A 57,671-nucleotide genomic window follows, 5' to 3' on the forward strand; every position below is an offset into this window, starting at 1 on the left:
AATACCTGAAAGAACGTGCGGCTGACGTACGTGACATCGGTAAGCGCCTGCTGCGCAACATCCTGGGTCTGGCCATTATTGACCTGAGCGCCATTCAGGATGAAGTTATCCTGGTTGCCGCGGACCTGACGCCGTCCGAAACCGCACAGCTGAACCTGAAGAAGGTGCTGGGCTTCATCACTGACGTCGGTGGCCGTACTTCCCACACCTCCATCATGGCGCGTTCCCTGGAACTGCCAGCGATCGTGGGTACCGGTAGCGTCACCACTCAGGTGAAAAATGGCGACTATCTGATTCTGGATGCCGTAAACAACCAGGTTTACGTCAACCCAACTAATGAAGAAATTGAGCAACTGCGTGCCATTCAGGAGCAGGTTGCCAATGAGAAAGCCGAACTGGCTAAACTGAAAGACCTGCCGGCAATCACCCTTGATGGCCACCAGGTTGAAGTTTGCGCCAACATCGGTACCGTTCGTGATATCGACGGTGCTGAGCGTAACGGCGCTGAAGGTGTTGGTCTGTACCGCACCGAATTCCTGTTCATGGACCGCGACGCGCTGCCAACTGAAGAAGAGCAGTTTGCGGCGTACAAAGCTGTGGCTGAAGCGTGTGGCTCTCAGGCAGTTATCGTCCGTACCATGGACATCGGTGGCGACAAAGAGCTGCCGTACATGAACTTCCCGAAAGAAGAGAACCCGTTCCTGGGCTGGCGTGCCGTGCGTATCGCAATGGATCGTAAAGAGATCCTGCGTGACCAGGTTCGCGCTATCCTGCGTGCCTCTGCTTTCGGCAAACTGCGCATCATGTTCCCAATGATCATCTCTGTTGAAGAAGTGCGTGCACTGAAGAAAGAGATCGAAATCTACAAACAGGAACTGCGCGACGAAGGTAAAGCGTTTGACGAAACGATTGAGATTGGCGTGATGGTAGAAACCCCTGCCGCTGCGACTATCGCTCGTCATTTAGCCAAAGAAGTTGATTTCTTTAGTATCGGTACCAATGATTTAACGCAGTATACTCTGGCAGTTGACCGTGGTAATGATATGATTTCACATCTTTACCAGCCAATGTCACCGTCTGTCCTCACCTTGATCAAGCAAGTTATTGATGCTTCTCATGCTGAAGGCAAATGGACTGGCATGTGTGGTGAGCTTGCAGGCGACGAACGTGCTACACTTCTGTTGCTGGGTATGGGTCTGGACGAATTCTCTATGAGCGCCATTTCTATCCCACGCATTAAGAAGATTATCCGTAACACGAACTTCGAAGATGCAAAGGTTTTAGCAGAGCAAGCACTTGCTCAACCAACTACAGACGAACTGCTGGCGTTGGTGAACAAGTTCATTGAAGAAAAAACAATCTGCTAATCCACGAGATGCGGCCCAAATTACTGCTTAGGAGAAGATCATGGGTTTGTTCGATAAACTGAAATCTCTGGTTTCTGATGATAAAAAAGACACCGGAACCATTGAGATCATTGCACCGCTCTCTGGCGAAATCGTCAACATCGAAGACGTGCCGGACGTAGTGTTTGCTGAGAAAATCGTTGGCGATGGCATTGCTATCAAACCGACCGGCAACAAAATGGTTGCGCCGGTTGACGGCACCATCGGTAAAATCTTTGAAACCAACCACGCTTTCTCTATCGAATCCGATAGCGGCATCGAGCTGTTCGTTCACTTCGGTATCGATACCGTTGAACTGAAAGGCGAAGGTTTCACTCGTATCGCGGAAGAAGGCCAGCGCGTTAAAGTTGGCGATACCGTGATTGAGTTCGATCTGGCTCTGCTGGAAGAAAAAGCCAAGTCTACCCTGACTCCGGTTGTTATCTCCAACATGGACGAGATCAAAGAACTGATCAAACTGTCCGGTAGCGTAACTGTGGGTGAAACCCCAGTCATCCGCATTAAGAAGTAATGCTTAATTGCATATAGAAATGGCGCCGATTGGCGCCATTTTTTTTGCCTGTAGGCCAGGTCACAGCTGCGACGTCACCGGGCGGAAACACGGCTCGCGCATCAGAACTTTCATCCCTTCCGGCCCGCTTTCCAGCATCCGACGTTCAGAATCAGACACCAGCAGTTCACACTGATAGCCACCGGTCACGCCAAACATCGCCCGCGCGACGCAGGCATCCTCAAGGGCATCCTGCCCGCTGGTATCAAAATGCCCTACCAGACGGCCATTATGCCGAATAACCAGACGATAACACTTCATCGCACCTCCCCTGCCGGTGGCAGTATTAACTCATCACAACCGCATTGCTGCGTCCAACTCATCACTGCCAGCACCCTTTCTGCCGCCGCATGCGCGGCTGCAGCCAACGGCTGCTGCTGCACAATGCCGCTAATGAGCTCAGCACAGAACAGATCGCCCGTCCCTTTCAGGTCCGTTTCCAGACGTGGATGCTCAATCACCTCTGTCGATTCCGGCGTCACCACGGCAACCGTAATATTGTTTTCCGTCTGCCCCGGAGCGCTGGTGATCACCACCCACTTCAGCGTATCGCTGAGCAGTGATTTCGCCGCCAGAATCGCTTCATCCAGCGTACGGCATGGCTTGCCGCTGAGCATTTCCAGCTCGAACACGTTCGGCGTCAGTCCCTGCGCCAGCGGCAGCAGATGAGTACGGTAGGCCTCCGGAATTTCCGCCTTCACGTAGATCCCACTGTCGACATCGCCAATCACCGGGTCGACCAGGATGCAGATATCCGGATGCGACACCTGTACCGTTTTCAGCCACTCAGCCAGCAACGCAATCTGCTCCGCGCTGCCCATATAGCCGGTGGTGACCGCTTTCAACTCACGCAGCGCATCGCGCTCGTTCAGTGCTTTCAGGTAGCCGCCGAACCACTCACCGGGAATAACGCCGCCGTAGAACGTCTCGTAGTGCGGCGTGTTGCTGAACAGCACCGTCGGCACAGCGGTCACCCGCAGACCGTGGGATTTAATCGCCGGTACCGCGATGCTGTTGCCTACGCTGCCGTAGACCACCAGCGACTGAACGGCCACGATGTCCGTCTGTAATGCCCGGTGCGTATCGTTGAAGAGCACCGACTGTATTTCACTATCCTGCCCCATCACCTTCTCCTCTGACTCTGGACAGCGGGCTAACGCCTCACTATTATCGTCATATGCTAAAATTCATTTTGTCATAGGTCAATAATGATCGACGGAAAAAGCGCCAACGAAATCTTTGACAGTATTCGTCAGCATATCACCAGCGGAGCCTTAGCGAAGGGAGAAACGCTGCCGCCGGTACGTGAACTGGCCGCCCAGCTTGGCGTTAACCGCAATACGGTGGCGTCCGCCTATAAGCGGCTGGTCACCTCCGGGCTGGCGCTGAGCCTGGGTCGTAACGGTACCGTGGTTAAAGAGACCGTCGCTCCGGTGGCGCTGGAGGGCGGTAACCCGCATACCCCGCTTACCGATCTCTCCAGCGGCAATCCCGCCACGGCACAGCTGCCAAACCTGGCTCAGTATCTCTCCCACATTAGCTGCTCACCGCGCCTGTATGGCGATACGCCGGTGTTGCCAGCGCTGGCTGACTGGGCGGCGAAGTGGATGCAGGACGCCATGCCCGCAGCGGGAGAAATCGACCTCACCAGCGGTGCAATTGATGCCATTGAGCGCCTCCTGAGCGCCCATCTGCTGCCCGGTGATAGCGTTGCCGTTGAAGACCCCTGCTTTCTGAGCAGCATCAGCATGCTGCGCTACAGCGGCTTTAGCGCCAGCCCGGTTCCCATCGACCAGGAAGGTATGCTGCCGGAAAAGCTGGAGCAGGCGCTGAGCAAAGGCGCTCGTGCGGTGATTCTGACACCGCGCGCCCATAATCCTACTGGATACAGCCTTAGCGTCGCCCGCGCCGCCGCCTTACAGCAGGTACTGAACCGCTATCCGCAAACGCTGGTGATTATCGACGACCACTTTGCTCTGCTCGCCAAAGCGCCATGGCATCCGGTCATTACGCCGCAGACGCAGCACTGGGCGGTGGTGCGCTCGATGTCAAAAACGCTGGGTCCGGATCTGCGGCTGGCCTTTGTCGCCAGCGATAAAACCACTTCTGCGAAGCTGAGACTGCGCCTGAACGCCGGCAGCCAATGGGTCAGCCACCTGTTGCAGGATCTGGTCTACGCCTGCTTAAGCGACCCTGACTTCCAGCAATCCCTTGAGCAGACTCGCCAGTTTTACGCCGGGCAGCAACAAAAAATGGCCGAGGCGCTTCAGGCGCAAGGCGTCGCAAATATTGCCCCCGGCGACGGCCTGAACTTCTGGCTGCCGCTCGCTGATTCCAGCCATGAAACGGCCTTTGCGCTCGCCAAATCCGGCTGGCTGGTGCGCGAGGGGGACGCTTTTGGCGTGCAGGCGCCAGCACAGGGCCTGCGCATTACGCTTTCAACACTCAACGACAACGACATCAACCGACTGGCTGGCGATATTCGTCAGGCGCTGAGCCACTAACAGGAGAACATCCGTGCGAGTCCATTTTGTTATTCATGAATCATTTGAGTCTGCGGGTGCCTACCTGCCCTGGGCTGCGACGCGCGGCCACATCGTGAGCGAGACCCATGTGTATACCGGGGAGGCGGTGCCAAAGAGCGCCGATGGTTTTGATATGCTGGTGGTCTTTGGCGGCCCGCAGTCGCCGCGCACCACGCTTGCCGAGTGCCCTTATTTTGACTCGAAAGCCGAGCAACGGCTGATTCGTCAGGCGATTGAAGCCGGGCGTATCGTGGTAGGGATCTGCCTCGGCTCGCAGCTGATTGGCGAAGCGCTAGGTGCAGAAGTGCAGCAGAGCCCGGATAAAGAGATTGGTCACTACCCGATTACGCTCACCTCAGCAGGGCTTGAACATCCGCTGTTCAGCCATTTCGGCTCACCGCTGACCGTAGGCCACTGGCATAACGATATGCCGGGCCTGACCGCAGAGACAGTGATTCTGGCCGAAAGTGCAGGCTGCCCGCGCCAAATCGTTCAGTATCGCGATAAGGTTTATGGTTTCCAGTGCCATATGGAATTTACCGCTGATGCCGTAGAAGGGTTAATTCAGCACTCCGAGCAGGAACTGGCAGAGGCCAAAGGCAAACCGTTTATCCGTTCGGTGGAGGAGATGCGCGCGCACGATTATCGCGAAATGAACCAGAAGTTATGGGAATTCCTTGATAAGCTGACCCAGTAAGGTTGAAGCATTCCCGGCGGCGCTACGCTTGGCCGGGCTACAAAAAACCAAACCGTAGCCCGGACGAGGCGAAGCCGACTCCGGGGATGAGGAGAACCCATGCCAGCAACATCGCTAAAAGCCGTTATCGAAGCCTGCGACCGCGCTATCTCGCAGGAAGACTACGCCACGCTAATGGAATACTACGCCGACGACGCCACTCTGGTGGTCAAGCCGGGTATGGTCGTCAGCGGCAAAGAGAATATCCGCAAAGCGTTTATTGCCATTGCCGACTACTTTGGGCACCGGCTGGTGGTGACGCAGGGGCGAATGGAAATAATTGAAGGCGGTGATAACGCGCTGGTGATCATGGAAACCCGGCTGGATATTCCGTTGCCAGAAGGCGGTTCAACGCAGGTCACGCGCCGCGCCACCTACGTTTTTCAACAGTTTGCGGGCCGCTGGCTTTGTACCGTAGATAACTCCTACGGTACAGACCTCCTGGATAATCCCGAGATTTAAATCCCTGCGCCCTGGCTGAAGTGCTCTTCACCAAACACGCCGGTTGAGAGGTAGCGATCGCCACGATCGCAGATGATCGCTACCACTACCGCTCCCGGGTTTTGCTCGGCCACGCGAATGGCGCCCGCCACCGCACCGCCGGAGCTCACACCGCAAAACACGCCTTCTTTCACCGCCAGCGCGCGCATGGTGTTTTCCGCGTCGTTCTGGTGGATATCCAACACCTGATCGACAAGACTGGCGTTGAAAATACCCGGCATATACTCTGCTGGCCAGCGGCGAATACCCGGAATACTGCTGCCCTCTTCCGGTTGCAGGCCAACAATAGTGACCGCTTTGTCCTGCTCGCGTAAAAAGCGCGACACGCCGGTAATGGTGCCGGTGGTACCCATGCTGGAGACGAAATGGGTAATGCGCCCCGCCGTCTGCTGCCAGATTTCCGGGCCGGTGGTGGTGTAGTGCGCGTACGGGTTATCCGGGTTGTTGAACTGATCCAGCAGCTTGCCTTCGCCACGCTGAGCCATTTCAAGCGCTAAATCGCGCGCCCCTTCCATCCCCTGCTCTTTGGTGACCAGAATCAGCTCGGCACCGTAGGCACGCATCGCCGCACGACGTTCCTGGCTCATGTTGTCGGGCATCAACAGCTTCATCTGGTAGCCCTTGAGCGCGGCAATCATCGCCAACGCAATGCCGGTATTACCGCTGGTCGCTTCAATCAGCACGTCACCCGGCTTAATTTCGCCGCGCTTTTCCGCTTCGACAATCATCGACAGCGCCGCGCGGTCTTTGACCGACCCCGCCGGGTTGTTGCCTTCTAGCTTGATCCAGATTTCGCTGCCGTTATCCGGCCCCAGACGTTGTAATTTGACCAGCGGCGTGTTGCCGATCGTTTGTTCTAATGTATTCACTTCTGCTGTCCAATAAAAAGCCCGGCTGCGTTTCGCTTACCGGGCCTGTCAATATTGTCTTGTAGGCCGGGTAAGCGTAGCGCCACCCGGCAAAACCACGTGCGATTAAGCTATCAGGCCGTTTCTGCCAGAGCAAGCGTCTCATGGGACTCAATACGCTGGTCGCCGTGGTACAGGCGCGCATTCTGCAGGCCGACAAACAGGCGATCGCCACGCAGCGGCGCGTCGTCACCGCGCATTACCACCGTTAACGGCTCCTGATACCACCCCAGAGGCTGGACAACTAATTGGGTGTAGTGACCTTTAGGGCTGGCTTCCAGCACCTGCACCGGCAGCGGAGAATCCAGGCTAGTACGACGGCTCACGTCCACTTCCCACGGGCGCAGGAACAGATCCACCGGCCCCTGATAGGACGGCGTATAGCCCAGCGGCCAGCGGTGCGCGCCAACGTGGAACTGCCCACCGCGAATGGTGCCCTGCAGGCGGTTCACTTCGCCCATAAACTCCAATACGAAACGGGTGGCTGGCTCGCGCCATACCTGATCCGGCTCATCGGCTTGTTCGATATTGCCCTGGCTCATCACCACCACGCGGTTGGCAACTTCCATCGCCTCTTCCTGGTCGTGGGTAACGAAGACGCTGGTGAATTTCAGCTCTTCGTGCAACTGACGCAGCCAGCGACGCAGTTCTTTACGCACCTGCGCATCCAGCGCGCCGAACGGTTCGTCGAGCAGTAAAATCTGCGGTTCAACCGCCAGCGCACGGGCCAGCGCCACGCGCTGTTTCTGCCCGCCGGACAGCTGTGCCGGGTAGCGGTCTGCCAGATGGGCAAGCTGCACCATCTCCAGCAGTTTGGTGACTTTTGCTTTAATGGTCGCGGCGTTTGGACGCTCGCGGCGCGGCAGCACGGTCAGGCCAAAGGCGATGTTGTCGAACACCGTCATATGGCGGAACAGCGCGTAGTGCTGGAAAACAAAACCTACCTTGCGATCACGGGCGTGCAGACGACTCACGTCGGTACCGTGGAAGCGAATATGCCCACTGGTCTGGTGTTCCAGCCCGGCGATAATGCGCAGCAGCGTGGTTTTCCCGGAACCGGACGGCCCCAGCAGCGCGACCATCTGGCCGGAAGGGATATCCAGAGAGATATCATTCAGCACCTGGGTGCGACCAAAAGACTTCTTAATATTGGCAATCTCAATGCTCATGATTTCCCTCCTGTTGCGCGCGTTTTTCTTGATTATGCAAACGCCACTGCAACGCACTCTTTAAGAACAAGGTCAAAATAGCCATCAGGGTCAGCAACGCCGCGGCGGTAAAGGAACCGACGGTGTTGTAGTCCTGCTCCAGCAGTTCAATCTGTAATGGTAACGACAGGGTCTCGCCGCGAATCGAGCCAGAGACCACCGACACGGCGCCAAACTCGCCGATAGCGCGGGCGTTGGTCAGCACCACGCCGTACAGCAGCGCCCAGCGAATGTTCGGCAACGTGACGCGTTTAAACATCTGCCAGCCGGAAGCGCCAAGCAGCACCGCCGCTTCGTCTTCCTGGCTGCCCTGGCTCAACATCACCGGCACCAGTTCACGAACCACGAACGGGCAGGTGACGAAGATGGTGACCAGCACCATGCCCGGCCAGGCAAACATAATCTGCAGGTTATGCGCTTCCAGCCAGCCGCCAAGCGGGCCGTTGGAACCGTAGAACAACAGATAAACCAGACCCGCCACCACCGGCGAGACGGCAAACGGGATATCCAGCAGCGTCAGCAGCAGCTGGCGGCCTGGGAAGTTAAAGCGCGTCACCAGCCAGGCGAGCAGCACGCCGAATACCAGGTTCACCGGCACGGTAATCAGCGCAATCATCACCGTTAGCCAGATGGCGTGCAGCATGTCCGGGTCGGCCAGGTTATGCAGCACCGGCATCAGCCCTTTGCTGAACGCCTGGACGAAGATATAGATCATCGGCACCAGCAGAATAAAGGCCGACACCACCATCCCGATGCCAATCAGCACCCATTTCCCCCAGTTGATGCGGGGGGCGTCATAGCGTTTCAATTGAGTAACTTCCGCCATTAGTGACCTACCACACGTCGACCAAAGCGACTTTGCAAGGTATTGATGGAGAACAGCAGCAGCAGAGAGGCCGCGAGGATCACCGACGCAATCGCGCTCGCCGCCGGATAATCAAACTCCTGCAGGCGAATAAAGATCATCAGCGAGGTCACTTCCGTTTTCCAGGCGATGTTACCGGCGATGAAAATCACCGCGCCGAACTCGCCGAGGCTGCGGGTAAACGACAGCGCCACGCCCGCCACCAGCGCCGGAGACAGCTCCGGCAGCACCACTTTACGGAAGCTCTGCCAGCGCGTTGCGCCCAGAGTTTCCGCCGCTTCTTCATACTCGGGACCTAACTCTTCCAGCACCGGTTGTACGGTACGCACCACAAATGGGATGCTGGTAAACGCCATCGCCACCGCAATGCCGAGCCAGGTATAGGTCACCTTGATATCAAACTTCGCCAGCCACTCGCCGTAGAAGCCGTTCACCGAGAACAGCGACGCCAGCGTCAAGCCCGCTACCGCCGTTGGCAGCGCAAACGGCAGATCCATCAGTGCGTCCAGCAGCGTGCGGCCCGGGAAACGGTAGCGGGTTAAAATCCACGCCATCAGCAGGCCAAACACGCCGTTAAAAATCGAGGCCACAAACGCCGACAGCAGCGTCACTTTATAGGCCGCCACCACCTGCGGGTTGGTGATCACTTCCCAGTACTGCGACCAGCTCATCTGCGCCAGTTGCATAACCAGTGCGCTCAGCGGCAGCAGCAGAATTAAACATACAAACAGCAGACTGGTGCCGAGGCTCAGGGTAAAGCCCGGCAGCACGCGTCTGGAGGAGACTGCAAACATTACTTACGCCCCGCCGCTAACAACTTGTCTAACTCGCCACCGCTGGCGAAATGGGTTTTCATCACTTCTGGCCAGGCACCGAACTTGTCTTCCACGCGGAACAGTTCGGTCTGCGGGAATTTGTCTTTCAGCTTGTCCATCACCTGCGGGTTGTTCACGCGATAGTAGTAGTCGGTGATGATGGTTTGCGCCTGCGGGCTATACAGGTAATTCAGGTAGGCTTTCGCCGCCTTCTCGGTACCGTTAGCTTTGACGTTTTTGTCTACCCACGCGACCGGGAACTCCGCCAGAATGTTGACCTTCGGCACCACGACTTCGAAGCCCTGATCTTCATACTGCTTACGAATGTTGTTCACTTCAGACTCAAAGGTGATCAGCACGTCGCCGAGACCACGCTCCACGAAGGTGGTGGTTGCCCCACGGCCGCCGGTATCAAACACTTCGACGTTTTTCAGGAACTGGGTCATAAACTGCTGGGTTTTGGCTTTATCGCCGCCGTCAGCCTGATCCGCCGCGCCCCACGCTGCCAGATAGGTGTAGCGCGCGTTACCGGAGGTTTTCGGGTTCGGGAAAATCAGCTTCACGTCCGGACGCACCAGGTCATTCCAGCTTTCGATGTGCTTCGGGTTGCCCTTGCGCACCAGGAACGCCATGGTCGAGTAGAACGGTGAGCTGTTGTTCGGTAAACGAGACTGCCAGTCGGCCGGGATCAGGTTGCCTTTATCGTGCAGGATCTGCACATCGGTCACCTGGTTATAAGTTACAACGTCAGCTTTTAAGCCCTGCAAAATCGCCAGCGCCTGCTTGGAAGAACCGGCGTGCGACTGCTTAATAGTCAGCTTGTCACCTGCGTTATCCTTAGCCCATTGCTGCTCAAACGGCGTATTCAGGGCGGCAAACAGCTCACGGGAGACGTCATAAGAACTATTTAACAGCTCTGTCGCCTGTGCTTGTGCCACCAGCAGCATTGAAGCAGCCAGCGCCAGGTATCTTTTTTTCAGTAACGTCATAGCCATTGCGCACCCTATCGTTTGAGGACTCTCTGAGCATCAGTGTATTTATAACGGGGACGAAAGGAGTAACGGTTTTATATACCGTTTGGTGATTTGGAAGTTGAAAAGAGAATAAGGCACCAGGAAAGATTATCTGAAGCAGGATTCCACAATGGTAACTCCATTCTGACAACGCTGCTTATCACGAGCAGAGTGTGCAAATGGATACTAAACCTGGTTTCGCCCGCCAGTTACGACGCCAACTAACTCCTCAGGAGCGTCGGTTATGGTATTTACTCCGTGACCGCCGCTTTGCGCGGTTTAAGTTTCGCCGCCAGCATCCGGTTGGGCCGTATATTCTTGATTTTGCCTGCTGCGCGGTTCGTCTGGCGGTGGAGCTGGATGGTGGGCAGCATAATGAGAGGGCCGGATATGATGCAAGGAGAACAGCATGGCTAGAGTTACAAAGGTGGCGGGTGTTGCGGTTCTGGAATAATGAGTTGATGGGGAATGAGGAGGCGGTGTTGGCGCAAATTCTGGAGGCATTGGTATCGCAATTACCCTCACCCCGGCCCTCTCCCTGAAAGGGAGAGGGGGAATAGCAAACCTCACCTTTGGCTCAAACTCGCCAGACCGCACCGAACGGTCCCCTCTCCCCCACGGGGAGAAGGTTAGGGTGAGGGGGCTACGCCGAACTACAACGCCACCAGCTTATCCAGCGAAGGCGCAAAGTAATACCCACCGGTCACCGGCTTGGTGAAACGCAGCATCGCATCACGCTTACCGTCGGTGTCGCCAAACATGCTCAGCAACTGCTGCTCAATGTTGTGCAGACGCGCGCAGTAGGCGCAGAAATAGAGACCATGGGTACCGCTCGCGGTGCCGTAAGGCAGGCTCTGGCGCACAATTTTCAGCCCTTTGCCGTCTTCTTTCAGGTCAACGCGGGTCAGGTGAGAGGTTTCCGGGCGCTCATCGCCGTCAATCTCTTCGTTGGCTTCTTTAGTACGGCCAAACATCATTTCCTGATCCGGCACGCTCATGCGATTAAGCTGCTTGAGGTTGTGCTCCCAGCGCTGAACGAAAACATAGCTGCCGCCCGCATCAACGCCGTCTTTAATGACCGCAACTTCGCGGCGCGTCTCTTCACCCGCCGGGTTTTCGGTGCCATCAACGAAGCCGCTCAGGTCACGCTCTTCAACCCAGCGGAAACCGTGCACTTCTTCCTGCACGTCCAGGGAATCACCGAACGCCGCCAGCGCCGCCTGGGCAACGGAGAAGTTAACGTCGTGGCGCAGTGACAGAATGTGGATCAGCACATCAAACTGCGTGGAGGGTGCAAGTCCTTTACCGTACGGAGGGAAGTCTTTCAGCTCTTCTGCACCTACGCCGCCGCTCAGCTCACGCCAGGTGTTGTGACCAAACGCCACCACCGCGCCTAAATGCGCGTCCGGGAATTTATCCTGAAACGCCGCCAGCTTTTCGGCAAAAATTTTGCTGCCAGCGCGCAGGGCGTTTACGTCCCCTTTGAGATTGGCTTCAATCCAAATCGCCGCACGGCAATGTTCCGGCAAAATGCCGCTCTGAACCTGAGACATCGCTCCTCCTGAAATAAAATGCCACGACATCGTGGCATATAAAAACCTCACATATTGTACCCGCTTTTGACATCTGCGGGCTATCTGGCGTCAAATTTAGCGACGCCAGATAATTTTCTTCAGCGTCCAGTTCTTCAGCGTATCGTCCGGCGGCATCAGACCCTGCGGCCCCTGCCAGTCGCCCGAGAACTGATAGCTGATGTGCTCGCTGCCTTTGGCCTTACACTCAACGACGTTGCTGTCGTCCCCCGTGGTCGCCTGACAGTTGCCGAAGGCTTTATCGTAAACTTTATTGAACGGGGTGCCGACCTTCACGTCATCAGCGGCTTCAATACTGTCATCAAGAACATCAATACGACTGACGGTGCCGCTATCGCCGTTAATCACCAGCGCCAGCGTGTCGCCGCGCAGTGCTTCAAAGTAGTGAACGATATTACCGTCGTGCGCTTTCATCCCGCTACGCAGGCGGTAGCTGCTGCCGAGCGCATCGCTAATCGCCTGCTCGTTCAGCGCCGTTGAGCCGCTAAGCCCGCCCACGCCCTGCTCCGTCACGCCGGCAGAGGAACCAAACCAGTTCCACGGATAGGCGGCGGACCAGTTCACCGACGACAGCGTAGAGCAGCCGGTCAGCGCCAGCGGGAGGGCACACAAGAGTAAACGCAGCGATTTCATTGATACTTCCTATATATTCAAGTCAGGCCTATTGGAGTCCAGTAAACACAAAAAGTGCCGTCTATTCTGCGACATCCGTAAAACAGGCGTGTAAACGCCGGTTGGTGATAAGCCACCATAAGGCAAAAATATCGAGTAAAAACAGGCTTAAGCCTATGCCAGAGAGCGTTTCGCCGCTCAGCCAAAGACAGGGCTGCCAGAGCAGTAAAATCAGTTGGGCGAAGATCAGCACCGGGCGCAGCCATTGCCATAGGCGTGGATACAGATGCCGCCGCCCGCTCAGCAAAAAAGCCAGTACCGCCGGTATGCCGGGGATCAGACCTATCCAGAAAAGGCTATGGTCGGGATAAAACAGATTCAGCAGCGCATCGCCCTGGTCGCGCGAAGCGCCCGCCATCAGGAACAGTACCCACGTCCGCGCCTGCAATAGCAGCAAGCACCAGAACAGGAAAGGCAGGCGCAGACGGCCCTGCGGGTCGTAATCAGCGGGCGAAAACTCAGTACTCTTCATCTTCTATCAGGCGCTTACCTAAACTTTGTGCGTCGGCGTGTTCATAGCCTAAACGCTCGTACATCCCCAGCACCACGTCGTTTTCTTCGCGCACCATAATCTGGATCTTCGGGCAACCGCGGGCAATCAACTTCTTCTCAAGGCGATTAAGCAGCGCATTGGCGATGCCGCGCCCCCGGTATTCCGGGTGTACGCCGAGATAATATGCGGAGCCACGATGACCGTCGTAGCCGCCCATAATGGTGCCGACAACTTCACCGTTCACTTCGGCGACCAGGAACAGGCTGACGTCGTGGTTGACCTTGCGCTCGATGTCCATCTCCGGGTCGTTCCACGGCCGCAGCAGATCGCATCGCTCCCACAGGGTGATGACCTCTTCAAAGTCTGACTGGCGAAAAACGCGTATCTCCATGGTATTACCCGCCTTTTCAGGTTTAAAAACAGTGATTATGGCGTGAACGGGCAATTTAGCCAATATCTGACGCGGCACAGTGAAAAAAATGGCATAATACGGTACAGACACGTATTGAAATGAAAAGTAAAACAATTCTCATCACGAACAGTCGTAACCGAAATCGCGATACGATATAACATATAGATTCTTGTTTTTACAACTCAGGCCGGAATGAGCACTTTTAAACCCTTAAAAATACTGACTTCGCGCCGCCAGGTGCTAAAAGCCGGATTGGCTGCACTCACGCTGTCGGGGATCGCCTCCCAGGCAGTCGCTAAAGAGACCAATTTAAAAACCAGCAACGGTCACAGCAAACCGGCAAAAAAATCGTCGGGCAGACGCTTAGTGATGCTGGACCCAGGCCACGGCGGTATTGATACCGGGGCCATTGGGCATAACGGTTCGAAAGAGAAACACGTGGTGCTGGCGATTGCCAAAAACGTCCGCGCTATTTTGCAAAAGAACGGTATCGATGCCAAATTGACCCGCTCTGGTGACACCTTTATTCCGCTGTACGACAGGGTCGAAATTGCCCATCAGCACGGCGCGGATCTGTTTATGTCGATCCACGCGGACGGCTTTACCAACCCTTCTGCCGCGGGCGCCTCGGTATTTGCCCTCTCGAACCGTGGGGCCAGTAGCGCCATGGCAAAATATCTGTCGGATAAAGAGAACGCCGCCGATGAACTCGCCGGTAAGAAGGCCAAGGATAAAGACCATCTGCTCCAGCAGGTGCTGTTTGACCTCGTCCAGACCGACACCATTAAAAACAGCCTGACGCTCGGCTCACACGTACTGAAGAAAATTAAGCCGGTGCACAAACTGCACAGCCGCAGCACGGAACAGGCCGCATTTGTGGTACTGAAGTCGCCGTCCATTCCGTCGGTGCTGGTGGAAACCTCATTTATTACCAACCCAGGTGAAGAAAAGCTGCTGGGTACCACCGCGTTCAGGCAGAAAATTGCCGATGCGATTGCCTCCGGCATCATCAGCTATTTCCACTGGTTTGATAACCAGAAAGCCCACGCGAAGAGACGTTAATGACCATCAACGTACAACAGGTGAAAGCCTTTCTGCTCAAGCTGCAGGACGATATCTGCCAGCAGCTTGAGCGCGTAGACGGCAGCGCCTTTATTGAGGATAGCTGGCAGCGTGAAGCTGGCGGCGGCGGTCGCAGCCGGGTGCTGCGCGACGGCAGCGTCTTTGAACAGGCCGGAGTGAACTTCTCCCACGTCCACGGCGACGCCATGCCCGCCTCCGCCACCGCACATCGCCCCGAGCTTGCCGGGCGCAGCTTTGAAGCAATGGGCGTTTCTCTGGTCGTTCACCCGCGTAATCCGTACGTGCCGACAAGCCACGCCAACGTGCGCTTCTTTATTGCTGAAAAGCCGGGCGCTGAGCCGGTGTGGTGGTTCGGCGGGGGCTTCGATTTAACGCCCTATTACGGTTTTCAGGAAGATGCGGTGCACTGGCATACCGTCGCTCGCGACCTGTGTCAGCCGTTTGGCGAGGATGTCTATCCGCGCTATAAAAAGTGGTGCGACGACTATTTCCATCTCAAGCACCGCAACGAGCAGCGCGGCATTGGCGGCCTGTTCTTTGATGACCTGAATACGCCTGACTTCGACCACTGCTTTAGCTTTATGCAGGCCGTGGGGAAAGGCTTCACCGACGCCTACCTGCCGATTGTTGAGCGTCGCAACGCGATGCCATACGGCGAGCGCGAACGTGATTTCCAGCTCTACCGCCGCGGACGCTACGTGGAGTTCAATCTGGTGTGGGACCGCGGCACGCTGTTCGGTCTGCAGACCGGGGGCCGTACGGAGTCGATTCTGATGTCGATGCCGCCGCTGGTGCGCTGGGAGTACAACTACCAGCCGGAAGAAGGCAGCCCGGAAGCCGCCTTGAGCGAATTCATTAAAGTGAAAGACTGGCTCCTGTAGACCGGCCAGGCGAAGCACCGCCGGGATTACCTCGGAGCCACCCCGGGGTCGGCGTAAACGCCTCGCCCGGGCTGCATTGTTACAGCGGCTGGGTTTGCGCTTCGACTACCGCCAGCGCCACCATGTTGACGATACGGCGAACGGAAGCGATTGGCGTCAGGATATGTACCGGCTTCGATACCCCCATCAGCACTGGCCCCACGGTTACCCCTTCAGAGCTGGATACGCGCAGCAGGTTGTAGCTGATACGCGCCGCTTCCATATTTGGCATCACCAGAATATTCGCGGAGCCTTTCAGCGGGCTGTCCGGCATACGATCATTACGGATGCTTTCCACCAGCGCGGCATCGCCGTGCATCTCACCGTCAATCATCAACTCAGGATCACGCGCCTTCACCAGCGCCAGCGCATCACGCATTTTGCTGGCTGACGGGCAATCGGACGAGCCAAAGTTAGAGTGTGACAGCAGCGCCACGCGCGGTTCGATACCGAAACGACGTACGCTTTCCGCCGCCATCAGGGTGATTTCCGCAATCTGCTCCGGCGTCGGATCGTTGTTGACGTAGGTATCGGCAATAAAGGTGTTGCCGCTTGGCAGCAGCAGTGCGTTCATTGCACCAGCGGTATGAACGCCTTCACGGTAGCCAAACAGCGGCTGTACGGCGCTAAAGTGCTCGTGGTAGTCGCCAATGGTGCCGCAGATCATGCCGTCAGCTTCGCCGCGCAGCACCATAATGGAGCCAATCGCGGTGGTGTTGCTGCGCATTTCACGCTGCGCTTGCTCCTGAGTGATGCCGCGGCGCTTCATCAGGTTGTAGTATTCCTGCCAGTACTCTTTAAAGCGCGGGTCCGATTCGTTGTTAACGATTTCGAAGTCTACGCCCGCTTTGATTTGCAGCCCCAGCTTCTGCAGGCGCATTTCAATGACGCTTGGGCGACCAATCAGAATCGGCTTCGCCAGACCCAGCGTGATCAGCTCCTGCGTGGCGTGCAGTACGCGGTTATCTTCCCCTTCTGCCAGCACGATACGCTTCGGCTCTTTACGCGCCTGAGAGAAAATCGGCTTCATGAACAGGTTGGTTTTATAGACGAACTCGCTCAGTTTTTCGATGTAGGCATCAAAATCGGCAATCGGACGATTCGCCACGCCGGAGTCCATCGCCGCTTTCGCTACCGCAGGGGCGATCTTGACGATCAGACGCGGATCGAACGGCTTAGGAATAATATATTCCGGACCAAAGCTCAGGTCCTGGTCACCGTAGGCGGAGGCCACCACTTCGCTCTGCTCGGCGTGCGCCAGTTCAGCAATCGCGTGGACTGCCGCCAGTTTCATCTCTTCGTTAATCGCCGTTGCGCCAACGTCCAGCGCGCCGCGGAAGATGAACGGGAAGCACAGCACGTTGTTCACCTGGTTCGGGTAGTCTGAACGGCCGGTACAGATAATCGCATCCGGACGCACTTCTTTTGCCAGCGGCGGCAGAATTTCCGGCTCGGGGTTGGCCAGCGCCAGAATCATCGGCGCACGCGCCATCTTCTTGACCATCTCCTGGGTCAGCACTTTCGGGCCGGAGCAGCCAAGGAAGATATCGGCATCGGCAATCACGTCGTCGAGGCTGCGTTTACCGTCATCTTTTACCGCATAGGCGGCTTTGGTTTCCGCCATATTCGGCTCGCGGCCTTCGTAAATCACGCCCTTCGAGTCGCAGACCACGATGTTGTGTTTCTGCATCCCCAGCGCCACCAGCAGGTTCATACAGGCGATTGCCGCCGCGCCCGCGCCGGAAACCACCATGCGAACGTCGGAGATATTTTTCTCGACGACGCGCAGGCCGTTGAGGATAGCCGCGGTGCTGATGATAGCCGTACCGTGCTGATCGTCATGGAACACAGGAATGTTCATACGTTCACGCAGTTTCTGCTCAATGTAGAAACATTCCGGTGCTTTGATATCTTCCAGGTTGATGCCGCCAAAGGTTGGCTCCAGTGCGGCAACCACGTCGATAAATTTGTCAGGGTTGGTTTCGTCCACCTCGATGTCGAAAACATCAATACCGGCGAACTTCTTGAACAAAACGCCCTTGCCTTCCATTACTGGTTTACCGGCAAGCGCGCCGATATTCCCCAACCCGAGCACCGCGGTACCGTTTGATACCACTGCCACCAGGTTGCCGCGCGCCGTATATTTGTACGCCGCCAGCGGGTCTTTTTCGATTTCCAGACACGGCGCCGCTACGCCCGGAGAGTAGGCCAGCGCAAGGTCGCGCTGCGTTGCCAGCGGCTTGGTCGGGGAGACTTGAATTTTTCCTGGGATAGGGAATTCATGGAAATCGAGGGCACTTTGTTTTAATTGGTCGTCCATTTAGGGTTCCTTTCACGTATCGAACTAAAAAGGTGAAGCGCAATTACGTTCCTGATGCACTCCCGAAGGAAGCGCCTAGTATCGCCTTTGGCAGCCCGGTAAACTTTGAAGGCCGCCATACTCTTGCGAACACGCTTTGCTTTGTTATTGATTTATTGCTCGCATGTTATCAACTATAGGTAGCAAGATCATGATTTCCATCTATGCTTTTTCGTTATGTTCGCCATAACCAAATCGTTATGGGCTTAATCCAACCGCCCCTCCTGACCCGCCCGCGTCCACTGAATTAAGTCCCCTCAAGCTGTAACGCATTGGAGAATTTATATCTACAAAGAAGCGACCAAACCCCCATTTATCGCCAGAATAAAATCAATCATAGTATTCAGCGTGATGACGAATCGCCATCATGCGGCAAAGCAGGCCTGTTAAGCCATCATCCTGAATCGTTAAATTAATCATTACGTTGATAAGCTGGAGAACATTATGACGACGGTAAACGGTTTTAAACACGTCGGGCTGCTGACGAAAAAAGAGACGCAGAATTTTGAAGAATTTGTTGCCCACTGGCAGGCCGTGCACAGCAAGATTGCCCTGGCGCTGCCGGGTCTGCGCGGATATGTGCTGAATCCTATCGATCGCCGCGTCTACCCTGACTCACCGATCGACGGTTTTTCCGAGCTGTGGTTTGATTCACTGGAGGATGCAATGGCGGCCTTTGCTTCCCCGGTGGGTCAGGAGGCGTTCGACGACGTGCCGAACTTTGCCGCCAACGTAGCCGTTACCTATATTACGGAAATCAGAAAGCGTTAACCGGAGACCCACTGCGTCGCCCACGCATCCGCGCTCTGCCAGCTGTCGCATTCCGGCTGCGCGGCATAGCGCACCAGACGGAAGCGTTGGCCGTCGTAGCGCCAGCGCGTTTGCACGCCACAGTCGCCCAGGCCACGGCCTTTATCCAGCGTCACCAGCTCCCGGGAATTTTCATTGAAGGTCAAATTGACCAGCTCAACGTCGCGGCTGTCGCTGCCAGCAGGCAGGAACGGCAGGCGCAGACGTATTGGCGTAGTGATGAACGGCTTCTGACGCGATACCAGCCAGGCAAGATAGATGGTGTTGTAGGCGCCGGATTCGCAGCTGGTCATGATCAGCGCTTTATCATCGCTTAAGGCGGTGACCCACACTTCGCGGCGGATAGGGTCCAGAGAGCACTGGTTGTTGTTCATGCGCCAGGTGGCGAAGTCGAGCAGATCGTTGTACTCATCGTGGTTCAGCGGCACGGGCGCGGGGATCGCTTTCACCGCTGATTTCAGCGCCGGTGCGGGCGGCACGCTCATTGGCGGCTCGTCACCTTTGCGAACCCATGCGGTTTCATTACCCACACGCTTTTGCTGAGCGTCGATAAACAGCAGTGCGGCCTTCAGCCCTTTCAGCGACATCACCTGCACGCCTTTATCCAGCGTAATCGCATCGGCATCCTGAACCTGCTGGAGAAACGCATCAATGGTGACGCTATCGCCGGTGGTGAGCAGTTTAGGCTGCACCTTCCAGTGTTCGCCGGAGAGCTTCAGCGGTTTGCCGTCCAGCAGCAGCCGCGGCTCAATCGCCGGAACGGCGGCAACCGGGTTCACCAGACCGCCCAGCTCAATACGCAGCTGCGCATCGGTGTGCGCTCCGGCGCTACGGCTTAACGTCATCACCAGACCGTGGTGCAGACCCACGTTGCGGGTGACGCAGAAATTCTGGTTATTACAGGTCACTAACCAGTCGGAAAACAGCTGCTGCGCTGGCGCGGCCCACGTCACCGACGTCGGGAGCCACCCGATGCAGAAGAAAAACAGGAGAACGTGGTAACGCATGGACGGTACAACCCCAGAAGAAAAAAGCATCAGCATACTGGGGGTATCTTCACTATCGAAGCGGCAAGGCTCAATCAGATTTATCGGATTGAGCCTTGTCCCTTATTGCGCCATAAGGCCGGAATTTTGCAGATACTGGAGCAAAATCACCGTCTTACCGTCGCAAATTTCGCCACGACGAATCATCTCAATTGCCTGAGTAAACGGCAACTCCAGCACGTCAATATCTTCATCTTCCACCCCACCGCCGTCATTCTGCCGCAGACATTCGTCATACTCAGCGATAAAGAAGTGGACGATTTCAGTGACGCCGCCGGGTGACATATACAGCTGGAACACTTTACGCACGTTGCTGACCTGGTAGCCGGTCTCCTCAATCGCCTCTTTACGGATGCAGGCTTCCGGCTCGTCATCGTCCAGCAGGCCCGCGCAGGTTTCAATCAACATACCGTCGATATTACCGTTAACCCAGGTGGCGACGCGAAACTGGCGCACCAGCACCACGCTCTGTTTCTGGCGGTTATACAGCAGTACCGTCGCGCCGTTGCCGCGATCGTACACTTCGCGCTTATGCTGGACGACCTCACCGTTTCGCTGGGTTAAGTTGTAGGTGATATTGCGCAGGATAAAGTAGTTTTCGGAGAGGATTTTATCTTTGATAACGGTGATATTCAGGGACATGCGGGCTCCACGGCGGAATACGAATAGCACATATTACGCCGCCGAGCCCAGCTATCGTCAATGCGCAGGGATGCTTTTTACCCCCAGCCAGTCGAGAATGCCCTGTGCGGCGTGCCGCCCTTCGGCCATCGCGGTGACCACCAGATCGGCCCCGCGCACCGCATCGCCACCGGCAAAAATCTGCGGGTTGCTGGTCTGATAGCGGTAAGGCGAATTGACGTTAGCGCGAATACGCCCCCAGTCGTCGACATCCACACCTTTAGCATTAAGCCACGGCATGCTGTGCGGATGGAAACCAAAGGCCATAATCACCGCATCGGCGGGCATCACAAACTCGCTGCCGGGGATAGGCATCGGCCGACGACGGCCCTGCGCATCCGGCTCACCAAGCTGAGTGCGCAGCAGGCGAATGCCGCAAACGTGACCTTTCTCATCCAGTTCGAGGGTTACCGGCTGAACGTTAAACTCAAACTCGGCCCCCTCTTCTTTGGCATTCTTCACCTCTTTTTTCGACCCCGGCATGTTGGCTTCGTCGCGACGATAGGCGCAGGTCACCTTCTGTGCACCGTGACGCAGCGCGGTACGCACGCAGTCCATCGCCGTATCACCGCCGCCGAGCACCACCACGTTCAGCCCTTTGGTATTGATGTAAGGCTCGTCAGGTAGCTCACCGATACCCATCACGTTTTTGGTGTTAGCAATCAGGAACGGCAGTGCGTCGTAAACCCCTGGCGCATCTTCATTCGGCAAATCGGCCTTCATCGAGCGATAGGTTCCGACGCCGACAAACACCGCGTCGTAATCCGCCAGCAGCGTCTCCAGCGCGATATCTTTACCAATCTCGCAGTTCAGCTCAAAGCGAATGCCCATCTCGGTAAAGATCTCACGGCGGCGCGCCATCAGCGATTTATCCAGCTTGAAGGAGGGAATGCCGAAGGTCAGCAGACCACCAATTTCCGGGTGACGGTCAAACACCACCGGCTCTACGCCCTGACGCACCAGGATATCGGCGCACGCCAGCCCTGCCGGACCAGCGCCGATAATGGCGACCCGCTTACCGCTGCTGGCAACGTTACCAACCGTAGGCCGCCAGCCTTTGGCCAGTGCACGGTCAGAAATATAGCGTTCGATATTGCCAATGGTTACCGCGCCGTGTTCGTCACGAATGGTGCAGGCCCCTTCGCACAGCCGGTCCTGCGGACAGACGCGGCCAGTAATTTCCGGAAGCGGGTTGGTTTGGTGCGACAGTTCTACTGCGGCGTCGATATCCCCGGCGTTCACGCGTTCAATCCACTGCGGAATATGATTGTGCAGCGGGCAGGTCCATTCACAAATGCTGTGTTCACCGCAGGTCAGGCAGCGTGAAGCCGCCTGCTGCGCCTGCGCTTCTTTTAGCGGCAGATAGATTTCAGCAAAGCCAGTTTTGCGGGCGTCGATATTCAGCTTATCCGCCTCACCGCGTGCGGGCGTCTGCGCCATCTGCTCAACTTTGCTGCGCTGCACCTCAGGGGCAACGGCACGGCTGTCGCTGTGCCATGGCTGCGCTTCCCGGCAGGCAGTTTGCAGGCGGCGGTTTTTAGCGATATCGGTAAGCTGCTGGCTGGTCATCAATTGCAGCGCATCTGCCGGGCAGTTCTCCACGCACGCCGGACCCGCCGCGCGGTCATGGCACAGATCGCATTTATGAGCGCTGGCTTTGACGCGACCCTCTTTGGTTGGCGTCAGCACCATCTGCATGGTGCCGAACGGGCAGGCCACCACGCAGGATTTGCAGCCGATACATTTTGCCTGATCGACCAGAATAGCGTCATCGCTCTGACGTATCGCGCCGTTCGGACAGCTACGGGCGCAGGGGGCATCTTCACAGTGGTGACAGGTTGCCGCCCCTCGTTGGTTGTTCATCTTCACGGTCGTAATGCGCGGAATAAACTGCGCTGAAGTCAGCACATGTTGCTCATCGTTATGCGACATTACACAGGCTACTTCACACGCCTTGCATCCAATGCATTTTTGGCTATCTACCCTAATAAAACGGTTCATACATTCTCAGCCTATGGTTCAAATTAACCTTATATTTATAAGTCCTATTTATTAGCCGAGTATTCCTCACCCAGGCAATGTCCATTTGCCCAGAAACGGTGACTATTTATCAGTATGATGTGGCAGATCAAAAAATTTCAGCTTAAATGAAATTACGTTTCAGGGGCCAAGGCCGATAGCGTAAGGATGTGCAAACCGTTTCTGAAAAGCGGAATGATAATTTACATTATCTCCTTTTTTTCTCCACGATTGTTGAGGGCCTTACCGCTACAGTGTTTGACGCAATTCAGTACGTAAAAAAATGAACAACACGAGGTTCGGATCCTGATGGCGAATTTCTTTATTGATCGCCCCATTTTTGCCTGGGTGCTGGCAATCCTTTTGTGCCTCACAGGGGCCCTGGCGATATTTTCTTTACCCGTTGAGCAATACCCTGACCTCGCGCCACCGAACGTGCGCGTCACGGCAAACTATCCAGGTGCTTCCGCGCAAACGCTGGAGAACACCGTCACGCAGGTTATCGAGCAGAATATGACCGGTATCGATAACCTGATGTATATGTCCTCACAAAGCAGCGCCACCGGGCAGGCAACAATTACCTTAAGCTTTGTAGCAGGCACTGACCCTGACGAAGCGGTGCAGCAGGTACAAAACCAACTACAAACCGCCATGAACAAGCTGCCTCAGGCGGTACAAACTCAGGGCGTCACGGTGCGTAAAACCGGGGATACCAACATTCTGACCATCGCCTTCGTCTCTACCGACGGCAGCATGGATAAGCAGGATATTTCCGACTACGTCGCCAGTAACATTCAGGACCCCATCAGCCGCGTGGACGGCGTGGGCGATATCGATGCCTATGGCTCACAGTATTCGATGCGCATCTGGCTGGACCCGGCCAAGCTTAACAGCTACCAAATGACCACGGCCGACGTGACAAATGCGATTAAATCCCAGAACGCCCAGATTGCGGTCGGCCAACTTGGCGGCACGCCGTCCATCGACAAGCAGGCGCTGAACGCCACGATTAACGCCCAATCGCTGCTGCAAACGCCGCAGCAGTTCCGCGACATTACGCTACGCGTCAACCAGGACGGCTCAGAAGTGACCCTGGGCGATGTGGCGACCGTCGAAATGGGTGCAGAAAAATACGACTACCTCAGCCGCTACAACCGTAATCCAGCCTCTGGCCTGGGGATTAAGCTCGCCTCTGGCGCCAACGAAATGGCGACCGCCGAGCGCGTGATCCAACGTCTGGATGAACTCAAGCAGTACTTCCCGCATGGGCTGGAATATAAAGTGGCCTACGAGACCACCTCGTTCGTCAAAGCCTCAATTAAGGATGTGGTAAAAACGCTGCTGGAAGCCATTTTGCTGGTGTTCCTGGTGATGTACCTGTTCCTGCAGAACTTCCGCGCAACGCTGATTCCGACCATTGCCGTTCCGGTGGTATTGATGGGTACCTTCGCCATTCTTTACGCCTGCGGATACAGTATCAACACCCTGACGATGTTTGCGATGGTGCTCGCCATCGGCCTGCTGGTGGATGACGCCATCGTGGTGGTCGAAAACGTTGAGCGAATAATGAGTACCGAAGGGCTCACACCGCGGCAGGCGACGCGTAAATCAATGGGGCAGATTCAAGGGGCGCTGGTGGGTATCGCCATGGTGCTGTCGGCGGTCTTTATCCCGATGGCCTTCTTCGGCGGCACCACCGGGGCTATCTATCGTCAGTTCTCTATTACCATTGTTTCAGCAATGGTGCTGTCGGTGCTGGTGGCGATGATCCTCACCCCGGCGCTGTGCGCCACCCTTCTCAAGCCGATTCATAAAGGCGAAGTGCACGGCACCAAAGGCTTCTTCGGCTGGTTTAACCGTCATTTCGATGCCAGCGCGCGTCGCTACGAATCCGGCGTGGCCAGAATTCTCCATCGCAGTATCCGCTGGATGCTGATTTACGTGCTGTTGCTGGGTGGTATGGTGTTCCTGTTCCTGCGCCTGCCCTCCTCCTTCCTGCCGTTGGAAGACCGCGGCATGTTCACCACGTCCGTTCAGTTGCCGAGTGGTTCGACCCAGCAGCAGACGCTGAAGGTGGTAGAACAGGTTGAAGACTATTTCTTCAAAAATGAGAAGGACAACGTAACCTCGATTTTTGCCACCATCGGCTCCGGCCCTGGTGGTAACGGCCAGAACGTAGCGCGCATGTTCGTGCGCCTGAAAGACTGGGACGAGCGTGACAGTAAAACCGGCTCCTCGTTCGCCATTATCGAACGTGCCACCAAAGCGCTGAACAAAATTAAAGAGGCCCGCGTTTACGCCAGCAGCCCGCCGGCCATCAGCGGCTTGGGCAGCTCTGCTGGTTTCGATATGGAGCTGCAGGATCACGCCGGTGCCGGGCACGACGCGTTGATGGCCGCCCGCGATAAGCTGCTGGAGCTGGCGGGTAACGATCCACAGCTGACGCGCGTACGCCACAACGGTCTGGACGATAGCCCGCAGTTGCAGGTTGATATCGACCAGCGTAAAGCGCAGGCGCTGGGTGTGTCTATCGATGATATCAACGACACGCTGCAAACCGCGTGGGGTTCAAGCTACGTGAACGACTTTATGGATCGCGGACGCGTGAAGAAAGTCTACGTTCAGGCGGCGGCGAAGTATCGCATGCTGCCGGAAGACATGAACCTATGGTACGTACGCAATAATTCCGGGCAGATGGTGCCATTCTCCGCCTTCGCTACTTCACGCTGGGAGACAGGTTCACCACGTCTGGAGCGCTATAACGGCTACTCGGCGGTTGAGATTATCGGTGAAGCCGCACCGGGCGTCAGTACCGGTACTGCCATGGACGTGATGCAAAACCTGGTGCAGCAATTACCAACCGGCTTCGGCCTCGAATGGACGGCGATGTCCTATCAGGAGCGGCTGTCAGGGGCGCAAGCACCGGCACTTTATGCCATCTCACTGCTGGTCGTCTTCCTCTGTCTGGCGGCGCTGTATGAGAGCTGGTCGGTACCGTTCTCAGTCATGCTGGTGGTACCGCTAGGGGTTATCGGCGCGCTGCTGGCGACCTGGATGCGCGGGCTGGAAAACGACGTTTACTTCCAGGTAGGGCTGCTGACGGTTATCGGCCTATCCGCCAAAAACGCCATTCTGATCGTCGAATTTGCCAACGATCTGAATCAGAAAGGGGAAGATCTGATGACGGCGACGCTGGAAGCCTGTCGCCAACGTCTGCGTCCTATCCTGATGACCTCGCTGGCGTTTATCTTCGGCGTACTTCCGATGGCGCTCACCACCGGTGCAGGTTCCGGCGGGCAGCACGCGGTGGGTACCGGCGTGGTCGGGGGGATGGTTTCCGCAACCATTCTGGCTATCTTCTTTGTACCGCTGTTCTTTGTGCTGGTGCGCCGCCGCTTCCCGCTAAAAGAGAAGCCGGAATAACGGGTAAACGCTAAAAACAGAAAAGGCGACATGATGAATGTCGCCTTTTGACCTTTATGTGATGCAACGACTCTGTACTGCAAACAACACCATCATGGTTATTGAAAGAACACAGCGCTTTTAAATCACATTGCTGAAAATTATTTACGAAGCATCACTTCAATAAAATCTTTCCAGTTCCCCAGTTCACGTTCGATCATAACTACCTCTCTTATTATTATGCGTATTTTACGTACAAATGTATGACCTGTGAATACGGTTAATCCGATTACTTTGATTGACGCTGCCAACCTTTGTTTACTGCTTGAGGTCACTATGGGCCGGAATTTTGACATTTAATGTGACCAACAGCAACATTCTGAAATAGTTATCAGAATGTGAATCATATGATACATATTTAACCTATGACAACGCAAACCCGCTACGCCAAAGCGCGTAGATAGCATGATAAACTGTACGCTTTTCAGCCACTTTAGCCGGATAAAATTAAAACAGGCAGCCGCGGGAATTACGTGTATATTCGAGTCCCCTAAAACCTGCAGATATAAAGGTGCAACATGACCATCCTCTACGGAATAAAGAATTGCGACACCATCAAGAAAGCCCGCCGCTGGCTGGATGAGCATCAGGTTGAATATCGCTTTCACGACTATCGCGTCGATGGCCTGACGCCAGAGCTGCTGGCAACCTTTATTGGCGAGCTAGGCTGGGAAGCGCTGTTGAATACCCGTGGCACCACCTGGCGCAAGCTGGATGAACAGGTGCGCGCCGGAATCAACAACGCCGATGCCGCTGCGACGCTGATGCTGGAAATGCCGGCAATCATCAAACGCCCATTGCTCTGCGCGCCCGCACAGCCTATGCTGCTGGGTTTCAGTGATGCCAGTTATAGCCAATGGGTCGCCCAGACGCGCTAATGCCGTTGGCCCTGTTTTACAGTTTCAGATAACGAAAATAACGAGGTCTAGTTTATGTCTTGCCCAGTCATTGAGCTGGCTCAGCAGCTTATTCGCCGCCCTTCTCTTAGCCCAGATGATGCGGGCTGTCAGGCGTTAATGATTGAACGCCTACGCGCAGCAGGTTTTACCATTGAGCCGATGGATTTTGGCGATACCCAGAACTTCTGGGCCTGGCGCGGCAAAGGAGAAACCCTGGCATTTGCAGGCCACACCGATGTGGTACCTGCGGGTGATGCTGACCGCTGGATTAACCCACCGTTTGAACCCACAATTCGCGACGGCATGCTGTTTGGCCGTGGTGCTGCCGATATGAAAGGCTCGCTGGCGGCAATGGTCGTGGCGGCAGAGCGCTTCGTCGCTCAGCATCCGAACCATAAAGGCCGCCTGGCGTTCCTGATCACCTCCGATGAAGAAGCGAGCGCCACGCACGGGACGGTGAAAGTGGTCGAAGCCCTGATGGCCCGTAACGAGCGTCTGGACTACTGCCTGGTGGGCGAACCGTCCAGCACCGAAGTGGTTGGCGACGTCGTGAAAAACGGCCGTCGTGGCTCAATGACCTGCAACCTGACCATTCATGGCGTACAGGGACACGTAGCCTATCCGCACCTCGCCGATAACCCGGTTCACCGCGCCGCGCCGTGGATGAACGAACTGGTGTCGATTGAGTGGGATCAGGGCAACGAATTCTTCCCGCCGACCAGCATGCAGATCGCCAACATTCAGGCCGGCACCGGCAGCAACAACGTGATCCCGGGCGATCTGTTCGTGCAGTTCAACTTCCGTTTCAGCACCGAGCTGACGGATGAGATGATCAAAGCACGCGTTATTGCCCTGCTGGATAAATATCAGCTGCGCTATAGCATTGACTGGTGGATTTCCGGCCAGCCGTTCCTGACCGCACGCGGTAAACTGGTCGACGCGGTGGTGAACGCTATCGCGCACTATAATGAAATAGAACCGCAGTTGCTGACCACCGGCGGCACGTCAGATGGTCGCTTTATCGCCCAGATGGGTGCGCAGGTTGTTGAACTGGGTCCGGTGAATGCCACCATTCATAAAATTAATGAGTGTGTGAACGCGGCAGACCTGCAGATGCTGGCGCGGATGTATCAGCGCATCATGGAACAACTTGTCGCCTGACGGCACAACATAAGGGGTAATGCACATGGATTGGCTGTCAAAATACTGGTGGATTCTGGTGCTGGTGTTTCTGGTGGGGGTGATTATCAACGTGATCAAAGATCTCAATCGCGTCGATCACAAAAAATTCCTTGCCAATAAACCGGACCTTCCGCCACACCGCGACTTTAACGACAAGTGGGACGATGACGACGACTGGCCGAAGAAGGACCAGCCGAAGAAATAGTTCGGTGTCGATCCCGGCGTCGCGTTGCTCGGCTGGGCTACCAGATAGTAGCCCGGCCGAACGCAGTGACGCCGGGGAACACACCAGATTTACATCATCTCAATAAGATCGTCATTTTTCGGCGTACTGCCGCTCAACGCTTCATCGAAATAGTGCTTCGGCACGGTATAACGCAGGTGATCCAGCGCGAACTGCATACTGCGATCGTCTATCGCGTGGCCTAAATCCTCAACGATATCCAGCGTCACATCGCCGCCTGCGGCCTGTAGTGCTTCCTGGCCTTTCACCGCCCAGGCAAGATCGATAACCCGGTCTTCCCCGCCGTGAATCAGGTGGATGGTCGTCGCGGTATCCGCTTTTTCCGGCATCGTCGCGTAGCGGCCGTTAAAGGCAATCACCCGTGATGCCAGCCCCGGCTGCGCTTTAATCCCCTCGAGCGACATAATTGCCCCCTGCGAGAAGCCAATTAATGCCGTCGCCTGTGGACTCACACCGCTCTGTTTCTGCCAGTAGCGCACGGTTTCAATAAAGGTCGGCATAATGGCATCAATACGCGCCTGACGGTTTTCTTCCGTCACGCCCGCCACCGAGAACCACTGGCGGCCCGGTGCCGGGCCACAAGGCTCTGCACCACCTACGCTAACGATGAGCGCATCCGGAAACAGCGGCGCAAACCAGCTGCCGATCTGGCCCATTGCCACCGGATTATCGCCCACGCCATGAAACAACAGCAGCAGCTGTTGAGCGGGCTTCGCGGGGCTTTGAACAACAAAATGATCGTGTGTCATGGCTGTCTCCTTGGTTTTGACGGTCAGTTTACGCCGCGCCAAAATAATGACCATGCCATTTAACTGAATGAGTCAGTTAAAAAAATTGCAGTTGTTGAACCTGTTTCATGAGCTGATTTGTCCGAACCTCATCGAGGTTCAGCATCGCCTGCGCCGCGTCTTCACGCAGCCTGACCAGCAGCGCTTTCCGCCCGTGCAGGCCAAGGCGGGCGCAGAGCGCCTGCTCATTCTCGCCGGATAAACGTCCACGCAGCGCCGGAAGCGCCAATTCGCTAGTGCCACAAAGTAGGTGCAGGCTACCCAGCGCCGCCAGCATCGGGCGATGAGCAAAGGCAAACCCGGCCAGATCCAACCAGTCATCTTCAGTAAGGATAGCCTCTGGCACATCGGCTAGCGGCACTTTTTCATCGACCCACTGCGAGAGCCAGCGCCACTCACGACACAGCCGATGGTGCTCACGCAGCATCAGCGCTTCTCCCGCCGCCGTGAGTGGACGCAGTGCCATCGCTGCATAGCAGCCGCTGCTCGCCTCCCGCTGGGTGCCAATGCGCACCAGCGTAAAGCCGCAGCGCTGCCAGAAGCGCCAGAGTTCCTCGGTGTAGCCAAAACTCACCGACAGATAATCATATTCCGCCGCCGTTGCCCACGCCTGCGCAATCAGCCGCTGACCTATCCCCTCACGCTGACGCTGCGGATGAACCGCAATTCGGCTAATACGCCGCCCGATAAGCGTCGCCGCCAGCGGACTGCCGCCGTGCGCCGCCATCGACTGCGCCACCAGGTTCCCGCGGGGGCGACGGTAGCCCGCCCACACGGCCTGGCTCAGCTCAGGCGACAATCCCCCTTCATCCACCAGCCATAGCGCACCGGCTGGCCCCTGCGGCGTTTGTGCACTGATAAAATGCTGCCCCGGCGCATCCATCATCCGCCGCAGATCGAGCGGCGAGGTGCGGTAATGCGCGCCAGAAAGCAGTTGATACAACGCGGTTGGCTGCTCAGGGCTGGACTGCCAGGCCGATTGGGGAACGGGAAGCAGCGTCACCTCACCGGCTGGCGACGTGGTAAAGGCTTCATCGTGGAAAATCAGCGCATCGTTAACCAGCGCTTCCAGCGGGCATCCTGCCGCCCAGCGGATAGGCTGGTTGAGGGTGAAAACGTGCCGTTCGGGAAATGCAGCGCAGAGTTTAAGTAAAAAACCGCGCCCGGTGCCCTCGTAGCCCTGCACGGTGGTGGTCAGCAGCGTACGGGGGAAGCGAGCGATAAGCTTCTGGAGGAGAGGTGCAGGGATAGCGGCGGCTTCATCCACCACCAGCCAGTCAGCGCATTCGTCTGAGTCCAGCAGCGCATCAGGGGCCATAAAGCGAAAACGCTCACCGGCAAAGGTGGCAATCACCTCCGCCGACGCCCGGGAAGGTGCGGTGACAACAGCCTCGCCGTGCAGGCGCTGGATATGCATCCCCGCCAGCGCTGACTTTCCTCGCCCGCGCTCTGCCGTCACCACCGATACGGGTGCGGTCGTCTCCTCCAGCGCCGCCAGAATCGCCTGCTGCTCACGCGCGGGCTCACCGCTGGCGCGTTGCCAGTCCGGTCGTTCAATTGTCGTGAGCGGTGGCAGCGGTGTGCCCTGCAGCCAGAGTAGCGTCTCTGGATGGCGGGAGAGCGCCCGGCAGAAATGGTCAACAAAGTTCGGCGTGACGATGGGTTCCGGCGTATCGCTCCAGCGCAGTGAATCCGCATCGGCATGGTGGGGCCACTGCGCCCATTCCGGCACCAGCAGTATCAGCCAGCTTCCAGCCCGGAGCGTGCCCGCCAGCGCGGCAAAGGCCGAGACATCAAAGCCATCGCGGGCGTCGAAGATAGCGTGCTGGAACTCACGCCCCAGCAGCGTGACCAGCTTAGAGGACGGGCAGAACGGCGCGGTGGCCGGGTTCAGGCCGACCCAGAGCACCTCTTCCCCCGCCGCTGCGCGAAACGCCGTGGCCTGCTGTTCGCTCCACGTGCGTTCACCGCTTATCACCAGCAGGCGGCGAATGCCTTCCTGCGCCATGCGCTCAGCCTGCGCCAGCAGTTCATCCATGACTCAGGACCCGCCGTCAGAGTGATTTGCTAAAGGTATTACACTGCGCCGGGTCGCCGCTATCAAAGCCGCGCTTCAGCCAGGTATAGCGCTGCTGTGAGGTACCGTGCGTAAAGCTATCCGGCACCACGCGCCCTTGTCCCTGCTGTTGCAGGCGGTCATCGCCAATGGCTTCGGCAGCATTCAGCGCCTCTTCCAGGTCACCGGCTTCCAGAATGCCCTGTTTCTGCATGCTATGCCCCCAGACGCCCGCAAAGCAGTCCGCCTGAAGCTCCATACGTACGGAGAGACGATTCACCTCCGCCTGCGAGGCGCCCTGCTGCATCTGGCGCACTTTCGGTTCAATACCCAGCAGTTTTTGTACGTGGTGGCCGACTTCATGCGCAATCACGTAGCCCTGAGCGAAGTCGCCGCCCGCGCCAAGCTTGTTTTTCATGTCATCGTAGAATGAGAGGTCGATATAGACCGTGCTGTCGGTTGGGCAGTAAAACGGCCCCATCACCGATTGCCCGGTACCGCATCCGGTGCGCGTCGCGCCGCGGTACATCACCAGACGCGGCGGCTGATAGGTTTTGCCCATCGCCTTAAATTCCTGCGCCCAGGTGTCTTCCGTCGTCGCGAGGATCACCGAGGTGAACTTCGCGGCTTCGTCATCTTTCGGGCCGCTCACCCGCGGGGAAGTTTGCTGCTGGCCGATGGGTTCGCCGGTCATCAGGCCGGTCAGATCCACGCCGTAGTAGCCCGCCACCAGCACGATAATCAGCAGGACAATGCCGCCCTTGCCGCTTGGGATGCGAAAACCCGGGCCGCGCCCGCCCATCATCGGGGATTCAGAATTATTCCGCCGGTCTTCTACATTGTCGCTTTCACGACGACCTTGCCAACGCATAACTACCTCAGTCTTATTCTCAGAAATACTGAGATGATCGTAGGCGGTTACGGGGGGGATTACCACTGGAAATGTTGTGCGGGGATTTCCCGGCGTCGCTTTGCTCGGCCGGGCTACGAATCAGGTAGCCCGGCCGAGGAATGCGTAGAAGCTTAGTCGAGCTTCACGCCTAAACGATGCGCCACTTCTTCGTACGCTTCAATCAGGCCGCCCAGGCTCTGACGGAAACGGTCTTTGTCCATTTTGTCCATGGTCTTTTTGTCCCACAGACGGCTTCCGTCCGGGGAGAACTCATCGCCCAGTACCACTTCGCCTTTAAACAGACCGAACTCCAGCTTGAAGTCGACCAGGATCAGGCCCGCATCGTCAAACAGCTTTTTCAGCACGTCGTTCGCTTTGAAGGTCAGTTCCTGCATACGCGCCAGGTTCTCTTTGCTCACCCAGCCGAAGGTTTCGCAGTAGGATTCGTTAACCATCGGGTCGTGCATCGCGTCGTTTTTCAGGAACAGGTCAAACAGCGGCGGATTCAGCTCGATACCTTCTTCAATCCCTAAGCGTTTTACCAGCGAGCCTGCCGCACGGTTACGCACCACGCATTCCACCGGCACCATATCCAGCTTTTTCACCAGACATTCGGTATCGGACAACAGCGCTTCCATCTGGGTTGGAATACCAGCTTCTGCCAGTTTGCTCATAATGAAATGGTTGAACTTGTTATTCACCATGCCTTTACGATCGAACTGCTCAATGCGGGCACCATCCCCTGCTGACGTATCGTTACGGAATTCGAGTACCAACAGATCCGGGTTTTCGGTGCTGTATACGGTTTTCGCTTTACCACGATACAACTCAGCTAGCTTTTGCATCTTTGTCACTCCAGTGATGATTACGATAAATATTTGTGCATTTTCCGGCGACGCACACGATTGCGTCACTATACAGAAAAAAGGGCCGGATTGCTCCAGCCCTGTTTAATTACTTGCTAAATGCGGCCTGGAATGCGGCTACCAGGGCGTCATTCTGCGACTGCGTCAGCGTATGACCTTTCGGATCGATGAACTGCAGGCTACTACGGTTGTCCAGGTCGCCGACCTGAAGTTTGTAGTCACCGGAAACCAGTCCCGGATCGCTCGCGCCCAGATCTTTCCAGCTGCTGTCAGACAGTGGCTTGTAGGTCACCGCGATGCTGCCCTGAGAACGGGTGCTGTCGGTCACTTTCATGCCCACTTTTTCCAGCGCGCCAGGCAGACGTTGCCATACCTGGTTAAACGGACCGCGTACCACCAGCATTGGCAGGCCGGTATCGTCAGAAGCGCTCTGCACGTCGAAGGTTGCGCCAGCAGTGCCTCTGGAACTGTTCGCGGCATCCGTCGCGTTCTTATCCAGGCCTGCGGAAATCACGTTCAGCATTTCAGCGCTATAGCGCTGCAGAGAAGCACGGTCAGCAACAGGCTTGCCAGCCTGTTCCAGGTTCACCAGCTTCACCGTGACGGCCTGCTGGTAGCCCTGCGGCTGTACGGAGACCTGATAGCGACCACGGTACTGCTGGTCTTCATCAAGACGGTTCCACTCAACCCAGTCTGTGGTCAGCGTCTGGCTAGCATCATCACGTTTGGTGATGGTGTAGTTTTTCGCCTGAACGATGCTGACAACCTGCGGCCACAGAGAACCGCTACGGCCATTTTCAACCAGCAGCATAGCGGTATCACCCGTGAACTGGGTACGCGCACCAGAAACCAGCGCCAGCGGCTGAGCCGGCGGGCGGATATCCAGTGCTTTACCGACGGCACCGCTGCCGTTAGCGACCGGAATGTTATAGTCGCCATTTTCAACCGGCAGAATCATGCCCGCAGGGGCGTGAAGTTCACTCAACGGAGTGGCTTGCAGGTAGGATTCATCACCGCTGACCTGGCGCTTATAGCGCGAGTCGGAACTACAGGCCGCAAGCAGTAAAACCAGCGATACCCCCGCAACCTTCGCCAGGCGCGACTTCTGTACTGAGTAAGCCATCAAATCTCCCTAAACTTTACAGCAAACCGGCATGCTTTAATGCAGATGCCACAACATCACGACCGTGGTCGGTGATAGGGGTCATCGGCAGACGCATGGTGTCGGTCGCCACAAGTCCCAATTCCTTACATGCCCATTTCACTGGGATTGGATTGGGTTCGACAAATAATTTATTGTGCAGCGGCATCAAACGCTGGTTAATGATACGCGCCTGGTCAAACTGGCCATCAGCTGCCAGTCTGCACATTTCCGCCATATCACGCGCCGCAACGTTTGCCGTTACTGAAATAACGCCATGACCGCCGAGCTGCATGAAGTCCAGACCGGTTGCATCATCACCGCTCAGCAGGATGAAGTCATCTGAAACCAGCTCTTTGATCTGATGAACACGGCTTAAGTTCCCCGTGGCTTCCTTAATCGCGATAATATTTTTAATTTTCGCCAGGCGACCTACGGTTTCCGGCAGCATATCGCAACCGGTACGGGACGGCACATTATACAGAATTTGCGGCAGGTCAGTATGCTCAGCGATCGTTTTGAAGTGCTGGAACAGACCTTCCTGGGTTGGGCGGTTGTAATACGGGGTGACGGTCAGGCAACCCACCACGCCGGTATTATTAAAACGTTGGGTCAGGCTAATCGCCTCTGCGGTTGCATTTGCCCCCGTTCCTGCGATCACCGGAATGCGGCCGTCGGCCAGCTCCAGCGTCGTCATCACGACATCGCCATGCTCTTCGTGGCTGAGCGTTGCCGATTCGCCGGTCGTTCCTACCGAGACAATCGCCGAGGTTCCGCTGGCGACATGGTAATCAATCAGTTTTTTCAGGCTTGAACGGTCGACATTACCTTTTTCATCCATCGGCGTGACAAGCGCTACAATACTTCCCGTAAACATGGGCCATCCTCTGTGCTGACGTGCGGACATGAATCTCAATGGTACGTTTGGTCTTGTAATAAAAGCAAGAGACTGAGGGCCTTCAGAATGTTGTATGCCGGTTTTTTTTATGCTTTCCTAAGGAATACCGCACCTTTTTAAAGGAAGAACAGGTTTGACAGCCTCATTACAACACTATCTGGTCATTACAGCCCTGGGCGCGGATCGCCCTGGCATCGTCAATACGATTACCCGTCACGTGAGCAGCTGCGGCTGTAACATCGAAGACAGTCGCTTGGCCATGCTGGGGGATGAGTTCACTTTTATTATGCTGCTTTCCGGTTCATGGAATGCGATTACGCTGATTGAATCCACCCTGCCGCTCAAAGGTGCAGAGCTGGATCTGCTGATCGTGATGAAGCGCACCACCGCGCGTCCGCGTCCGGCGATGCCTGCCACCGTCTGGGTGCAGGTCGAGGTTCCTGATTCGCCGCATATTATTGAGCGCTTTACCGCGCTGTTTGATAGCTGGGAAATGAACATTGCCGAACTGGTGTCGCGCACGCAGCCTGGCGATAACGAAGGCGTTGCGCAGCTGTTTATTCAGATAACCGCCCACAGCCCCGCTACGAAAAATGCATCAAATATTGAGCAAGCGTTCAAAGCCCTATGTACAGAACTGAACGCACAAGGCAGTATAAACGTGATCAATTATTCACAGCATGATGAACAGGATGGAGCTGAGTAATGAACCCACTGAAAGCCGGTGATATCGCACCGAAATTTAGTTTGCCCGATCAAGACGGCGAGCAGGTAAATTTAACCGACTTCCAGGGACAACGTGTTCTGGTCTATTTCTACCCGAAAGCAATGACCCCTGGCTGCACCGTGCAGGCCTGCGGCCTTCGCGACAATATGGATGAGCTGAAAAAGGTTGGCGTTGAAGTGCTGGGCATCAGCACCGATAAGCCAGAGAAGCTCTCCCGCTTTGCGGAAAAAGAGCTGCTGAACTTCACGCTGCTCTCCGATGAAGATCACCAGGTTTGCGATCAGTTTGGCATCTGGGGTGAAAAAACCTTTATGGGCAAAACCTATGACGGCATTCACCGCACCAGCTTCCTGATTGACGCCGACGGTAAAGTCGAGCACGTCTTCGACGACTTCAAAACCACCAACCACCACGACATCGTGCTGGGCTGGCTGCAGGCAAACGCCTAACCCAATAACGTAGCCCGGCCGAGCGCAGCGACGCCGGGGTTCCCCCAGGGTCGGCGTAACCGCCTCGCCCGGGCTACACGTTAGTTTGATATTTCTTCTTCCACCACCAGCCCATCCGGCCAGGCGTGAACTACCGCTTTAATCAACGTCGCCAGTGGAATGGCAAAGAACACGCCCCAGAAGCCCCACAGCCCACCGAAAATCACCACCGACAGAATAATCACCAGCGGGTGCAGGTTCACGGCTTCGGAGAACAGCACCGGCACCAGCAGGTTACCGTCCAGCCCCTGAATAATCAGATAGACCGCAAACAGGCTCCAGAACTCGGTACCAAGGCCAAACTGGAACAGCGCCACGCAGACCACCGGAATCGTCACCACGAACGCGCCGATGTAAGGAATAAGAACCGATAAACCCACCAGCACCGCCAGCAGCAGCGAGTAGTTAAGGCCAAACATCAGGAAGCCAAGCCAGGTGGCAATGCCAACGACGATCATCTCCAGCACCTTACCGCGAATGTAGTTGGTAATTTGCTGGTTCATCTCTTTCCACACCTGCCCTGCCAGACCGCGGTTGCGCGGCAGCACGCGACGCACCGCGTTCAGCATCTGCTCTTTATCCTTCACCAGGAAAAAGACCATCAGCGGCACCAGCACCAGATAGACTGCCAGCGTCAGCAGTCCCATCAGCGAGGCCACCGAATATTTCACCACCGAGTCACCGAGCGTTAGCATTCGGGTGCGCATATTTTCGGCCATCGCATCAATGATCCCGGCATCCATCAGCGCAGGATAGCGGCGCGGCAGCGTGGCGGCATAATCAGAAAGCTTGTTCAGCATGCCCGGCATGTCGTGGATAAGGTTAATCCCCTGCTGCCAGGCAATCGGCATCACCACGAAGGACATCAGCAGCAGAATGCCGATAAACAGCACCATCACGGCGGTAGTGGCCCAGGTACGCGACCAGCCCAGCCGCTCCAGGCGGACGGTCGGCCACTCCAGCAGATAGGCCAGCACCAGTGCAACCAGCAGCGGCGCCAACAGGCCACTGAAGAAGAACAGAATGCAAAAACCTGCCACCAGAATGACCAGCAGCGCGATCGCCTCCGGGTCACTAAATCGGCGGCGGTACCACTGCATCAACATCTCGAGCATAAATCGATTCCCTGAACGCTTTGCTTTCACACGGAGATGAATTGTATCGAAGTGTCACAAAAAAGACTCCGCTTTTTATATTTATCCCAACAATCTCGCGATTATCATTTTCATCCCGTGAGCAGATAGATACACTCCCAGAGCAGCGTAAAATGGAACGTAAGATTATGCTGTTGGTCAAAACAGGCACATCCCCACATTACAGGACAGAGGTTATGTTCAGGCAGTTGAAAAAAACGCTGTTGGCATCCCTTATTGCGACGCTTACGCTTGGGCAAATCGCTCCGGCCTTTGCGGATTCGGCTGATACTCTCCCGGATATGGGCACCTCAGCAGGAAGCACGCTCTCCATCGGTCAGGAGATGCAGATGGGGGATTACTATGTCCGTCAGTTGCGCGGAAGCGCCCCGCTGATTAATGACCCGCTGCTGGTTCAGTACATCAATTCACTGGGCATGCGTCTGGTTTCGCACGCCTTTTCCGTCCGTACGCCGTTCCATTTCTATCTGATTAACAACGACGATATCAACGCCTTTGCCTTCTTCGGCGGCAACGTGGTGCTGCACTCGGCGCTGTTCCGTTACTCTGATACCGAGAGCCAGCTGGCGTCGGTGATGGCGCACGAAATCTCCCACGTCACCCAGCGCCACCTGGCGCGCGCGATGGAAGACCAGAAGCGTAACGCTCCGCTGACCTGGGTTGGCGCTCTCGGTTCAATTTTACTGGCGATGGCCAGCCCGCAGGCCGGTATGGCGGCGCTAAGCGGCACGCTGGCCGGTACCCAGCAGGGCATGATCAGCTTTACTCGCCAGAATGAAGAAGAGGCTGACCGCATCGGTATCCAGGTACTGCAGCGTTCAGGCTTTGATCCCCAGGCCATGCCGGCCTTTATGGAAAAGCTCCTCGACCAGTCGCGCTACTCATCGCGGCCACCGGAAATGCTGCTGACTCACCCCCTGCCCGAAAGCCGTCTGTCCGACGCGCGTAACCGCGCCAACCAGATGCGTCCGGTGGTGGTGCAATCTTCCGCCGATTTCTATTTCGCTAAAGCGCGTACCCTCGGCATGTATAACTCCGGTAAGAACCAGCTCGGCAGCGACCTGCTGGATAACTGGTCGAAGGGCAATATTCGCGAGCAGCACGCCGCACAGTACGGCCGTGCGCTGCTGGCCATGGAAGCGAAAAACTACGCCGAGGCGAGCAAACAGCTGCAGCCGCTGCTGAGCGCCGAGCCGCAAAACGCCTGGTATCTTGACCTGGCAACGGATATCGACCTCGGGCAGAAGAAAACCGCCGAGGCCATCAGCCGACTGAAAAATGCCCGTGAACTGCGTACCAACCCTGTGCTGCAGCTCAACCTGGCAAACGCCCTGCTTGAGGGCGGGCAGCCTGCGGAAGCGGCAACTATTCTGAACCGCTACACCTTTAACAATAAAGACGATACCAACGGCTGGGATTTGCTAGCCCAGGCGGAAGCCGCGCTGGGTAATCGTGATCAGGAGCTGGCGGCTCGCGCCGAGAATATGGCGCTGGTAGGCAGACTCGATCAGGCGATTTCCATGCTCAGCTCGGCCAGCGGTCAGGTGAAACTGCGTAGCCTCCAGCAGGCGCGCTACGATGCCCGTATCGATCAGCTACGCGAGCTGCAGGAACGCTTCCGCCCTTATCAGAAAATGTAAACAGGAGAGACGATGACGGATTCGGTCACGATTTATCACAACCCGCGCTGCTCAAAGAGCCGCGAGACCTTAACCCTGCTGAAGGATAATGGCATCGACCCTGAGGTGGTGCTGTATCTCGACACGCCGCCGGATACCGCGACGCTGCGCAAACTGATTGACATGCTCGGCTTCAGCAGCGCGCGCGAGCTGATGCGTCAGAAAGAAGATCTCTACAAATCGCTGAACCTCGCCGACAGCCAACTTAGCGAAGAACAACTTATCCAGGCGATGATTGAGAATCCAAAACTGATTGAGCGCCCTATCGTTGTTCACAACGGGCAGGCGCGCATTGGTCGTCCGCCGGAGCAGGTGCTGGAAATCGTTCGCTAATCCCTTCTACCCGCCGCGGTTGATATTGTTCGGCTGCGGCACGCTCTCCCCCTTCCAGATGCGAACGTAATTCCAGCGTTTTGTACCGCTTGCATACATTGATAAACACTTTGCGTTGTACCATCTGTAGTTTGATTTTCCCTGCCTCTCCATGATGTCAAACTTGTTAGAGTCCCGCCATCCACTGGTCTTCACGGAGAGAAGCGATGAGCGAGAACGCCACATCGATGCCGCATGATGCGATTTTGAAGCAGTTCTTGCAGGATCCTGCCACCGCTCGCGATTTTCTACAGATTCATCTTCCTGGTTCGCTGCAGCGTCTTTGCGATCTCGATACGCTCAAGCTCGAGTCCGGTAGCTTTATTGAAGAGAGTCTACAGGCAAGCTATTCTGATATGCTTTACTCGCTTAAAACGACAGCTGGAGACGGCTATATTTATGCCCTGATCGAGCATCAGAGTAAGCCAGACCGTCATATGGGATTTCGCCTGATGCGCTATGCTATTGCCGCCATGCAGCGTCATCTCAATGCGGGGCACCGACGGCTTCCTTTGGTTATCCCCATTCTTTTTTATCATGGACTCGTGAGTCCCTACCCTCATTCACTAAACTGGACAGATGAATTTGCTGCACCGGAAATGGCACGAGCGTTCTATAGTCAACCCTTTCCGCTGGCCGATATCACCGTTATCCCCGACAGCTAAATTATGCATCACCGACGTATTGCCTCGCTAGAATTGCTGCAAAAGCATATTCGGCTACGGGATCTAGCCGAGCTTATCGCTCCTCTAGCTCAGCTATTAGTGATGGGATACACTGATCGCGACAGACTAATCGCAATCCTGAACTATATGTTGTTAAACGGCACCGCCGACCAGCCAGAAAAACTGATTCAGGAACTGGCACAACGCACAGCACATCATGAGGGAACACTGATGACGGTCGCAGAGTATCTGGAACAAAAAGGTTGGAAAAAGGGCCTGGAAAAAGGCATGGAAAAAGGGTTAGCAGAAGGCAGAAACGAAGCCGCCACCCGTATAGCCAAAGCCCTACTTCAGGACGGTATGGAACGGCAACGGGTTATCGCACTTACCGGTGTCCTGGCAGATGATCTTAACGCCATCGCACAGGAAAAAGCGGAATAACCTACAGCTTCAGAATCTCTTTCACAAACGGAATGGTCAGCTTGCGCTGGGCGGTGATAGAGGCGTGATCGAGCTGATCCAGCGTCTGGAACAGCGTGCGCATTTCGCGATCCAGCCGTTTGAGCATAAAGCGGCACACATCGTCCGGCATTTCAAAGCCGCGCAGGCGAGCACGCAGCTGCAATGCCTGTAATTTATCTTCGTCGGAGAGCGGCTGCAGCTTGTAGATTTGCCCCCAGTCGAGGCGAGAAGCGAGATCCGGCAAGCCGAGATTCAGCTGACGCGGTGGGCGATCGCCGGTGATCAGCAGGCGGGTGTTGCCCGACTCGAGGATCCGGTTGTAGAGATTAAAAATCGCCATCTCCCACAGTTCGTCTCCCGCTACGCACTCGATATTATCGATGCACACCAGCGAAAGCTGCTCCATCCCTTCCAGCACTTCCGGAACAAACCAGGTGCGTTTATCCAGCGGAACGTAGCCCACGGCATCGCCGCGCTGCGAGAGTTCGGCGCAGGCTGCATGCAGCAAATGGCTGCGTCCGGCACCTTCACGTGCCCAGATATAGATGTATCCGCTATGCTCCTGCCGCAGCACGTTTTGCAGTGCAGCAAGTAAAGAAGGGTTATCACCTGGGAAGAAACTCGCAAAGGTTTCATCATCAGGAAGATAAAGTGGCAAAGAGAGCTGTGCCGGTGCGTTCAGAGAGACCTCAACATGGGCTTACGAAAAAACGAGAAGAGTTTACCACAGAAAATAGCGGGGAGAGAACCGGGCGGCGATCCGCCCGGCTTGAGGATCACGACTTAGAGGTTTCACTCTCGTCCGCGTCCAGCACCACTTCTTCCGGACGCAGGACGCTGATCAGCTTGAAGACCAGGCTCAGACAGATACCCACGATCGTCGCCAGCGCCATGCCTTTCAGCTCAGCCGCGCCGATGTGCACTTTCGCGCCGCTGACGCCGATGATCAGGATGACGGAGGTCAGGATCAGGTTCTGCGCTTTGCTGTAATCCACTTTGGATTCGATCAGCACGCGGATACCGGAGGCACCGATTACGCCGTACAGCAGCAGAGAAACGCCGCCCATGACCGGCAGTGGGATAATCTGAATCGCCGCCGCCAGCTTACCAACGCAGGAGAGCAGAATCGCAATGATTGCCGCGCCGCCGATAACCCAGGTGCTGTACACGCGGGTAATCGCCATCACGCCGATGTTTTCACCGTAGGTAGTGTTCGGCGTGGAGCCAAAGAAACCGGAGATCACGGTGGAAAGGCCGTTGGCAAACATAGAACGGTGCAGACCCGGATCGCGAATCAGGTCTTTCTTGACGATGTTCGCCGTCACCACCAGGTGGCCTACGTGCTCGGCAATCACCACCAGCGCCGCTGGCAGGATAGTGAAGATAGCAAACCACTCAAAGCGCGGCGTATAGAAGGTTGGCAGCGCGAACCAGTGCGCATTCGCAATCGGCGAAGTGTCCACAACGCCCATCACGAAGGAGAGCGCGTAGCCCACCAGCACGCCGATAAGAATCGGGATAATCGCCAGGAAGCCGCGGAACAGCACCGAGCCAAACACGGTGACGCCCAGGGTTACCAGCGAAATAATAATGGTTTTGGTATCCGCAGACTGACCGTCCGGCGGCAGCAGGCCCGCCATGTTCGCCGCCACGCCCGCCAGTTCCAGACCGATAACGGCAACGATTGCGCCCATCGCCGCAGGAGGGAACATCACGTCAAGCCAGCCGGTCCCCGCTTTCTTCACAATGAAGGAGACCAGGCAGAACAGTACGCCGCACATAATAAAGCCGCCCAGCGCCACTTCGTAGCCTAACGGCAGCAGCAGCAGTACCGGAGAGATAAAGGCAAAGCTGGAGCCCAGATAGGCCGGGATTTTGCCTTTACAGATGAAGAGGTACAGCAGCGTCCCAAGACCGTTGAACAGCAGAACGGTGGCCGGGTTGATGTGAAACAGGACTGGCACCAGCACGGTTGCGCCAAACATGGCGAATAAATGCTGCAAGCTAAGCGGGATGGTCTGTAAAAGCGGCGGTCTTTCACTTACCCCAATGGCACGGCGTGTCATGATGTTTTCCTCGAGGGTGTTATTAGCTTCGGTTTTTTTATTCAAAAAAAAGCCGACTCTAAAAGTCGGCTCTTTTTATTTTTTCGTTTACTTGGTACCAAAAATCTTATCGCCGGCATCGCCGAGGCCCGGAATAATGTATCCGTGCTCGTTCAGGCCCTGGTCAATCGACGCGGTGTACAGTTCGATGTCCGGGTGCGCTTTTTCCAGCGCGGCAATACCTTCCGGCGCAGCAACCAGCACCAGCACCTTAATGCTGGAGCAGCCCGCTTTTTTCAGCAGGTCGATGGTGGCGATAACGGAACCGCCGGTAGCCAGCATTGGGTCAACGATCAGCGCCATACGCTCATCGATGTTGGAGACCAGCTTCTGGAAGTAAGGTACCGGCTCCAGCGTCTCTTCGTCACGGTACATACCGACAACGCTGATACGCGCGCTTGGTACGTTTTCCAGTACGCCGTCCATCATGCCCAGGCCTGCACGCAGGATTGGCACAACGGTAATTTTCTTACCTTTGATCTGGTCGATTTCTACCGGGCCGTTCCAGCCTTCGATAGTCACTTTTTCGGTTTCCAGACCGGCGGTAGCTTCATAAGTCAGCAGGCTGCCGACTTCGGAGGCGAGTTCACGGAAGCGTTTGGTGCTGATGTCGTTCTCGCGCATCAGGCCCAGCTTGTGTTTGACGAGTGGGTGTTTAACTTCCACAATCTTCATTCTCTTTCTCCTTTAGATGGGGCAGCCACAAAAAAAATCGCGGGATTATACCGCTTTTTTACGATTGCGCCATACCTGTGATGATTGACCAGGATCAAGCAAAGCGGTGAATGGGTCCCCAGAGAGTATAAGACAGGATAAAAATAAACCCCGACTCGCGGGGTTTTATTTTACGTATTCAGCGGGTTAGAGCTCTTCGCCGTTGGTCGCAATCACCTTCTGATACCAGGCAAAAGATTTTTTACGGCTGCGCGCCAGCGTACCGTTACCTTCGTTGTCTTTATCGACATAAATAAAGCCGTAGCGTTTCTTCATTTCGCCGGTGCCAGCGGAAACCAGGTCGATACAGCCCCACGGGGTGTAGCCCATCAGATCCACACCGTCTTCCACAACCGCTTTTTTCATTTCGGCAATATGCGCTGAGAGATAGTCGATACGGTACTGGTCGTTCACCGTGCCGTCGCTTTCCAGCACGTCAATCGCCCCGAAACCGTTCTCCACGATAAACAGCGGCAGCTGATAGTGGTCATAGAACCAGTTCAGCGAATAGCGCAGGCCCACCGGGTCAATCTGCCAGCCCCAGTCGGACTTTTGTACATATGGGTTGGAGACCAGGCTGGTGGTTTCGTCGTAGTCGAGCTGCGGGTTATCGTCGGTGGCCTTGGTGGCAAACGACATATAGTAGCTAAAGCCGATGTAATCGACGCAGCCCTGGGTCAGCGCCTGACGGTCTTCGTCGGTAATATCCAGCTCAAAACCGCGACGCTCGAAGTAGTTCAGCAGATGCTGCGGGTACTTGCCGCGCACGTGCACGTCGGTGAACCAGTAGCGACGGTGCATGGCGTTCATCGCCATCATCATATCGTTTGGCGCACAGCTCAGCGGGTAGATTGGGCACATGGCAATCATGCAGCCAACCTGCAGCGCTGGGTTAATCTCACGCGCGGCTTTTACGGCCAGCGCGCTCGCCACCAGCTCATAGTGCGCAGCCTGATACATCACCGGTTCGCGGTCTTCACCCGGCTGGTACTTCAGCCCCGAGTTGGTAAACGGTGCAAAATCTTCGTGGAAGTTTGCCTGGTTATTGATTTCGTTGAACGTCATCCAGTACTTCACTTTGTGCTGGTAACGGGTAAATACTACTTTGGCGAAGCGGACAAAGAATTCAATCAGTTTACGGTTGCGCCAGCCGCCGTATTCGGTGACCAGATGGTATGGCATCTCGAAGTGCGACAAGGTAATCACCGGCTCAATGCCAAGCTTGAGACACTCGTCGAACAAATCATCATAGAATTGCAGGCCCGCTTCGTTCGGGGTCAGCTCATCGCCGTTCGGGAAAATACGCGTCCAGGCAATAGAGGTACGGAAGCATTTGTAGCCCATCTCTGCGAACAGTTTCAGATCGTCTTTATAGCGATGATAGAAGTCGATGGCTTCGTGGTTCGGATAGTTTTTTCCTGGCAGTACGCCGTTGGTAATTTCGCGCGGCACGCCATGCGCCCCGGCGGTCATCACATCCGCCACGCTCACGCCCTTCCCGCCTTCCTGCCAACCGCCTTCAAGTTGGTGTGCGGCTACCGCGCCGCCCCAGAGAAACCCAGCTTTAAATCCAGACATATCTTTCCCTCGTTAAACAGTAAGTTGTCGCTGCGAATAGTGCTGATTGAAATGGTAAACCGCGCCGATAAGCCCGGCGTCGTTGCCGTGGCTAACGGTATCGATATAGTCGGCAATGCCGAACCAGGCCAGATGCTCGCGCATCAGCGCCAGAAAACCAGGGCGCTCGACAATGCCACCGCCGATAAAAATAGTCTGCGGGTCAAACAGGTTTACCAGGTTGTAAAGGCCGGTGCCGATATCGTTGAGAAACTCTGATACCAGTCGCTGACAGATGGCGTCACCCGCGTCAAAGCGGTCAAAAATTTCCTCGCCCGTCACCTCTTCCAACGCTTTGCCGATATGCTGCGCGTAGCGATGGCGCAGTACGCGCAGGGTGCAGTTTTCATTCATGGAGTAGCGACGGACGTCGCGTGAACCGGGACGCATGGTTTGCATATAGCCAAACTCACCGGCGCGAAAACGGGCGCCGTGCACCAGTTGGTTGTTGCAGAAGATAGCGCCGCCGATGCCGGTGCCGATGGTCATCACCAGGCAGTTGGCCATATCGCGAGCTTTGCCCTGCCAGCGTTCGGCCAGCAGCACGCAATTCGCGTCGTTCTCAATCGCCACCGGAAGGCCGGTACGTTCTTCCAGCCACGCTTTAATGGCAAAGTTGTCGAACCGACGAATGGCGCCGCCCATTTCGATAAAGCCGGTATGCGGGTTAACGTAGCCCGGTGCGCTGATGGCAATCCCGGTGCACTCTGGGTGGGCCGTAATCCAGCGCTCAATCGCCGCCAGAATCTGGTCACCATCGCTGTTGCTGATTGGCTCTTTTCCCTTATCGAGCAGTTCACCGCTTGTGGCAACAACGCCCATCTTTAACGCCGTACCCCCAATATCAAAGGCAGCAATCTTCATTCCATTCATCCCTTGTAGCCGTTTTTACATCGGTGATTGGCTTCGCTGAAACAAAAACAGAAACCGGTTTCATTGATATGATGTGGATTGTGCTCAGTGGATGCAAGGACAAGGGTGTACCCGGTTTCATTTTCGTGAGCAGTATCATATTTGACCGATATATAGATGGAAACAATGGAAAAACCAGGAGGTAAAAATTGGGATCAGAATAGGCTCGCAAACGTTTGCCTGGACTGATAGAATTGCGCCGATTTTTCTTGCTATCGCAAACGCGTGGAGACTTAGCAGTGACCGACAAAACCTCTCTCAGCTATAAAGATGCCGGTGTTGATATTGACGCAGGAAACGCTCTGGTTGACCGTATCAAAGGGGTGGTGAAGAAAACTCGCCGTCCGGAAGTGATGGGTGGATTAGGCGGTTTTGGCGCACTGTGCGCGCTGCCGCAAAAATATCGCGAACCGGTGCTGGTTTCCGGCACTGACGGCGTTGGCACCAAATTGCGTTTAGCGATGGATTTAAAACGTCACGACACTATCGGCATCGATCTGGTGGCCATGTGCGTGAACGACCTGGTGGTACAAGGCGCCGAGCCGCTGTTCTTCCTCGACTACTATGCGACCGGTAAGCTGGACGTCGATACCGCAGCAAGCGTTATCAGCGGCATCGCCGAAGGCTGCCTGCAGTCTGGCTGCGCGCTGGTTGGCGGCGAAACCGCCGAAATGCCGGGCATGTACCACGGTGAAGATTACGACGTCGCCGGTTTCTGTGTGGGTGTGGTCGAGAAGTCAGAAATCATCGACGGCAGCAAAGTGACCGACGGCGACGTGCTGATTGCCCTCGGTTCCAGCGGCCCGCACTCCAACGGCTACTCGCTGGTGCGCAAAGTTATTGAAGTGAGCGGCTGCAACCCGGATACCACTCAGCTGGAAGGCAAAACCCTGGCCGACCACCTGCTGGCACCGACCCGCATCTACGTGAAGTCCATTCTGGAACTGATTGCCAGCGTCGACGTTCACGCTATCGCCCACCTGACCGGCGGCGGCTTCTGGGAAAACATCCCGCGCGTTCTGCCGGACAACACCCAGGCCGTTATCGATGAATCCTCCTGGCAGTGGCCGGCGGTATTCAACTGGCTGCAGGATGCCGGTAACGTGAGCCAGCATGAAATGTACCGCACCTTTAACTGCGGCGTGGGCATGGTTATTGCGCTGGCGGCCGATCAGGCTGACAAAGCGATTGCGCTGATGAACGAAAAAGGTGAAAACGCGTGGAAAATCGGCTATATCAAAGCCTCTGATTCCGAACAGCGTGTGGTCATCGAATAAATGAAAAATATCGTGGTGCTGATTTCCGGCAGCGGCAGCAACTTACAGGCGATTATCGATGCCTGTGAGCAGAAAAGGATTCCAGGCACCATCAGGGCGGTATTTAGCAACAAGGCCGACGCGTTCGGCCTTGAGCGGGCGCGTGAGGCCGGTATTCCCCAGCACGCGCTGGCTGCCAGCCAATTTGCCAGCCGCGAAGCCTTTGACCGCGAGCTGATGCATGAAATTGACGCCTATGCGCCCGATGTCGTGGTGCTGGCAGGCTACATGCGCATTCTGAGCGCTGAGTTTGTTCAGCACTATCAGGGCAAGCTGCTCAACATCCACCCTTCCCTGCTGCCAAAATATCCTGGCCTGAACACCCATCGTCAGGCGCTGGATAACGGCGATACGGAACACGGCACCTCGGTGCATTTCGTGACCGAAGAGCTGGACGGCGGGCCGGTGATTTTGCAGGCTAAGGTGCCGGTTTTCGCCGGTGACGACGAAGCGGAAATCACCTCACGCGTTCAGGCGCAGGAACACGCTATCTATCCTCTGGTGGTGAGCTGGTTCCTTAATGGCCGTCTGAAGATGCAGGATAATCACGCCTGGCTTGACGACATTAAGCTGCCGCCGGAAGGCTATGCAGCAGAATAAATCCAGTAGCCCGGACGAAGCGTGTCAACGCCGACTCCAGGGCAACTCCCCGGCGTTACTTCGTTCGGCCGGGCTACCTGACTAAGAGGGCCTTATGGCCCTCTTTTTTATGCAAATCAGGATAACTGTCATACTAAGATGACACAGTTGGACATAGCCCGGCAAAGCTAGCAATATAATCAGTAGACGACGTTGCCGCGTCCCGTGAATAAACCGGAGTGTGAGTAGTAATGGGTCAGGAAAAACTGTACATCGAAAAAGAACTGAGCTGGTTGTCATTCAACGAGCGCGTCCTCCAGGAAGCGGCTGACAAAAGTAACCCGCTTATTGAACGTATGCGTTTCCTGGGGATCTACTCCAACAACCTCGACGAATTCTACAAGGTCCGCTTTGCGGAGCTAAAGCGCCGCATCATCATTAGCGAAGAACAGGGCGTCACCACGCATTCTCGTCACCTGCTGAGCCGTATTCAGGCTCGGGTGCTGAAAGCCGATCAAGAGTTCGATGGCCTCTACAACGAACTCTTGCTGGAGATGGCCCGTAACCAAATCTTCCTGATTAACGAACGCCAGCTTTCCGTCAACCAACAGGGCTGGCTGCGTCACTACTTTAAACAGCATCTGCGCCAGCACATCACCCCGATCCTGCTGAATCGGGAGACCGATCTGGTCCAGTTCCTGAAAGACGATTACACCTACCTGGCGGTCGAAATTATCCGCGGCGACGAGATCAACTATGCGCTGCTGGAGATCCCGTCAGATAAAGTGCCGCGCTTCGTCAACCTGCCGCCAGAGACGCCGCGCCGCCGCAAGCCAATGATCCTGCTGGATAACATTCTGCGCTACTGCCTGGATGATATCTTCAAAGGCTTCTTCGACTACGACGCCCTCAACGCCTACTCCATGAAAATGACCCGTGATGCCGAGTACGATCTGGTGCACGAAATGGAATCGAGCCTGATGGAGCTGATGTCCTCGAGCCTGAAGCAGCGTCTGACCGCCGAGCCGGTGCGTTTTGTGTACCAGCGTGATATGCCGGATGCGATGGTAGAAATGCTGCGTAAAAAGCTGACCATTTCCCGCTATGATTCCATCGTGCCGGGTGGTCGCTACCACAACTTTAAAGACTTTATTGGCTTCCCGAACGTCGGCAAAGCCAACCTGGTCAACAAGCCAATGCCGCGCCTGCGCCATCTATGGTTCGATAAGTTCCGCAACGGCTTCGATGCTATTCGCGAACGCGACGTGCTGCTCTACTACCCGTACCACACCTTTGAGCACGTGCTGGAGCTGCTGCGTCAGGCCTCGTTCGACCCGAGCGTACTGGCGATTAAGATCAACATCTACCGCGTGGCGAAAGACTCGCGCATCATTGATGCGATGATCCACGCCGCCCACAACGGCAAAAAAGTCACCGTGGTCGTTGAGCTGCAGGCACGCTTCGACGAAGAGGCCAACATCCATTGGGCGAAACGCCTGACCGAAGCGGGCGTTCACGTGATCTTCTCCGCGCCGGGACTGAAAATTCACGCCAAGCTGTTCCTGGTGTCGCGTAAAGAAGGCGATGACGTGGTGCGCTATGCGCACATCGGCACCGGTAACTTTAACGAGAAAACGGCACGTATCTACACCGACTACTCGCTGCTGACCGCCGATGCACGCATCACCAACGAAGTACGCCGGGTGTTTAACTTTATCGAGAACCCGTATCGTCCGGTGAACTTCGACTATCTGCTGGTCTCGCCGCAGAACTCTCGTCGTCTGCTCTACGAGATGATCGACCGTGAAATCGCCAACGCGCAAAACGGCCAGGCCGCAGGAATTACCCTCAAACTCAACAACCTGGTGGATAAAGGGCTGGTCGATCGTCTCTACGCGGCCTCCAGTTCCGGCGTGCAGGTCAATCTTCTGATCCGCGGCATGTGTTCTCTGATTCCAGAATTAGAAGGGATCAGCGATAATATTCGTGTGATCAGCATCGTTGACCGTTTCCTTGAGCACGATCGCATCTATATTTTTGAGAACGGCGGCGATAAACGCGTTTATCTCTCCTCCGCTGACTGGATGACCCGAAATATCGACTACCGTATCGAAGTGGCGACCCCGCTGCTCGACCCGCGCCTTAAACAGCGGATCCTCGATATTATCGATATTCTGTTCAGCGACACGGTGAAAGCCCGCTTTATTGATAAAGAACTGAGTAATCGCTATGTGCCACGCGGCAACCGACGCAAGGTCCGCGCGCAGCAGGCGATTTACGATTACCTCAAATCACTTGAACAACCTGACTAACCTATGCCAATAAAAAGCAAAGCACCCCGGCCGCAGGAGTTTGCGGCGGTTGATCTTGGTTCGAACAGTTTCCATATGGTTATCGCGCGCGTCGTCGACGGCGCGATGCAGATTATTGGCCGTCTGAAGCAACGTGTTCATCTGGCCGACGGGCTGGATGAAAACAATATGCTGAGCGAAGAGGCAATGGAGCGCGGTCTTAGCTGCCTGTCGCTGTTTGCCGAACGCCTGCAGGGCTTCGCTCCGTCCAGCGTCTGTATCGTCGGTACCCATACGCTGCGTCAGGCAGCGAACGCCACCGAGTTTCTGACGCGAGCGGAAAAGGTGATCCCTTACCCTATTGAAATCATCTCCGGGAACGAAGAAGCCCGTCTGATTTTTATGGGCGTAGAGCACACTCAGCCTGAAAAAGGCCGCAAGCTGGTGATTGATATCGGCGGCGGCTCCACCGAGCTGGTGATTGGCGAAGACTTCGAGCCGAAGCTGGTCGAAAGCCGTCGTATGGGCTGCGTTAGCTTTGCCCAGCAATTCTTCCTCGCCGGCACCATCAACCGCGAAAACTTCCAGCGCGCACGCCTGGCGGCAGTGCAGAAGCTGGAAACGCTGGCGTGGCAGTACCGCATTCAGGGCTGGAATTTTGCCATGGGCGCGTCGGGCACCATCAAAGCGGCCCACGAAGTGCTGGTTGAGATGGGCGAAAAGGACGGTTTTATCACCCCTGAACGTCTCGAGATGCTGGTAGAAGAGGTGCTGAAGTATAAAAACTTCAATAGTCTGAGCCTGCCGGGCCTGTCGGAAGAGCGTAAAGGCGTGTTCGTGCCGGGGCTGGCTATTCTCTGCGGCGTATTCGATGCGTTGGCGATTAAAGAGCTTCGTCTTTCCGACGGCGCGCTGCGTGAAGGCGTGCTGTATGAAATGGAAGGCCGTTTCCGCCACCAGGACGTGCGCAGCCGCACCGCGCAAAGTCTGGCAAACCAGTACAACATTGACCGTGAACAGGCGCAGCGCGTGCTGGAAACGACCATGCAGATGTACGATCAGTGGCTGGAGCAGAACCCGAAACTGGGCAATCCACAGCTGACTGCGCTGCTGAAATGGGCTTCGATGCTGCATGAAGTCGGGCTGAATATTAACCACAGCGGCATGCACCGCCATTCGGCCTATATTCTGCAAAACAGCGATTTGCCGGGCTTCAACCAGGAGCAGCAATATCTGATGTCGACGCTGGTGCGCTTCCACCGTAAGGCGATTAAGCTCGACGAGCTGCCTCGCTTTACGCTGTTCAAGAAGAAGCAGTTCCTGCCGATGATCCAGCTACTGCGCCTTGGCGTGCTGCTGAACAACCAGCGTCAGGCGACGACCACGCCTCCGACGCTGAAGCTGACCACCGAGGCTAACCACTGGACGCTCTGCTTCCCGCACGACTGGTTTACCCAGAACGCGCTGGTGCTGCTCGATCTGGAGAAAGAGCAGCAGTACTGGGAGAGCGTCACCGGCTGGCTGTTAAAAATCACTGAGGAGCGTGCGCCCGACGAAGTGGTCGCCGCCTGATTCACACGTCGCCGTTTCCGCTACCGCCAGCTCCTCCAGGGGAGCTGGCTTGCCGATGCCGTACCCCTGCAGATAATCAATCCCCAGCGCAATCGCCGCCGTGCGGATCTCCTCGTTTTCGACGTACTCCGCCACCACCCGCATCCTCTTCATGCGCGCCAGATGGCAGATAGACGAGACAATCTGGTAATCCAGGCTGCTGGTCGCAATATTGCGGATAAAACTGCCGTCGATTTTCAGAATATCGGCGCTGATATGCTTGAGACGCGCGTAGCTGGCATAGCCGGTACCAAAATCGTCAATCGCCACCCGACAGCCCAACTCCTGAAGCTCACGCAGCGTCCGCCGCGCCTGCTCGGCGTTCACCAGCGAGTGGCTCTCGGTGATCTCAAAGACCAGCTGCCAGGCCTCAATACCGTACTCTTCCAGCAGTTCCTTCACCTGGTGCGCAAAGCCGGTCCCGCTCGCCGTGGAAGGCGAGAGGTTAAGCGCCAGACGCATACCTGGATTACTTTCCCGACGGCTCGCCATAAAGACCAGCGTATTTTCCAGCACCCAGAGATCGATGCGCGAGGCCATGCCAAACTCATAGGCGACCGGTAAGAACAACAGCGGCGAGATAAGTTCGCCATCATCACCAAGCATACGCAGCAGGACTTCGTGATAATCATCACCGCGAATACCGACAATCGGCTGCGCCATCAGTCGGAAGCGGTTGTTTTCCAGCGCCTGCTGCACCCGCACCATCATGGCGATCTTATCTTTCAGCTCTTGCTGCAGGTACTGCGCGCCGCGGCGCTGTAAGTTTTCCGGGCGATTCGTAGCAAGCGAAAGCTCCGCCACCGTATTCAGCTCCCCCAGCATCAGCGAGAGATGGGCCACCGGCGAATGGATATAGCAATAGCTAATGCCAATCTGCGGCTGCAGCGGCATCCCGTTCCAGCAGTAGCGGAACTGCTTCAGACGGTCGTAGAGCTCTTCCACTCGCTCTTTATAGGATTCAGTATGCAGCAGCACCGCCAGGTCACTACCAGTAAGCTGGTAGACGTTCTCGCCGGGGCGGAGCATTTCGCTAAGATACTTCGCCAGATTCTGCTTGTAGTTGATACGCAACATAATGCCGTAGTGGCGCGTCAGCACTTCAAGATCCGGCATGCGTAAAAAGCACAGTACCGACCACGGCGTATTGTTCACCGCCCGACTCAGCGCGCGCATGTTAGGCAGGCTGACCACCGGGTCGATGAAGGCAATGCGGCGCACACGTTCATGAATGGCGCGCTGGCGGCTGGAGAGCATCGCCATATACGCAATAATAAACGAGAAGATCAGGTAACTCGATGAGGTTATCGCCAGCTGGACGCTATAGCCTGCGCTTTTAGGTACATAGTGATAGTGATAGTGGATGGCCACAATCAGCATCAGCGTCCAGATAACCGAGATAAAGCGGTAGCCAAAGCGCATCGAACCCCAGAGCATAATCGGCAGCAGCAGCGACAGCGTATAGTTGGTGCTGAATATCGTGCTGCCTTTGGTCATCGGCACCATCAGCATCGAGAAAACGCCAATCACCAGAGTGCTCCAGGCCAGCATTTCCGGCCATTTCACCTTAGGATCAAAATCACGGCGCACCTGCGACAAGAAGCTGCGAAGATAGTTGGGGTTACGGATTAAACGCACCATCAGATAGCATAGCGGCACGCCGGTCAGATAGCCCATCAGCAACGACTGGTAGTTAATCAGATTGCGCTGGGTGAGCGGAGAGGCCCACTCGGTATCCCCCAGGCTCGGATACAGCCCAAGATACAGCGCAAACTGTATCAGCAGCATGAAAACCGTCGATGGGACAAACATCTGCCAGAACAGCCGATGCGCCATCAGCCGCGTATCGCCGTGTGAAATCATCTTGCGTTGCTGGTTAAAAAACTGATACCCGCCCCATGCCACAATCGTCGGAATGAGGAACTGCAACGCAATGCCCACCCTTTCCACAAAATGGAGATCGTCAGTAAGATAACAGCTAATACCTGCAACAAGGCCAGGCAGCGCTTTCCAGTTGAAGAACAACATCATACAAAGCATAAACGGCAGCGGTAGGTAATAAAGGTAGGTTTTGCCGCCGCCAATATAGGTGTATGTATTAGCAAATTTGATTATTGGTAACACAAGAAGAGGCAATATCAGGGGCAGTCCCCACCACTCATCTCGATATTGCTTATATATTTTACTGAAATTCATAGATGCTCTAAGGATACCCCAAATCCAGCTGGGTATTTTCAGACAGGCATCCAACCTGGCTTAAAAAAGGCCGCGAGAGAAGATATTACGCGGGTCAGGTGGAGATTTTAGTTATCGCTTACGAATGAAGTTTGATATGAGTCAAAAAATAACGCACATAAAAACACTAATTTTCTTTTCTTTGGTCTACCCCTCGTAATCAAGGCCTGCTTGTGAATACGAATAATATCTTATATAACATTAATTAATGTTTTATCTGACGGTTTTTTACATTCATCGCAATTGACCCACGCCCCGCTCTGTGCCTTAATGTACGTACCGCCCGTCTATGGGTATAACGTAAGGACCCCTTTGTGAGCCAGGTTACCAGCCTACGAAAACGACACCGATTTAATGGTCGAATGACCCGTATCGTACTGCTTATCAGCTTTATCTTCTTCTTCGGACGCTTCGTCTACTCCTCCATCGGCGCGTGGCATCACCACCAGGACAAAAAAGAGTCCCAGCAGAGCAGCCTGTCGCAAAAGACCTCCCCCGCGCAAACCGACGACCGTTAACGCCCCTTTTTTTCCGACACCGAGATTCCTTACCGAATGGCTAAAAGATTGATTTTTAACCATCCGGTAAGGAATTTAGTCGTGTTTCATCCCCATGATGCCACATTAGTTTCAATTCGTACTTTATTAGCCAAAAAATAATTTCCCGCACAATTACACAAACTTTTCCTTTTCTGCTGCCGCAACATGCCGCGCTGATTTTTTGATGCATCAATCATTCGTCTAAAAAAACGGCGATCAAAGCGCAAATAGTCGCTAATACATAACTCCAAAAGCACCCTACTTATAAATATATAAATTTTTTGTATATATATTGAATATTTAATTGAATCTTCCACCATTAATTTTAAAGCGGCAGGATTTTTACCATGAAAGGTTTTACGTTATTTCCCAAAATAAGAAGTGGATTGGAGTGGATGTCAGGTCACAGCGATGCGGTTATCCAGTTTGGCTGGAACATCGTTGCGGCGATTATTCTGTTATTTATTGGTAAATTTATCGCCCGCCTGCTCTCCCGTGGGCTGGAAAAATTGCTGCTAAAACGCAAGGTGGATATCACCATCGTGCAATTCTTTACTGCACTGGTTCGCTACATCACGCTTGCGTTTTCGGTGGTCGCCGCGCTGGGGCGTTTGGGCATTGAGACGTCATCCATTATCGCCGTGATTGGTGCCGCAGGCCTGGCTATCGGCCTGGCGCTGCAAAGCTCGCTGTCAAACTTCGCGGCGGGCGTGATGCTGGTCTCCCTGCGCCCCTTCCGCGCGGGCGAAGTGGTGCAAATTGGCACCATGACCGGCACCGTTGAGAAGGTACATATCTTTTCAACGACACTGCTAACCGGTGACAGCAAAGAGGTGGTTATCCCCAACGGCAAGATTATTGCCGACAATATCATTAACTACTCACGACACCCGTTCCGCCGCATCGATTTGGTGATTGGCGTAGGCTACCAGAGCCGAATTGCCGATGTGAAAAGGGTCATCACCCAGCTCATCGAGCAGGATAAGCGTATCGACCTGAAGCGCGGTTTCACCGTGCGTTTAGGTGAGCTGGGCGCGTCATCGCTGAACTTCTATGTGCGCGTATGGGTGCGCAACGCCGAGTACTGGAACACCTATTACGATCTGCTAGAAAACATCAAAGAGGCGATGGATGCTAATCACATTGACCTACCGTACCCGCAGATGGATATCCGCGTAGAGAACGTTGCCAACCGGCCTCAGCAGCAACTGCAGTTGGTCGACTAAACCCGGCGCTCCCCTTTTATCTTAGAGGGGAGCGTGCTGCTGCAACAGCCGGATAATTTCCGTCATTCCTTTGCTCAAAATTTTATCCTGCCGCATCACGATACCTAACTGACGATAGAGAGGCGGCGCCAGCGATCCTACCCGTAGCCCTTCCGCGTCACGATGATGCTCCACCGCCATCCGCGGAATAATGCTGTACCCCAACCCCGCCGCCACCATACGTTTAATCGCCTCTATGCTGCCCAGTTGCATCACCGGTGTCACCTGAAGCCCAGCCTGCTGGAACCAGCTATCAATCAGGTCGCGCGTTCCGCTTCCCGCTTCAAACGCAATCAGCGGCAGCGTCTTTAGCATTTCCAGGTTGAGTTCACCCTGTGATTCGGCGCTGATAACGACAAATTCTTCACGTAAAACCGGCATGATATCGAGGCTGCGCCCGCTGGCAGGTAGCGTGACCAGCCCTAAATCGAGGCGGTTTTCTTCTACTGCACGAGTGATATCCAGCGTATTACCGGTCGTTACCCCCACCGCGAGCATCGGGTGCTGCTCGCGCAGGTGCTGTAGTAAAGGCGGCAAAAGGTGGATACAGGCCGTGGCGCCGGTGCCAAGCGTAATCGTGCCGCTTACGGTCTGCTGGCAGTCGTTCACCGACTGCACTGCCTCACTGACCGCTTGTTCGATACGTTCACCGTGAAGCAGAAGCGCCAGGCCGGCCGCGGTGGCCTTTACCCCGCGTCCGGTGCGTTCGATAAGCCTCGCTTGCAGAAACTGCTCAAGCTGACGCACCTGCAGGCTGACGGCGGGTTGTGAAATCCCCAGCACGTCCGCCGCCGCCGAAAAGCTGCCGCGCTGAACCACTAAACGAAACGTTGCCAGGTATCCCAGATTCAGCGTTGTCATTCAAAGTTTCTCTTATCAGGGTCATAAAGGGAGGGCTCTGCCTGCACAATAGCGCGCAGGTTATGCTGCCAGCAACTGCATAACCTACGAGAAGATAATGAAAACACCTGCCGCATCGCTCCCCGTCACTCTCGCTGCCGGAGGCAATCAGCTGATCAACTGGGGGATTTCGTTTTATATGCCGGGCACTTTTGCCCGCGCGATTGCGCAGGACACTGGATGGTCATCAGCGCATATCTACCTGGGCCTGACGCTAGCGATGCTGATGATGGCGCTGCTCTCCCCCTGGGTTGCCCGCCTGCTGGCGCATTTTGGCGGCCAGCGTGTGGTGGTCTGCGGAACGCTGCTTATTGCCGTAGGCTGCCTGCTGATGTCGGTAATTCACACGCTTTTTGGTTGGTACATCGCCTGGCTGATAACCGGCATCGGTATGCGGCTAGCGCTCTACGACGGGCTTTTCGCCGCGCTGGTTAATCTGTACGGACAGCGCGCACGCGTGACTATCTCCCGCGTGACGCTTGCCGGGGGCCTTGCTTCCGCGCTGTTCTGGCCGCTGGGTGCGGCGCTGCTGACGGTCACCGACTGGCGGGGAGCATTGCTGGTTTATGGCCTGCTGGGGATCGTGAGTGCACTGCTGCTGATGCGCTTGCCTAACCAGAAGCTGCCGCCGGTTCCTGCTCGCCGTGCTGCACCTGTGTCTGTGCACGATCGCCGTACTGGTTTACTGTACGCCGCGCTGATAGCGCTGGTGACCTTTATCTCCAACGGCACCTCAACACACCTGCCGGAGTTCATCGCCGCACACGGACTGCCCGTTGCCGTCGGTATGCTCTGGGGCGTCGGGCAGACCGGCGCGCGCTTTCTCGAAGTTGCCTCCGGTTCAGCGCTCACGCCGATAAAACTCACCCTGCTCACCACCTTTTTCATCCCGCTTTGCTTCGTCCTCGGCATGAGTAGCACGCATATCACCTGGGCCGCCGGGGGTTTTGTCCTGGGCTATGGCGCGATAAACGGCTTAACCACGGTCTTCAAAGCGA

Annotated in this window: 53 protein-coding genes and 2 pseudogenes (2 of these 55 only partly in view); 25 read left to right on the forward strand and 30 right to left on the reverse strand. The window is 55.8% G+C overall.

The genetic code is table 11. The annotated features are described in order from the left end of the window. Together ptsI and crr are read left to right on the forward strand one after the other, a co-directional pair. Positions 1-1,367, forward strand: the 3' portion of a protein-coding gene (gene ptsI / locus AB2B48_RS11710; protein ID WP_185669913.1) for a phosphoenolpyruvate-protein phosphotransferase PtsI. It extends 361 nt beyond the left edge of the window; the window shows 1,367 of its 1,728 coding nt (coding positions 362-1,728); the start codon falls outside the window, past its left edge; it ends in the stop codon at positions 1,365-1,367. A 40-nt stretch (positions 1,368-1,407) separates the two neighbouring features. Continuing rightward, positions 1,408-1,917 (forward strand): PTS glucose transporter subunit IIA, encoded by a 510-nt coding sequence (gene crr, locus AB2B48_RS11715; RefSeq protein ID WP_185669912.1) that lies wholly within the window; start codon positions 1,408-1,410, stop codon positions 1,915-1,917. A gap of 60 nt (positions 1,918-1,977) precedes the next feature. Here the strand turns inward: crr and AB2B48_RS11720 are convergent, their stop codons facing one another. Beyond that, positions 1,978-2,217, reverse strand: a complete 240-nt coding sequence (locus AB2B48_RS11720) for a cytoplasmic protein (protein WP_115073804.1) — start codon at positions 2,215-2,217, stop codon at positions 1,978-1,980. Further along, complete coding sequence (gene pdxK / locus AB2B48_RS11725) at positions 2,214-3,080, reverse strand: pyridoxine/pyridoxal/pyridoxamine kinase (RefSeq protein ID WP_368301843.1); 867 nt, start codon at positions 3,078-3,080, stop codon at positions 2,214-2,216. Before pdxK ends, AB2B48_RS11720 begins: the two co-directional genes overlap by 4 nt. A gap of 84 nt (positions 3,081-3,164) precedes the next feature. Here pdxK and ptsJ point away from each other — a divergent pair, with 84 nt between their 5' ends. The 3 genes from ptsJ to AB2B48_RS11740 all read left to right on the forward strand — a co-directional run bounded on the left by ptsJ (position 3,165) and on the right by AB2B48_RS11740 (position 5,679). Next, positions 3,165-4,460: a transcriptional regulator PtsJ gene (ptsJ, locus tag AB2B48_RS11730; protein ID WP_185669910.1), complete on the forward strand. Its 1,296-nt coding sequence runs from the start codon at positions 3,165-3,167 to the stop codon at positions 4,458-4,460. Between the two features lie 13 nt (positions 4,461-4,473). Further along, a complete protein-coding gene (locus AB2B48_RS11735; protein ID WP_333013091.1) occupies positions 4,474-5,178 on the forward strand; it encodes a type 1 glutamine amidotransferase in 705 nt (234 codons plus the stop codon). Positions 5,179-5,277: 99 nt separating this feature from the next. Further along, positions 5,278-5,679, forward strand: coding sequence for a YybH family protein (locus tag AB2B48_RS11740; protein ID WP_368301844.1), 402 nt, complete (start codon positions 5,278-5,280; stop codon positions 5,677-5,679). On the opposite strand, the gene cysM is transcribed toward AB2B48_RS11740, so the two are convergent. From cysM to AB2B48_RS11765, 5 genes are all read right to left on the reverse strand, one after another. Then, on the reverse strand, positions 5,676-6,587 hold the full coding sequence (cysM, locus tag AB2B48_RS11745; protein ID WP_185669907.1) for a cysteine synthase CysM: 912 nt from the start codon (positions 6,585-6,587) through the stop codon (positions 5,676-5,678). The genes AB2B48_RS11740 and cysM overlap by 4 nt on opposite strands. Positions 6,588-6,700: 113 nt before the next feature. Continuing rightward, the gene (cysA, locus tag AB2B48_RS11750) at positions 6,701-7,795 is read right to left on the reverse strand and encodes a sulfate/thiosulfate ABC transporter ATP-binding protein CysA (RefSeq protein WP_185669906.1); all 1,095 of its coding nucleotides are present in this window, start codon (positions 7,793-7,795) and stop codon (positions 6,701-6,703) included. Continuing rightward, positions 7,785-8,660 (reverse strand): sulfate/thiosulfate ABC transporter permease CysW, encoded by an 876-nt coding sequence (gene cysW / locus AB2B48_RS11755; RefSeq protein WP_185669905.1) that lies wholly within the window; start codon positions 8,658-8,660, stop codon positions 7,785-7,787. The genes cysA and cysW overlap by 11 nt, the downstream gene beginning before the upstream one ends. Further along, on the reverse strand, positions 8,660-9,493 hold the full coding sequence (gene cysT, locus AB2B48_RS11760) for a sulfate/thiosulfate ABC transporter permease CysT (protein WP_185669904.1): 834 nt from the start codon (positions 9,491-9,493) through the stop codon (positions 8,660-8,662). Before cysT ends, cysW begins: the two co-directional genes overlap by 1 nt. Next, a complete protein-coding gene (locus AB2B48_RS11765) occupies positions 9,493-10,509 on the reverse strand; it encodes a sulfate ABC transporter substrate-binding protein (protein WP_123650234.1) in 1,017 nt (338 codons plus the stop codon). The genes cysT and AB2B48_RS11765 overlap by 1 nt, the downstream gene beginning before the upstream one ends. A gap of 197 nt (positions 10,510-10,706) precedes the next feature. Between AB2B48_RS11765 and AB2B48_RS11770 the strand changes: the two genes are divergently transcribed. After that, positions 10,707-11,069: an endonuclease domain-containing protein gene (locus AB2B48_RS11770; RefSeq protein ID WP_368301845.1), complete on the forward strand. Its 363-nt coding sequence runs from the start codon at positions 10,707-10,709 to the stop codon at positions 11,067-11,069. Between the two features lie 111 nt (positions 11,070-11,180). Here AB2B48_RS11770 and AB2B48_RS11775 read toward each other — a convergent pair whose 3' ends face one another. The 4 genes from AB2B48_RS11775 to AB2B48_RS11790 form a co-directional block, all read right to left on the reverse strand. Further along, positions 11,181-12,080: a Dyp-type peroxidase gene (locus tag AB2B48_RS11775; RefSeq protein ID WP_333013088.1), complete on the reverse strand. Its 900-nt coding sequence runs from the start codon at positions 12,078-12,080 to the stop codon at positions 11,181-11,183. Between the two features lie 96 nt (positions 12,081-12,176). Continuing rightward, entirely contained in the window at positions 12,177-12,752 is a 576-nt protein-coding gene (locus tag AB2B48_RS11780; RefSeq protein ID WP_185669901.1) for an RpoE-regulated lipoprotein, read from the reverse strand. Positions 12,753-12,813: 61 nt separating this feature from the next. Beyond that, the gene (locus AB2B48_RS11785) at positions 12,814-13,263 is read right to left on the reverse strand and encodes a DUF2919 domain-containing protein (RefSeq protein ID WP_368301846.1); all 450 of its coding nucleotides are present in this window, start codon (positions 13,261-13,263) and stop codon (positions 12,814-12,816) included. Beyond that, positions 13,250-13,675: a GNAT family acetyltransferase gene (locus AB2B48_RS11790; protein ID WP_035891508.1), complete on the reverse strand. Its 426-nt coding sequence runs from the start codon at positions 13,673-13,675 to the stop codon at positions 13,250-13,252. Before AB2B48_RS11790 ends, AB2B48_RS11785 begins: the two co-directional genes overlap by 14 nt. A gap of 213 nt (positions 13,676-13,888) precedes the next feature. Between AB2B48_RS11790 and amiA the strand changes: the two genes are divergently transcribed. Both amiA and hemF read left to right on the forward strand, forming a co-directional pair. Continuing rightward, positions 13,889-14,758, forward strand: coding sequence for an N-acetylmuramoyl-L-alanine amidase AmiA (amiA, locus tag AB2B48_RS11795; protein WP_185669899.1), 870 nt, complete (start codon positions 13,889-13,891; stop codon positions 14,756-14,758). Further along, positions 14,758-15,660: an oxygen-dependent coproporphyrinogen oxidase gene (gene hemF / locus AB2B48_RS11800; RefSeq protein WP_368301847.1), complete on the forward strand. Its 903-nt coding sequence runs from the start codon at positions 14,758-14,760 to the stop codon at positions 15,658-15,660. Before amiA ends, hemF begins: the two co-directional genes overlap by 1 nt. A 79-nt stretch (positions 15,661-15,739) precedes the next feature. Here hemF and maeB read toward each other — a convergent pair whose 3' ends face one another. Next, on the reverse strand, positions 15,740-18,019 hold the full coding sequence (gene maeB / locus AB2B48_RS11805) for an NADP-dependent oxaloacetate-decarboxylating malate dehydrogenase (RefSeq protein WP_368301848.1): 2,280 nt from the start codon (positions 18,017-18,019) through the stop codon (positions 15,740-15,742). Positions 18,020-18,502: 483 nt separating this feature from the next. On the opposite strand from maeB, the gene AB2B48_RS11810 reads away from it, so the two are divergent. Next, positions 18,503-18,829 carry an EthD family reductase gene (locus AB2B48_RS11810; protein WP_368301849.1) on the forward strand — a complete coding sequence of 109 codons (327 nt, stop codon included), beginning with the start codon at positions 18,503-18,505 and terminating at the stop codon, positions 18,827-18,829. Here AB2B48_RS11810 and AB2B48_RS11815 read toward each other — a convergent pair. The 3 genes from AB2B48_RS11815 to aegA form a co-directional block, all read right to left on the reverse strand. Beyond that, positions 18,826-19,875: a DUF1176 domain-containing protein gene (locus AB2B48_RS11815; RefSeq protein WP_368301850.1), complete on the reverse strand. Its 1,050-nt coding sequence runs from the start codon at positions 19,873-19,875 to the stop codon at positions 18,826-18,828. The two genes, AB2B48_RS11810 and AB2B48_RS11815, sit on opposite strands and share 4 nt — an antisense overlap. A gap of 102 nt (positions 19,876-19,977) precedes the next feature. Beyond that, positions 19,978-20,556, reverse strand: coding sequence for a GDP-mannose pyrophosphatase NudK (gene nudK / locus AB2B48_RS11820; protein ID WP_368301851.1), 579 nt, complete (start codon positions 20,554-20,556; stop codon positions 19,978-19,980). Between the two features lie 57 nt (positions 20,557-20,613). Next, positions 20,614-22,596: a formate-dependent uric acid utilization protein AegA gene (aegA, locus tag AB2B48_RS11825; protein ID WP_333013084.1), complete on the reverse strand. Its 1,983-nt coding sequence runs from the start codon at positions 22,594-22,596 to the stop codon at positions 20,614-20,616. A gap of 327 nt (positions 22,597-22,923) precedes the next feature. Here aegA and acrD point away from each other — a divergent pair, with 327 nt between their 5' ends. Beyond that, the gene (acrD, locus tag AB2B48_RS11830; protein WP_368301852.1) at positions 22,924-26,037 is read left to right on the forward strand and encodes a multidrug efflux RND transporter permease AcrD; all 3,114 of its coding nucleotides are present in this window, start codon (positions 22,924-22,926) and stop codon (positions 26,035-26,037) included. A gap of 140 nt (positions 26,038-26,177) precedes the next feature. Here the strand turns inward: acrD and ypfM are convergent, their stop codons facing one another. Further along, on the reverse strand, positions 26,178-26,237 hold the full coding sequence (gene ypfM / locus AB2B48_RS11835; protein ID WP_001386977.1) for a protein YpfM: 60 nt from the start codon (positions 26,235-26,237) through the stop codon (positions 26,178-26,180). Between the two features lie 357 nt (positions 26,238-26,594). Between ypfM and AB2B48_RS11840 the strand changes: the two genes are divergently transcribed. The 3 genes from AB2B48_RS11840 to AB2B48_RS11850 are packed head-to-tail and all read left to right on the forward strand — an operon-like array spanning position 26,595 to position 28,362. Beyond that, complete coding sequence (locus AB2B48_RS11840) at positions 26,595-26,954, forward strand: ArsC family reductase (protein WP_368301853.1); 360 nt, start codon at positions 26,595-26,597, stop codon at positions 26,952-26,954. A 54-nt stretch (positions 26,955-27,008) separates the two neighbouring features. Continuing rightward, on the forward strand, positions 27,009-28,136 hold the full coding sequence (gene dapE, locus AB2B48_RS11845) for a succinyl-diaminopimelate desuccinylase (protein WP_368301854.1): 1,128 nt from the start codon (positions 27,009-27,011) through the stop codon (positions 28,134-28,136). Positions 28,137-28,161: 25 nt separating this feature from the next. After that, on the forward strand, positions 28,162-28,362 hold the full coding sequence (locus AB2B48_RS11850) for a YpfN family protein (RefSeq protein ID WP_185669888.1): 201 nt from the start codon (positions 28,162-28,164) through the stop codon (positions 28,360-28,362). An 89-nt stretch (positions 28,363-28,451) separates the two neighbouring features. Here AB2B48_RS11850 and ypfH read toward each other — a convergent pair whose 3' ends face one another. The 6 genes from ypfH to dapA form a co-directional block, all read right to left on the reverse strand. Continuing rightward, on the reverse strand, positions 28,452-29,150 hold the full coding sequence (gene ypfH, locus AB2B48_RS11855) for an esterase (RefSeq protein ID WP_185669887.1): 699 nt from the start codon (positions 29,148-29,150) through the stop codon (positions 28,452-28,454). A 76-nt stretch (positions 29,151-29,226) separates the two neighbouring features. Further along, positions 29,227-31,227, reverse strand: coding sequence for a tRNA(Met) cytidine acetyltransferase TmcA (locus tag AB2B48_RS11860; RefSeq protein WP_368301855.1), 2,001 nt, complete (start codon positions 31,225-31,227; stop codon positions 29,227-29,229). A gap of 16 nt (positions 31,228-31,243) precedes the next feature. Continuing rightward, on the reverse strand, positions 31,244-32,116 hold the full coding sequence (locus tag AB2B48_RS11865; protein WP_368301856.1) for a neutral zinc metallopeptidase: 873 nt from the start codon (positions 32,114-32,116) through the stop codon (positions 31,244-31,246). Between the two features lie 152 nt (positions 32,117-32,268). After that, on the reverse strand, positions 32,269-32,982 hold the full coding sequence (gene purC / locus AB2B48_RS11870) for a phosphoribosylaminoimidazolesuccinocarboxamide synthase (protein WP_035891480.1): 714 nt from the start codon (positions 32,980-32,982) through the stop codon (positions 32,269-32,271). A 109-nt stretch (positions 32,983-33,091) separates the two neighbouring features. Continuing rightward, the gene (bamC, locus tag AB2B48_RS11875) at positions 33,092-34,126 is read right to left on the reverse strand and encodes an outer membrane protein assembly factor BamC (RefSeq protein WP_368301857.1); all 1,035 of its coding nucleotides are present in this window, start codon (positions 34,124-34,126) and stop codon (positions 33,092-33,094) included. Between the two features lie 16 nt (positions 34,127-34,142). Continuing rightward, positions 34,143-35,021 carry a 4-hydroxy-tetrahydrodipicolinate synthase gene (gene dapA / locus AB2B48_RS11880; protein WP_185668933.1) on the reverse strand — a complete coding sequence of 293 codons (879 nt, stop codon included), beginning with the start codon at positions 35,019-35,021 and terminating at the stop codon, positions 34,143-34,145. A gap of 154 nt (positions 35,022-35,175) precedes the next feature. Here dapA and AB2B48_RS11885 point away from each other — a divergent pair, with 154 nt between their 5' ends. Beyond that, complete coding sequence (locus tag AB2B48_RS11885) at positions 35,176-35,748, forward strand: glycine cleavage system transcriptional repressor (RefSeq protein WP_035891472.1); 573 nt, start codon at positions 35,176-35,178, stop codon at positions 35,746-35,748. After that, a complete protein-coding gene (gene bcp, locus AB2B48_RS11890; RefSeq protein ID WP_333496785.1) occupies positions 35,748-36,218 on the forward strand; it encodes a thioredoxin-dependent thiol peroxidase in 471 nt (156 codons plus the stop codon). Before AB2B48_RS11885 ends, bcp begins: the two co-directional genes overlap by 1 nt. Before the next feature lie 80 nt (positions 36,219-36,298). Here the strand turns inward: bcp and AB2B48_RS11895 are convergent, their stop codons facing one another. Next, positions 36,299-37,372, reverse strand: a complete 1,074-nt coding sequence (locus AB2B48_RS11895) for an AI-2E family transporter (RefSeq protein WP_185668931.1) — start codon at positions 37,370-37,372, stop codon at positions 36,299-36,301. Positions 37,373-37,587: 215 nt separating this feature from the next. Here AB2B48_RS11895 and bepA point away from each other — a divergent pair, with 215 nt between their 5' ends. The 3 genes and pseudogenes from bepA to AB2B48_RS11910 all read left to right on the forward strand — a co-directional run bounded on the left by bepA (position 37,588) and on the right by AB2B48_RS11910 (position 40,568). Further along, on the forward strand, positions 37,588-39,051 hold the full coding sequence (bepA, locus tag AB2B48_RS11900; RefSeq protein ID WP_185668930.1) for a beta-barrel assembly-enhancing protease: 1,464 nt from the start codon (positions 37,588-37,590) through the stop codon (positions 39,049-39,051). Positions 39,052-39,063: 12 nt separating this feature from the next. Further along, positions 39,064-39,423, forward strand: a complete 360-nt coding sequence (gene arsC, locus AB2B48_RS11905; RefSeq protein ID WP_220438270.1) for an arsenate reductase (glutaredoxin) — start codon at positions 39,064-39,066, stop codon at positions 39,421-39,423. A 206-nt stretch (positions 39,424-39,629) separates the two neighbouring features. After that, positions 39,630-40,568, forward strand: a pseudogene (locus AB2B48_RS11910) (Rpn family recombination-promoting nuclease/putative transposase). 1 nt (position 40,569) lies between these two features. On the opposite strand, the gene AB2B48_RS11915 reads toward AB2B48_RS11910, so the two are convergent. The 5 genes from AB2B48_RS11915 to bglK all read right to left on the reverse strand — a co-directional run bounded on the left by AB2B48_RS11915 (position 40,570) and on the right by bglK (position 45,889). Beyond that, complete coding sequence (locus AB2B48_RS11915) at positions 40,570-41,271, reverse strand: DnaA inactivator Hda (protein WP_185668937.1); 702 nt, start codon at positions 41,269-41,271, stop codon at positions 40,570-40,572. A gap of 94 nt (positions 41,272-41,365) precedes the next feature. After that, complete coding sequence (gene uraA, locus AB2B48_RS11920) at positions 41,366-42,655, reverse strand: uracil permease (protein WP_333013077.1); 1,290 nt, start codon at positions 42,653-42,655, stop codon at positions 41,366-41,368. An 87-nt stretch (positions 42,656-42,742) separates the two neighbouring features. Next, a complete protein-coding gene (upp, locus tag AB2B48_RS11925; protein WP_035891452.1) occupies positions 42,743-43,369 on the reverse strand; it encodes a uracil phosphoribosyltransferase in 627 nt (208 codons plus the stop codon). Between the two features lie 186 nt (positions 43,370-43,555). Further along, a complete protein-coding gene (locus AB2B48_RS11930) occupies positions 43,556-44,986 on the reverse strand; it encodes a 6-phospho-beta-glucosidase (protein WP_220438275.1) in 1,431 nt (476 codons plus the stop codon). Positions 44,987-44,998: 12 nt separating this feature from the next. Further along, on the reverse strand, positions 44,999-45,889 hold the full coding sequence (bglK, locus tag AB2B48_RS11935; protein ID WP_368301858.1) for a beta-glucoside kinase BglK: 891 nt from the start codon (positions 45,887-45,889) through the stop codon (positions 44,999-45,001). 287 nt (positions 45,890-46,176) lie between these two features. On the opposite strand from bglK, the gene purM reads away from it, so the two are divergent. The 4 genes from purM to ppx all read left to right on the forward strand — a co-directional run bounded on the left by purM (position 46,177) and on the right by ppx (position 51,695). Continuing rightward, positions 46,177-47,214, forward strand: a complete 1,038-nt coding sequence (gene purM / locus AB2B48_RS11940; protein ID WP_185668924.1) for a phosphoribosylformylglycinamidine cyclo-ligase — start codon at positions 46,177-46,179, stop codon at positions 47,212-47,214. After that, positions 47,215-47,853 carry a phosphoribosylglycinamide formyltransferase gene (gene purN, locus AB2B48_RS11945; protein ID WP_220438277.1) on the forward strand — a complete coding sequence of 213 codons (639 nt, stop codon included), beginning with the start codon at positions 47,215-47,217 and terminating at the stop codon, positions 47,851-47,853. 230 nt (positions 47,854-48,083) lie between these two features. Further along, positions 48,084-50,144 carry a polyphosphate kinase 1 gene (ppk1, locus tag AB2B48_RS11950; protein ID WP_185668922.1) on the forward strand — a complete coding sequence of 687 codons (2,061 nt, stop codon included), beginning with the start codon at positions 48,084-48,086 and terminating at the stop codon, positions 50,142-50,144. A 3-nt stretch (positions 50,145-50,147) separates the two neighbouring features. After that, positions 50,148-51,695, forward strand: a complete 1,548-nt coding sequence (gene ppx / locus AB2B48_RS11955; RefSeq protein ID WP_185668921.1) for an exopolyphosphatase — start codon at positions 50,148-50,150, stop codon at positions 51,693-51,695. On the opposite strand, the gene AB2B48_RS11960 is transcribed toward ppx, so the two are convergent. Beyond that, on the reverse strand, positions 51,648-53,930 hold the full coding sequence (locus AB2B48_RS11960) for an EAL domain-containing protein (RefSeq protein WP_368301859.1): 2,283 nt from the start codon (positions 53,928-53,930) through the stop codon (positions 51,648-51,650). The two genes, ppx and AB2B48_RS11960, sit on opposite strands and share 48 nt — an antisense overlap. A 353-nt stretch (positions 53,931-54,283) precedes the next feature. Between AB2B48_RS11960 and AB2B48_RS11965 the strand changes: the two genes are divergently transcribed. Next, positions 54,284-54,487, forward strand: a complete 204-nt coding sequence (locus tag AB2B48_RS11965; protein ID WP_185668919.1) for a YfgG family protein — start codon at positions 54,284-54,286, stop codon at positions 54,485-54,487. Between the two features lie 368 nt (positions 54,488-54,855). Continuing rightward, the gene (mscS, locus tag AB2B48_RS11970; protein ID WP_368301860.1) at positions 54,856-55,734 is read left to right on the forward strand and encodes a small-conductance mechanosensitive channel MscS; all 879 of its coding nucleotides are present in this window, start codon (positions 54,856-54,858) and stop codon (positions 55,732-55,734) included. Between the two features lie 21 nt (positions 55,735-55,755). Here the strand turns inward: mscS and AB2B48_RS11975 are convergent. After that, positions 55,756-56,659: pseudogene (locus AB2B48_RS11975) on the reverse strand (LysR family transcriptional regulator). 72 nt (positions 56,660-56,731) lie between these two features. On the opposite strand from AB2B48_RS11975, the gene AB2B48_RS11980 reads away from it, so the two are divergent. Continuing rightward, positions 56,732-57,671 carry the 5' portion of an MFS transporter gene (locus AB2B48_RS11980; protein WP_368301861.1) on the forward strand. It continues 254 nt past the right edge of the window, so the window shows 940 of its 1,194 coding nt (coding positions 1-940); its start codon is at positions 56,732-56,734; its stop codon lies beyond the right edge, outside the window.

The organism is Kluyvera sichuanensis (genome assembly GCF_040930405.1).
GTDB lineage: Bacteria > Pseudomonadota > Gammaproteobacteria > Enterobacterales > Enterobacteriaceae > Kluyvera > Kluyvera sichuanensis.

Coding starts and splice junctions, on each gene's coding strand:
- crr (WP_185669912.1), top strand. CDS start 1,408: ATGGGTTTGTTCGATAAACTGAAATCTCTGGTTTCTGATGATAAAAAA.
- AB2B48_RS11720 (WP_115073804.1), bottom strand. CDS start 2,217: ATGAAGTGTTATCGTCTGGTTATTCGGCATAATGGCCGTCTGGTAGGG.
- pdxK (WP_368301843.1), bottom strand. CDS start 3,080: ATGGGGCAGGATAGTGAAATACAGTCGGTGCTCTTCAACGATACGCAC.
- ptsJ (WP_185669910.1), top strand. CDS start 3,165: ATGATCGACGGAAAAAGCGCCAACGAAATCTTTGACAGTATTCGTCAG.
- AB2B48_RS11740 (WP_368301844.1), top strand. CDS start 5,278: ATGCCAGCAACATCGCTAAAAGCCGTTATCGAAGCCTGCGACCGCGCT.
- cysA (WP_185669906.1), bottom strand. CDS start 7,795: ATGAGCATTGAGATTGCCAATATTAAGAAGTCTTTTGGTCGCACCCAG.
- cysW (WP_185669905.1), bottom strand. CDS start 8,660: ATGGCGGAAGTTACTCAATTGAAACGCTATGACGCCCCCCGCATCAAC.
- cysT (WP_185669904.1), bottom strand. CDS start 9,493: ATGTTTGCAGTCTCCTCCAGACGCGTGCTGCCGGGCTTTACCCTGAGC.
- AB2B48_RS11765 (WP_123650234.1), bottom strand. CDS start 10,509: ATGGCTATGACGTTACTGAAAAAAAGATACCTGGCGCTGGCTGCTTCA.
- AB2B48_RS11770 (WP_368301845.1), top strand. CDS start 10,707: ATGGATACTAAACCTGGTTTCGCCCGCCAGTTACGACGCCAACTAACT.
- AB2B48_RS11775 (WP_333013088.1), bottom strand. CDS start 12,080: ATGTCTCAGGTTCAGAGCGGCATTTTGCCGGAACATTGCCGTGCGGCG.
- AB2B48_RS11780 (WP_185669901.1), bottom strand. CDS start 12,752: ATGAAATCGCTGCGTTTACTCTTGTGTGCCCTCCCGCTGGCGCTGACC.
- AB2B48_RS11785 (WP_368301846.1), bottom strand. CDS start 13,263: ATGAAGAGTACTGAGTTTTCGCCCGCTGATTACGACCCGCAGGGCCGT.
- AB2B48_RS11790 (WP_035891508.1), bottom strand. CDS start 13,675: ATGGAGATACGCGTTTTTCGCCAGTCAGACTTTGAAGAGGTCATCACC.
- amiA (WP_185669899.1), top strand. CDS start 13,889: ATGAGCACTTTTAAACCCTTAAAAATACTGACTTCGCGCCGCCAGGTG.
- hemF (WP_368301847.1), top strand. CDS start 14,758: ATGACCATCAACGTACAACAGGTGAAAGCCTTTCTGCTCAAGCTGCAG.
- maeB (WP_368301848.1), bottom strand. CDS start 18,019: ATGGACGACCAATTAAAACAAAGTGCCCTCGATTTCCATGAATTCCCT.
- AB2B48_RS11810 (WP_368301849.1), top strand. CDS start 18,503: ATGACGACGGTAAACGGTTTTAAACACGTCGGGCTGCTGACGAAAAAA.
- AB2B48_RS11815 (WP_368301850.1), bottom strand. CDS start 19,875: ATGCGTTACCACGTTCTCCTGTTTTTCTTCTGCATCGGGTGGCTCCCG.
- nudK (WP_368301851.1), bottom strand. CDS start 20,556: ATGTCCCTGAATATCACCGTTATCAAAGATAAAATCCTCTCCGAAAAC.
- aegA (WP_333013084.1), bottom strand. CDS start 22,596: ATGAACCGTTTTATTAGGGTAGATAGCCAAAAATGCATTGGATGCAAG.
- acrD (WP_368301852.1), top strand. CDS start 22,924: ATGGCGAATTTCTTTATTGATCGCCCCATTTTTGCCTGGGTGCTGGCA.
- AB2B48_RS11840 (WP_368301853.1), top strand. CDS start 26,595: ATGACCATCCTCTACGGAATAAAGAATTGCGACACCATCAAGAAAGCC.
- dapE (WP_368301854.1), top strand. CDS start 27,009: ATGTCTTGCCCAGTCATTGAGCTGGCTCAGCAGCTTATTCGCCGCCCT.
- AB2B48_RS11850 (WP_185669888.1), top strand. CDS start 28,162: ATGGATTGGCTGTCAAAATACTGGTGGATTCTGGTGCTGGTGTTTCTG.
- ypfH (WP_185669887.1), bottom strand. CDS start 29,150: ATGACACACGATCATTTTGTTGTTCAAAGCCCCGCGAAGCCCGCTCAA.
- AB2B48_RS11860 (WP_368301855.1), bottom strand. CDS start 31,227: ATGGATGAACTGCTGGCGCAGGCTGAGCGCATGGCGCAGGAAGGCATT.
- AB2B48_RS11865 (WP_368301856.1), bottom strand. CDS start 32,116: ATGCGTTGGCAAGGTCGTCGTGAAAGCGACAATGTAGAAGACCGGCGG.
- purC (WP_035891480.1), bottom strand. CDS start 32,982: ATGCAAAAGCTAGCTGAGTTGTATCGTGGTAAAGCGAAAACCGTATAC.
- bamC (WP_368301857.1), bottom strand. CDS start 34,126: ATGGCTTACTCAGTACAGAAGTCGCGCCTGGCGAAGGTTGCGGGGGTA.
- dapA (WP_185668933.1), bottom strand. CDS start 35,021: ATGTTTACGGGAAGTATTGTAGCGCTTGTCACGCCGATGGATGAAAAA.
- bcp (WP_333496785.1), top strand. CDS start 35,748: ATGAACCCACTGAAAGCCGGTGATATCGCACCGAAATTTAGTTTGCCC.
- AB2B48_RS11895 (WP_185668931.1), bottom strand. CDS start 37,372: ATGCTCGAGATGTTGATGCAGTGGTACCGCCGCCGATTTAGTGACCCG.
- bepA (WP_185668930.1), top strand. CDS start 37,588: ATGTTCAGGCAGTTGAAAAAAACGCTGTTGGCATCCCTTATTGCGACG.
- arsC (WP_220438270.1), top strand. CDS start 39,064: ATGACGGATTCGGTCACGATTTATCACAACCCGCGCTGCTCAAAGAGC.
- uraA (WP_333013077.1), bottom strand. CDS start 42,655: ATGACACGCCGTGCCATTGGGGTAAGTGAAAGACCGCCGCTTTTACAG.
- upp (WP_035891452.1), bottom strand. CDS start 43,369: ATGAAGATTGTGGAAGTTAAACACCCACTCGTCAAACACAAGCTGGGC.
- AB2B48_RS11930 (WP_220438275.1), bottom strand. CDS start 44,986: ATGTCTGGATTTAAAGCTGGGTTTCTCTGGGGCGGCGCGGTAGCCGCA.
- bglK (WP_368301858.1), bottom strand. CDS start 45,889: ATGAAGATTGCTGCCTTTGATATTGGGGGTACGGCGTTAAAGATGGGC.
- purN (WP_220438277.1), top strand. CDS start 47,215: ATGAAAAATATCGTGGTGCTGATTTCCGGCAGCGGCAGCAACTTACAG.
- ppk1 (WP_185668922.1), top strand. CDS start 48,084: ATGGGTCAGGAAAAACTGTACATCGAAAAAGAACTGAGCTGGTTGTCA.
- ppx (WP_185668921.1), top strand. CDS start 50,148: ATGCCAATAAAAAGCAAAGCACCCCGGCCGCAGGAGTTTGCGGCGGTT.
- AB2B48_RS11960 (WP_368301859.1), bottom strand. CDS start 53,930: ATGAATTTCAGTAAAATATATAAGCAATATCGAGATGAGTGGTGGGGA.
- mscS (WP_368301860.1), top strand. CDS start 54,856: ATGAAAGGTTTTACGTTATTTCCCAAAATAAGAAGTGGATTGGAGTGG.